Genomic DNA, 56957 nt, shown 5'->3' on the forward strand with positions numbered 1-56957 from the left:
CCAGGAAATTTTGCGGTATAGCCAGGAATTGAAACACAAGGGACAGATCTCCTCCGATGAATTTGATGTTCTTTCCGGAAAGCTCCTTGCCTGGGCGTCCAACTGGATTCTACAGACGCAGGAGGCCCTATCGTAAGACGCAAGGGCACAGCGCGGTTTCCGGACAGAGTCCCATAATCAATGACGAGGGAATCTCCGCGAAAGAAAAGGCGAAAATGATAAAAGAATATGTAGCCAGGCTGGTCAAATAAGGAGATCCCTCGAAGGAGGGGTTTTCTTATCAGTTTCGAGTGAACAAAGTTCAATGAAAGGAGCTTTCATGAAAAAATTAGCACTCATCACAGGCGCAACCAGTGGGTTGGGGCTGAGCTATGCAGCATATTTTGCCTCGCAGGGGTATGATTTGATTGTCACCGGCCGGCGCAGAGAAGCACTTTTCTCCAATGGAAAGGAGTGGCGGGAGCAGTATCATGTGAATGTGGAGACAATCCTCGTGGAATTGTCGGACCGGGAGGAGGTCCGGCGCCTCATCGAACATGTGGGCGACAGGGAAATTGATATGCTGGTGAATAACGCAGGTTTTGGGCTGAAGCCGGTTTTTGCGGATACCAGCGAGGAGGAGATGGAAAGGATTCTTTCTCTGCAAGTCTGGTGTGTGACAAAACTGACGCATTTTGTCCTGCAAAGGATGTTGAGGAGGAACACCGGCGGGATCATCAATATTTCTTCGGATGGAGCGTTTGCCGTCCTGCCCCACAATGTACTTTATTCTTCGACAAAACTTTATATTTTAAATTTCACCGAGGGGCTGCACCTGGAACTCGCCGGGAACGGGATCCAGGTGCAGGCTGTCTGCCCTGGTTTTATCGACTCTCATTTCCATGAGAGTGCGGGGATGAATGTGGATAAGAAGAAAAAGGGCCTGTTTGGCTTTCGCTAGCCGGACGAGATTGTCCGGGATGCAATGAAGGATTGGAGGAAGGGGAAAGTGGTCTCAGTACCGGACCGCGGCGCAAAGCTGATCCGGGTGCTGGCCCGTGTTCTTCCGAGAACCTTCTTTTATCGGATGGCAGCCGGATTTTCAAAGAGTATTACGGGAAAAAAGAGTCCCCAGTGAGAAGAAACAAAAGCAGCAGCCCCGTCAAAAATCCAGACAGGGCCGCTGCTTTTGTAACGCTGGGGCGACCCGGTATGGGCTGCCCCAAGGGGCTGCTTCCTATTAGTACAGGAACAACTGGGTCCAATAGCTGACTCCGTTTGCATCGACATAGTGTCCGACGCCGATGGAAGTATAGGAGCCGTTCATAATGTTGGCCCGGTGTCCGGAACTGTTCATCCAGCCGGTCATCACTTCCTCAGGCGTGCGCTGCCCGTAGGCAATATTCTCACCGGCGCCCCGGTAAGATACGCCCTGTTCATTCAGCGCAGTATTGAAATTCCGTCCGTCCGGGCGGGTATGGGAGAAGGAAGTCTTGATCTCCTTGGCGCGGACGGCAGCGGCGGCCGTCGCAGAGCTGTGGAGGGTGAGGGGAGCGAGGCCTTCTTTGGCGCGCTCTTCATTTACCAGGTCCACGATTCTCTGAATGGAGGCGTCCGCCTCTGTTTCATTGTCCGGAGTGTCGTTGTCCGGAACATCGGGGCCAGGCTGATCCGGAGCAGGGATATCCGGCTGATCGGTGTCAGGGACATCCGGCTGATCGGTGTCGGGGACATCCGGCTGATCGGTGTCGGGGACATCCGGCTGATCCGCGTCGGGGACATCCGGATGGTCCGGCGCCGGCGGGAGAATGGGGGCGCCGTTTTGGCAGATGTAATCCAGAAATTCTTTCCAGTCCGTCACTCCGTTTTCCGCACAATAATCCTGGAACTGCTGTTTCAGCTCATCCAGGCTGTTTCCTGTGATGATAACCGCGTTTCCTTCCTGGGATACGGCTGCCGATACAGTGGCCGGAGTAATCCCGGTCATGGTGACGGCTGCCGCCGCACTCAGGGCAAATATTGATAATTTCTTCAAATGAAACCTCCTTTAAAGTGTTACAAATTTGTTACAGACACATTATAACATGCAATCACAAAATGAAAAGAGGAAAACGATGGAAATCGTTTTATCCCAGGGGCAGGGCGTATGTTTATTCCCTGTCCTTTAACACTTCCGCCGGAGTGGTCTGTTTCAGCCGCCGCATCAGCAGCGAACGGATCAAAAGATAGCAGATCAGGATTCCAGCGTACACAAGAAGATAAAGGGAAAGCGGCCAGGACAAATCTACGCCGCAGGCTACGTTGGCGACAAAGCTGGGGTAGAGGGCGTCCATCAGAACTTTCGCCAGAGGGATCAAAAGAAGGGCGCCAGCAGCGATCAGAAGAAAATTCCCGTCCAGGTACAGTTTCCGGATTTCCCGGTCCCGGTAACCGAAAATCTTCATCAGCGCAATGCTTCCTGCAGACCGGTCAATCATGACTTTCATCATCTGATAGAGAACGATCAAAAAGATCAAGGCGGACACAGCGGTCAGCATTGTTATCATCGGCGTCATCATTTCTATAAAAATGTCGGAACTTTTTTCGACATCGGTTTTTGTGGTGACTCCAACCAGCCGTCCCTTGTCGATGTCCAGAGCATGGTCTGCGTAGACGGAGTTGTAGTAGTCTGGCTCCCGGCCGAACCGAGTGCGCATTCCCTCCAGATCCATGAAACAGCACAGCCCCACCGAGTAGGGAACAATCTCCTTTACGGTAAAACCATATTCCTTTTCCTCCACTTCATCGCTCAAAATCAGCCGGTCGCCGGCGGTAAGGTCAAATTTTTCGGCGACTGCGCTGGAGATGCTGATCTCATTTTTGCGGCGGCTGGAGATTTTCGGGAAGAAAGGATTATCTTGGTCCAAGCCAATGATGGTGACTTCCATGTTGTACCCCCAAATTTCTTTTTTCAGCCCTTCGGCATAGGCCGCACAGCCGCCTTCCGGCACCGTTTTTGTGGGATATTTATATTGGTACAGGTAGGTAAACTGAGTGTCCGCTCTGTTTTGTTCCTGTAAGTTCAGGCAGAGGGATAAACAGTTAAGGCCCAGTGCCAGGATCAGGAGAGAGACAAACATGCCCGCCAGTACCGCATAGGCGCACTTCCTTTCCCGCAGAAATTGACGAAGCTGAAAGCTTTCGATAAAGCGCAGTCCCTTTAGCGGAGTGACATTTGCTTTGATTTGCGGCTGTTCTTTCCGGAGGAGAGAAAGAGCGGAGCGGTTCAGTCTGGTTTGGATCATGATCCGGCTAACCATAAAGGCTATGAGAGGAGGAAGGGCGATGCCGTAACCCAGGAGGCCGGGATGGTAGAAGGGTTCCACAGCGGGAATGGAGTAGTAGGCGGCGGTATCTCCTGCCATCAGGTTTCGTCCCAGGCTGGAATATCCAAGGAGAGTTCCGAGGATTCCGCCGAAAAGGCACAGAAAAACAGGCAGCATCGTATAGTGGAGCATAAGCTGCTTCCGGGTGACACCCAAGGCATAGAGAGCGCCGATCATGGCACTTTCCTGGTCGATGGAGTGAATGACAAAGATAGAGATGACATAGGTGATCAGGATCAGGACGATTAAACCCGCCGCCAAGCCTACGTTGATGTTGATTGCTACATCATCATTGGCGGCCTTGATTCTGGGATTGTCCTCGGCCTGGACAAAGTCGGTCAGATTTTCTATTTCCACGGGAAAGTATTCATCCAGGAGTTTCTGGGTCTCGTCCTGGAGGTCTTTCGTTCCGGTCCGAAGTTCCTCGCCGTGTCCGGATAGCTCCGCGGCGCTTTCCTTAAGCGTTTCTGCTCCGTCTGAGATTTTGCGGCAGCCTTCGTATATCTGATTCAGACTGCCGGTGTAAGCGCCGATCCCCTTATCCAGGTTTTCATATTCCTCCCGGAGAGCAGAAACCGCCTGGTCGAACTGGACAAGGCCGGAGCTGAGATCTTCTATCGCTTCGGACAGAGAATCCATGGCCACGTCAAAGTTTTGAAAAGAGGAGAGCAGGCTGGATGAACTTTCCGCGGCTGTCTTGAGGCGGGTGTGAACCTCGGAAAGATACGCCTGAGATACAGTCAGTACGAGCTGGGCATCCGGCGAAAGCTGGGACGGGTCCAGGTTGTATTGGCTTAGGGACTGCCGGATGAGCGCATCGTAGGCCTCCTCACCCCCTTGTCCGGAGAGTTCCTGCAGACCGGCATCCAGCGCTGCCATTCCTTCGAGCAGCTCTCCGGAAGCAGATCGGAGCTCTTTCATAGCATCCGTGGAAAAAGAAAGCTTTTCGGAGGCGGTTTCCAGCTCCTTCAGCGCGGAGAGCACTTGGGAAGAGCCGGAGGTTAAATTGCCGGATCGACCTTGCAGCTTCTCCAGACTGTCGGAGACCGTTTGGATCCCTTCCTTTAGGCCGAAAGCTCCTTCGGCCAGCTCAGCCATGGCTTCTTGAAGCTTCCCGGAGGAATCGGAGAGTTCCTTCATTCCATTGGTAAGGGAATTACGGCCGGAAGTCAGTTCGCTGGTCATTTCCTGCAAGTAGAGGTCTTTTCCTTCCTCTGGATTTATTGTTTGCTCCAACAAAACGTCCTTTAGTTCCATGCTGGTGACACCTTCTTCCAGCCGGTAGCTGTAGCGATACTCTTCACTGCGAAGCATTTTTCCGCCTTCCAGCAGCGCGCGGTAGGCAGCGTCGGAAACAAAGGCAGTACCGAACTTCCTGCCGTCGGAGGATATGTCGGAAAAGTTTTGCAGACAGTGGTCGTAATCCGGCGAGGTGCCGATCCCTGTGACGGTATACTTGTTTCCGGACATCGTGATCTCATCACCGACCGTAAGCTGATGGGCGGCGGCGTAGATTCTTTCCAGTACGATTTCATTCGGGTTTGCAGCCGGTCTGCCCGTCTCCAGTTCAACGAGATTGATTTTCCTGCGGTTTTTCAGCACACGGAGAGTGGAGCCTTCCTCCATGGAAAAATCAAGGGAAAAGTTTTCTTCAAGGACTACGCCCATGGCCTGTAAATCCCGGATGGTATCCTCTTTTAAGGGAGTGAAGACTCCGAACTGTCCGTCCTCCAAATGGTTGGCAGCTGCTTTCTTGTTTACGGTGCCGGTGACACTTTGGGCAGAGCCGACACAGGCGATCACGAGAAACATGGCAAGCGTGATCAAAAGAAATAAAGCAAGATAGCGGAGCACGTTGGCCTTTAGATCCCTTAAGGTTCGGCGAAGCAACAATTTCTGCATCCTTTCTCCTCCTACCATTCGAGATCCGCGGCGGGAATCCGGTGTTCATTTTCATATTCCCGATGGATCTCGCCGTCCCGAATCTGGATCACTTTATGTACCATATGTTGAATGGCATCGTTATGGGTGACAATCAGCATGGTGGTTTTGTACTTTTGGTTGATGGTTTCCAGCAGCACTAAAATTTCCTTGGCTGTCTTGGAGTCCAGAGCCCCGGTAGGCTCATCACACAGAAGCAGACGGGGATTTTTGACTAAGGCACGCGCCAAGGCGCACCGCTGCTGCTGACCGCCGGAAAGCTGGGCGGGAAATTTATTTTGATGAGAGGACAGGCCCAAGGTCTCCAAAAGTTCGGCAAGGGACAGGGGAACCGGGGACAGATATTGGCACACTTCAATGTTTTCCCTGACGGTGAGATTGGGAATCAAATGATAGAACTGGAATACAAAACCGATCGAGTCCCGGCGGTAATCGGAAAGGGCGTCTGGTTTTAGCCCGGTGATCTCTTTTCCATCGACCCGGATGGAACCGCCGTCCACCGTGTCCAACCCTCCGATGGCGTTGAGGAGAGTGGATTTTCCTGAACCGGAGGGGCCGAGGATCACACACATCTGTCCTTCTCTCAACTGTGTGCTGATCCCTCTGAGCACTTGTACATAGCTTCCGCCCTCGCCGTAGCTTTTTTTAATGTTTTCAACTTCTAAATACATGGAGTCCTCCTTATCGCTGAGCGGGAAGACGTGTTCCCGCAAAGCAGCTTTACGCCCAGACAAAAGGCGCATGACAGATGGATGATTCAATGCAGCAGGTCCGTGCCGTTCTGGAATTATGTATTTGACTAAAAAACTGGCCGTGTTTGGTTTCGTTTGTCTTTTATGTGATTAAATAACAATGTTATGTTCTTGCTATTTAAAAAGGACCTTTCCGTCCTTTTCAAATATTCTGGCCATTTTCCGGCAAAAACGATAGGAAACCGCCCCGCAGGAAGCGCACCATGAGTTTTAATTGTTCTTTGGCGCTCTTTTCATCAAAATCATGGGAGAGAATGTGCATGACGGCGCCTAGTTGAAGGTGAGAGAACCAATGGATCGTGCAGTCGTTAAACGGATGGATATTGGGCATTGTTTTCTCAATGAGCCGGTAGGTCTGGCGGTCCATTAGGGAGGTGATCTGGTTAAAGAATTCCTCCACGGCCGGATGTTCCCGATTGTTCAGGATCAGTTGGCAGACTGTTTGGTTGGAAAAATAAAATTCCAGAAATTCTTCTGCGGCCCGGAAGTCTTCTTCTTCGTTCTTTGCCAGAGTTTCCGCGGAGCTTGCTAACTCGGCTTCATAATGGGATACGAGCAGCGCCAGGATGCGTCCGGTGGCCGGAGACAGGGTCTGCCGGAACAGATCTTCTTTGTCCTGAAAGAAAAAATAGAGAGCTCCGGTGGTTACCTCTGCATTGGCACAAATTCTGCGAAGGGATGCCTTGGCAAACCCATAGGAGGCAAATTCCAGAGCCGCCGATTCCAACAGGCGCATCTTGGTTTCTTCCGGGACAGCCCCGGCTTTTCTGGTCATAAATCCTCCTCCTTTATCAAAATAACATTGTTATTTATGATAGTGTAAGGGAGAAAAAGAAAATTGTCAAGATAAAAAGCGAAAGTATTCACTGACGGCGATTTGTTTTGCCATGGTTTCCAGAAAGCCTGCCTGACGCCGCAGTTCCTCAGCCGTATGAATTTGATCGTTTTGCTCATGAAGAGCAATTTGCATTTCAACAGGCAGAGAGAGAAAATATTGACGCGTACTGCTGCTTTTTTCCAGCATATGGCCCAGATCTTCATACTTCAAAGAAATCACCCCCAGAATATTTTGATTGCTTTGCGCGAAAATTATACACTTTCCCAAACCATAAGATTTTATGAGGAACAGAGGGTTTTTCATTGACAAAGGAGCAAAAACATGTTAGGCTAAAAAAGAGTTAGAATAGACTAACCAAATATACGTTTTCTTCGGCCTCAAAAGAAAAATCAGGCTGTTTCGGCGAGAACCGGCCATGCGGGTCCAGGAAACATATACCAGAGGAGGAAGTTCATGTCTACCGTGATCATCTGCGCCGCTTTGGTGCTTATCTGTGTGTTTTCTGTCCGAAGTTATCTCAAGAAAATGAAGCACGGCTGCTGCGGCGCAGGAGGATATGACGAGAAGAAAATCCGGCCGAAGGACCGGGAGCTTTCCCACTATTCCTATGCGCGCCGGATTCAGATTGAAGGGATGAGCTGTAAAAACTGCGCAATCCGGATCGCCAATGCGTTCCATGAAAGGGATGGATTTTATGCAGAGGTGAACCAGAAAGAAGGCTTCGCTCTGGTCCGGATGAAAAAACGAGTTTCGGACGAAGAACTGAGGAAAATCATAGCGCAGGCAGGCTATCGGGCGATTAAAATTGATCCGGCCGGGCTATGACGAAAGAAAAGGAGAAAATACGGAATCGAAAGTGAGAAAAATAGATTTTAATTGATCCAAAAGCCAGAGGCAGGGGAGATTCCCCAGTCCTTCGGCTTTTTTTCATGGGAAATTCCTTCGAAATTCAACATAAGCAAAAAATACTCCGCTATGGATGCGCAGGATCTGCCCTAAGATACGCAAATGCAGATGATAAAATGATGGAAAGTTAACTTGACATTAACGTGAATCCATGTATAATAAGTACATGGAAAGCAAACTTTCCTTTTAGAAAGGAGAGAAGTGGATTGAAAAACCGGTTGGAGGAGATCCGAAAGAGCCGGGGAATCAAGCAGGAAGAGCTGGCCAGCGCTTTGGAGGTTTCGAGACAGACGATCGGATCCCTGGAAAACGGGCGGTATAATCCGTCCATCCTTTTAGCATTTAAAATTGCAAGGTACTTTGAGATGCAAATTGAGGATATCTTCATCTACGAGGAGGATCAGGAATGAAGAAAAAATGGGGGGACTATGTGATTGCCGGGGCCGGGGCGGCCCTTTTAATCGCCGGATTGATTCTGAAGAAATCAGCGGGAGAAGTCCAGGGGATCCTGCTGGTGCTGCCCTATATTCTGCTCGGCTGCGGCTGCGGTGTGTTTGGGCACGGGATGGGGAGCGCGATCAGCAGGCGGGTTTTGGAGAAGTCGCCGGAAATGCGGAAGCAGATGGAAATCGACCAAAACGACGAGAGAAATATTGCGATTCGGAACCGGGCGAAGGGCAAGGCCTTTGATTTTATGATCTATGTGTTTTCTGCGCTGATGTTCTGCTTCCTTTTTATGGAGGTGGAGCTGGGCGCAATTCTTCTCTTTGTTTTTGCTTATACCATGGTAGGCGGAAGTTTTGTCTACTATCTGGTAAAGTATGAAAGGGAAATGTAGCTTACTTTGAAGCAGGAATCCCATTGGCTTTAGACAATGGGTAGTTCACTTTCTGGAAAGGAAACGAATTTATGAGATTTGTCATCGAGCACCTTGAGAAGCATTTTGAAAAGAAAGAGGTTTTGCGCGATATCAATTTTGCCTTTGAGAGCGGAAAAATCTACGGCCTTCTGGGCCGGAACGGAGCGGGGAAAACCACGCTGTTTAACTGTCTGAACCAAGATATCAAAGCGGACGGAGGAAACTTCTACCTGGAGGAATCCGGCGTCAGACGGGACGTGGCGGCGGAGGATATCGGCTATGTCCTCTCCACTCCCACGGTTCCCGAATTTCTGACAGGGCGGGAGTTCCTTAAATTTTTCATCGATATCAATGAAAAAACGATTTCCAATCCGAAATCGCTGGACGAATACTTTGATACGATGAGCATTGAGCCGGAAGATCGGGACAAGTTGCTGAAAGATTATTCCCATGGCATGAAAAATAAGATGCAGATGCTGATCAATATGATCGCCCAGCCGAATATTTTGCTGCTTGATGAGCCTCTGACTTCCCTGGATGTGGTGGTGGCGGAAGAGATGAAGCAGCTGCTCCGGTCTCTGAAAGCCGGCCGTGTTACGATTTTTTCCACCCATATCATGGACTTGGCCCTCGATCTGTGCGATGAGATCGTGCTGCTGAACCGCGGCGTGCTGGAAGTGGTGGACAAAGCCAATTTGGACAATCAGGAGTTTAAGGAAAAGATCATTGCCGCTCTGAGGGAGGAAGGCCATGAATAAGACCCTGCGGATCTCGTTTTCCCTGAAAAATACATACCGGGTCAACAGTATTCTCTACTCGCTGAAACAGGTTCCGATTCTAAAAAGACTGCTCCCCGGCACCTTATATCAGGTGCATGGCCTGAAGGTGTTTGCCAATATCCTCTCGGCAATCTGGGAGGTCGCATCGATTTTCCTTGGTAAGTTTCTTTACTTTTTGATTTTGCTTGCGGGAGCCGGGATGCTGTACAAGGAGGCGGCTGCGGACCGGCTGTTCCTCCACATTCTCTTTTTCTTGACGGTGATCGGGTCCTTTGCCAACACCTTTTTGTTTAATCCGTCGCGGGATAAATATTATGCCATGATTTTGATGAGGATGAACGCGCGGGAATACACCTTGGTCAATTACGGCTATGCAGTCGGAAAGGTGGTGATCGGCTTCTTGCCTTTTGCGATTCTGTTTGGGCACTCCGCCGGGGTTCCGCTGTGGATCTGCCTGGTCATTCCGTTTTTTGTGGCAGGACTGAAAATTACCGTGGCGGCGGTTTCTCTCCGGCAGTACGAAAAAACCGGGGATGCGACGAATGAAAACGGACTCAGTAAACTGGCATGGATCGGGATGATCCTCCTCCTGGCGGCCGCCTACGGGCTTCCGGCCATTGGCGTCATCCTTCCGGCAGGGGTTACGGCAGGAGGAATGCTCTTAGCTGTTTTGGCGGGGCTGATTTCCGCAAGGAAAGTGCTCACCTTCCGGGATTACCGTGACATGTATCAGCAGCTCCTGGCGGATTCAATGAATCAGATGGATACGGTCAAAAAAATGGCCCAGGAGCAGAGCCGTAAAGTGATTTCCGCAGACATAGGGATTACCAGCCGTAAAAAGGGCTTTGAATTTCTGAACGAATTGTTTATCAAAAGGCATCAGAAAATTCTCTGGAAATCATCCAAGCGGATTGCACTCGTCAGCTTATGCCTGGTTCTGGGCGGAATGCTTGCCTTTTACCTGGCTCCGGAGATCGGGGAGAAATTGAACCGTCTGTTTTTGACTTACCTTCCGTACTTTGTCTTTATCATGTACGCGGTTAACCGGGGGACTGGTTTTACCCGCGCGCTGTTTATGAACTGTGACCACAGCCTTCTGACCTACTCCTTTTTCAAACAGCCCAGATTTGTTTTGAAGCTGTTTCAGATCCGGCTCAGGGAGATAGTGAAAATCAACCTGCTGCCTGCCTTTGTGATCGGGGCCGGACTGTCTCTTTTACTTTACATGTCGGGAGGCACGGACAATCCTCTGAATTATGGGGTGCTGTTTGTCTCTATCATCTGTATGAGTATCTTTTTCTCCGTCCATTACCTGACGATCTATTATTTGTTGCAGCCTTACAATGCGGGAACGGAGATCAAGAGCGGTACCTATCAGCTGGTTTTATCCGGTACCTATCTGGTTTGCTTTTTTATGATGCAGCTGCATATGCCTACCCTGCTGTTCGGCGGCCTGGCCATTGTGTTCTGCGTGCTGTACTGTATCGTGGCCTGCGTCCTTGTCTACCGGTTTGCACCGAAGACATTCCGGCTGAGAAATTAGAGACAAGCTTTGCGTGCGAAGAAGCGCCCGGCGTTACTGCCGGGCGTAAACAATTTAGGCGTTGTTTCCAGTGGGGGAGGCTTGCCGCCATCGGGCAGGCGCCGGTTGACGGAAAAATGGGCGTGTGTTAGAATGAAGAACAGATTCGGCGATCGGCAGCCGGAAATATTGGGAAGAAGGAAAAGGTGAGAATATGAAGGCTCCCAGGACAAAACGGCAGCAGCAGGCATTGGAAACCAGAGAAAAAATTGTAAATTGCGCCCTGCGGCTTTTTGGAGAAAAAGGTTTCGACAACGTTTCCATGGAAATGATTGCGGAAGAGACCAATACTTCCATCGGCGCCATCTATCATCACTTTTCCGGCAAGGAAGAAATTGCAGCGCAGACATTGGTTTCTCTGGATGAAGGATATGAGGAATATTTTGAATACCTGACGGAGGATGAGGCGGCCCAGGCGCTGACACCGCTGAAAAAGCTGGAGGAATATTTTGTTTTTGTCCAAATCCGGTCTTCGGAGACAAAATCGCTGAACTATGCCTACATCCATGACCTGAGAGACACGGCGGACACCATGATCCTCGGAGTCAACAAGGACCGCATGATATATCAAAATTATGAAAAGCTGATCCGGCTTTGCCAGGAAAAGGGAGAATTGCCGCAGGACAGCGAGGCGGAACGGGTCATTTCGGTGCTGACTCAAGTCAGCCGCGGACTGTTAGTGGACTGGATGCTGCAAAAACAATCTTTTGACATCGAAGAGCAGGCGAGAATCCTGATTCATATTGTCCTACAAGGTTTAGCCCGGTAGAAACGCATAACCGGCGGACAGTGGTATTCTTTTGGCGCAAACTCTACGGAGCGTTTGTTGCGAAAAAACAAATTGGCAGGTAAGATAATTCCGGGAGGTGTGATCATGGATTGTAGCAAAGTCGGTAAATTGATTCTTGCCTTGCGCCAGGAAAAGGGCATGACGCAAAAGGCGCTTGCCGATGCGATGAATATCAGCGACCGGACCATATCGAAATGGGAGCGGGGCAACGGCTGCCCCGATGTATCCCTGCTCCGTGAGCTGTCTGATATTTTAGGGGTCAAGATCGAAAAATTACTGGCGGGCGATTTGGAGCCCAACGAGACGGATGGAGGAAATATGAAAAAGGTAAAGTTTTACGTCTGCCCGGAATGCGGGAATATTTTGTGCTGCACAGGGGACAGCGAAATTGCCTGCTGCGGGAGAACGCTGGCTCCTCTGACGGCAAGACCGGAGGATTCGGAACATGCCATATGCGTCGAAGAGATAGAAGATGATTTCTATGTTACGATGCAGCACGAGATGAGCAAGCAGCACTATATCACTTTTGCGGCGTACGTGACGTATGACCGGGTGCTTTTAGTAAAGTTGTATCCAGAGCAGCCGGCGGAAATCCGCTTTCCGAAAATGCACGGCGGAGCGCTGTATGTCTGCTGCAGTGAACATGGACTGATTCGAAAAATGAAAAGCAAGAAGTAAAGCTGGCCGGGTTTCATTTGTTCCCGGCCTGGGAGAAGGATAGCGGCAGGAAGCAGCTGTCCTTTTTTGATACCTTTTGATCACAGCACATCCTGCGGAATTCTGTTGACAGGAGAGGAAAAAAATGATACGTTAGAATCAGAATGTATTCTGCGAATAGATTTTGTATAAGTGCAGCCGACGGAAGCAGCGCTTTTGCGCAAGGAATAGGAAAACTGCGGAGGGTCAAATAAGGATGGAAGGAAAGCCGTATCGGGAGAGAGTGGAGCGCATGAAAGAAAGGGTGATTTCTGCGCGTCCGGAGATGGATCTGGAAAATGCAAGAATTCTGACGGAGAGTTTTCAGGAGACGGAGGGACTGCCCTTGGTGGTCCGGAAGGCCAAAGGCTTTTACCGGCAGTGCAAGGAAAAGACGGTAAAAATCTGGGACGATGAGCTGATCGTCGGCTGTTCCGGCAGCAAGATGCGCGGAGGCATTCTCTGCGCCGATACCTGCTGGTCCGTGCTGGACGAGGAGCTGGACACCATCAGCGAGCGAAAATATGATCCCTTTTATCTTCGGCCGGAGGACCGGGAGATGTTCGAGACAGTGATTCGCCCTTACTGGAAGGGAAAGTCGAATTACGAGGAATGGCTGGCTCAGATCCCCCAGGACACCAGGGAGCTGCGGGATCACGGCGTCATCTATATTAACCGGAAAGCGGTCCGCGGCTGGGGGGAAACCACGGCCGGTTATTCATGGATCATCACAGAAGGGCTGAAAGGGATCCGGGAAGAGATCCAAAAGGAAAAAGATAAGCTGGATTTAACGGTTCCGGGCGACTACGAGAAAGATTATTATCTGGAATCCATGCGGATTGCCTCCGAAGGAATCGAACTTCTGGCGAACCGCTATGCCGATGAGGCAGAGCGGCTTGCGGCTGGTACCGAGGACTCGAAGAGGAAGGCGGAACTTCTGGAGATTACCAGGATCTGCCGCAAAGTGCCCTTAAATCCAGCGGAGACTTTCTGGGAGGCGTTGCAGTCCCTTTACCTTTATCAAATCTGTATTTTTATGGAGCAGAACGCGGCCAGCTACAATCCGGGACGGATGGATCAATATTTGTGGCCGTTTTACCGGGACGATCTGGCCCAGGGGAGAATCACCGAAGATAAGGCTCAGGAGCTTTTGGACTGCCTTTGGATTAAATTCAGCGAGCCCTGCTTGTTTCAGGACGCGCAGACCGCGGAATTTGCCGCCGGTTACCCGATGTTCCAGAACGTCTGCGTCGGCGGCGTAGACACCAACGGCCGGGACGCGGTCAACGACTTGTCCTATCTGATTCTTCAGGCTACGATGGATGTGCAGCTGTACCAGCCGTCCTTATCCGTCCGCTACAGTATGGCGAAGAACCCGAATTCTTTTCTGAAAAAAGTGGTGGAACTGATCCGGCTGGGCACCGGATTTCCAGCGTTTCACAACGATGACATCGGCATCCGAATGCTGATGAATAAAGGGATCCCTTTAAAAGAAGCCTTTGACTGGAATCCCTGTGGATGCGTGGAGACCAACCTGGAAGGGAGGCTCCGTCATTACACGGCTCTTGCGGACATTAATCTGGGAGCCATGGTGGAATTTGCCCTGCTGAACGGAAGAAACCGGAAAAGCGGCGAGATTATCTCGGTGGAAACCGGGGATCCCCGGTCTTTTGACTCCTACCAAGAGTTTGAAGAGGCCGTAAAAGAGCAGATTCGCTATGCGGTGCGCGCCGTCGTGAAGGGCAGCCATGTGATCGACGAGGTCTGTATGAAGCGTCCGGTCCCGGCTCTGTCCCTGACCTTTAAGGACTGCATCCGAAAGGCAAAGGATTACGCTTGGGGCGGCGCAAAATACAATGCGGGAAATGGAATCATCCTGATCGGGATCGCGGATCTGATCAACAGTCTGGCGGCCGTCCGCTCTGTGGTCTTCGAGAAAAAGCAGGCCGCCATGGCGGAGCTTTTGGATGCGCTGGATCATGATTTCGCCGGCTATGAAACGCTCCAAAAGCAGTGCAGGGATGTGCCGAAGTATGGCAATGACGACGAGACAGTGGATGAGATTGCCGGAGCGATGTTTACGTTTATCGCGGATGAGATCGAGCGGTATCAGAGCAAGTTCGGCACCATGACGCCGGGGATCCTCCCGGTGTCCGGAAATACCCCCTTCGGGCTGGAGGTGGGCGCTCTGCCTTCCGGGCGGAATGCTTTTAAGCCTTTGGCCGACGGCGTCAGCCCTTCCGGCGGCACGGACCAAAACGGTCCGACCTCGGTGCTGAAATCGGTCTCCCATATTCCCCACGGCCGTTTTGTCCAGGGAACTTTGCTGAATATGAAGATAGAGCCGGAACTCCTCTCCACCGAGCATGGACTGATCCAGATGATGGCTCTTTTAAAGAGCATGTGCAGCCTGGGAATCTATCATGTCCAATTTAATGTCATTGATCAGAAAAAGCTGCTCCGAGCCCAGCAGAAACCAGAGAACTATAAGGGGCTGCTGGTACGGGTGGCTGGATACACGGCGTATTTCGTGGAACTGGGAAAAGACGTGCAGGATGAGATAATCGCCCGGACCGTACAAAACGGGATTTCCGTGGGGTAGCATATGGAAGAGATAAGAGGGGGTGTGCTTCGTTATGAAGGCGCGTCGATCCACGACGGGCCGGGGCTTCGGACCGTCCTGTTTTTAAAGGGCTGCGGTCTTTGCTGCCGGTGGTGCTCGACGCCGGAGTCCCAGCGTTTCCAGCCGGAAAAAGGCTTTTCGGCCAGGCTCTGCCGGGGCTGCGGAGCCTGCGCTGCGGTCTGCCCTGCCGGGGCCATGAGCATTGCGGATGGGAAAATTCAATGGGACAGGGAAAAATGCCGGTCTTGTTTTGCCTGTGTCGCCGTTTGCCCGGAAGGCGCGCAAAAACAGTACGGAACCTGGATGACAGCTGAAGAGGCGGCAAAGATCGCAGCCAGGGACGAGGTGTTTTACTTTCATTCCGGAGGAGGCGTGACCCTGAGCGGGGGAGAAGTGATGGATCAGCCGGAATTTGCTGCTGAGGTGCTGCGTCTTTGCCGAAGCCGGGGCATTCACACGGCGGTGGAGACCAGTCTGTCGGTGCCCTGGAAAAATATCAGCCAGGTGCTTCCGTACATCAATTTGCTCTATGTGGACATCAAGCATATGGATTCGGACCGGCACCGGGAACTGACCGGATCTGGAAACCGGCGGATTTTAGAGAACATTCAGAAGCTTTGCGGCAGCAAGGACCGGCCTGAGATTCTTGTTCGAATTCCTGTGATCCCCGGACAAAATGACGGCAGAGAAAACCTGAGGGACACGGCGGCCTTTTGTGAATCCTGCGGCGGGATTTCTGGTATTGAGCTGCTGCCGTACCATCGCCTGGGAATCGAGACTTACCGGAATTTGGAGATTCCCTATGAGCTGGCGGACTGCCTGCCGCCTTCAGCGGAGCGGATGGGGGAAATCACCGCATTTCTCCGTACGGTTACCTCCCTGCCAGTTACAACGGCAAAATAGAAAAACATTCAAAAAACACTTGGAAAACAGCTGGAATTGAGTTATAATATACTCAAAGATAACAAGTTGTTTTTATTGCCGGGTAAAGGAGGCGCCTATGTCAAGAAAAATCATTACCGTCGGAAGACAGTTTGGCAGCAACGGCAGAGCAATCGCGAAACTTTTAGCAGAAAACCTGGGAATCAAATTCTACGATAAAGAATTGATTGAAATGGCTGCGGAGAAAGCCGGGATCCACCCCGAACAATTTGCTGCGGTGGACGAAAAGGGAGCGAACCCTTGGCTGTATGCAGGAAACCAGGTGCAGAACTATCCCAACAGCATGCTTCCGATCAACGATGTCCTGTTCGATATCCAGTCCCAGGTGATCCGGGAGCTGGCAGACCGGGAGGAGTGCGTGATCGTCGGACGGGCGGCGGATTATGTGCTGAAGGATCATAAGGACGTGCAGAGCATTTTCATCTATTCTCCGATGGAGGCAAGGCTGGAGACGGTCAAAGCGCGGTTCCAGATTGATGAGAAGGAAGCGCGGGCCAAGATACGGAAGAAAGACAAGGAAAGAAAGTATTATTATAACTATTACACCGACGGCGGCTGGGGAGAAGCGGAGAGTTACCATCTGACCATCGACAGCAGCCGATACGGTATCGAGGAGACGGCGAAAATTCTGGCCGCCATGATTCGGGCGGAAGAAGAATAGCTTCTCTGGCAGTGGAAGAACCGGCTATAGCACAAAGATAATAAATTGAATCAGAAACGGTGCAGAAATCCAGATGGATTCTGCACCGTTTTTTACTTTACTTCCGCAATTGCGGTTAGCTCGACCTGGCAACCGTTGCTTAGAGGCGGAACCGGCAATACAATCCGGGCAGGTTTGTGACTGCCGAAAAACTCAGCGTAGACCTGGTTAGCCGATTCCCAGAGAGACATGTCCGCAATATAGACCTGACACATCAGAACATCCTCCCTGGCGCAGCCTGCCGCCTTCAGAACACTCTCCATTTTTAAAAGTGCCATAGTCATCTCCTGCGCAAAGCCGCCCTCTGCCGGTTTCCCGGTGGTGGGGTCTGCGGAAGTCTGTCCCGATATATATAACGTGTTCCCGCTGATTACTCCTGCGGAATAATGTCCCTTTGGCGCGTTTTCACTGATTACAGATCTCATTTTCTGCCTCCTGTTTATTTGAAATTTGTACTTTGTCTGCGGCTGCAATGTTTTATTTGACTTCAATATACCACGGTATTTTGAAATGTCAATTTCAAAAAAATTATAATGTTATGCAAAAATCAATATTGGATATAAAAGAAAAGATGTGTTAATGTAGAGCTATCCAAAAGAGAATAATGAAAATTGATGCGCTGTTTGAAAGGAGCAGGAAAAATGAATTGTATTTTGGAAAAATTTGCCAAATTGGGTGTGGATAATGCTCCCGGTCAGGAAAGCCTGCAAATGCAGGAAACGCTGCCAGCGGTCGGCGAAGCTATTACGGGAGTCCCTGTAGATTTTTCCCATGGCAATGTAGATGCGCATAGGCCCATTCCCGGAAGTTTGGAAACCTTTGTAGAGGGATATGCCGTTGGGGGCACCCATCAGGCCTATACCGAATACCGCGGCAAGGCTGATATTCGAGAGTATCTGGCGGAAAAATTGGCCGAGTACAGCGGAGCGCCGGTGAATGCGGCGACAGAGCTGATCCTGACGCCTGGCACACAGGGAGCTCTGTTTCTGGCCATGGGAGCCCTGGTTGGCAGAGGAGACAAAGTGGCGATCGTTGAACCAGATTACTTTGCAAACCGAAAATTAGTGGAATTTTTTGATGGGGAGGTGGTCCCGGTTCCGATTCATTGGAAAGAAACCAGACGATACGCTGGCCTGGATATCTCCGCCCTGGAGAGGGCGTTCCGTAACGGGGTGAAATTATTTCTGTATTCCAATCCCAACAATCCCACCGGCGTGATTTACTCTCCGGAAGAAGTGGCCGCGATCGGCCGCCTCGCCAAGCAGTACGGCGCGGCAGTGATTGCCGACGAGCTCTACAGCCGACAGCTTTTTGAACGGGAATTGTCCTATACCCATCTTCGTGCACTTCCGGAACAGCCTGAGGAACTGATCACGATTATCGGACCTTCCAAGACTGAATCCTTAAGCGGTTTCCGTCTGGGCGTGGCTTACGGTTCTGCGGATGTGATTACCCGCATGGAGAAACTGCAGGCCATTGTGTCACTTCGAACGGCAGGTTACTGCCAGGCGGTCTACCGGAATTGGTTTTCTGAGCCGGAGGGCTGGATGGAGGCCAGGATCCGCGAGCACAAGGCGATCCGCGATGATCTGATGAAAGTGATTGGAACATGTCCCGGATGCTGGGCCCGCCCGACGGAGGGGGGAAGCTATCTTTTCCTGCAGCTACCTCCTTTGAAGGTGACACTTTCACAGTTTGTAAAGCTGTGCCGCGTACAGGCCGGGGTCACCGTGACACCGGGGACGGAGTTCGGAGAGGCATTTACCGATTGCGTTCGCCTGAATTTTTCGCAAAATCATCAGGCAGCTGTGTCTGCAATGGAGCGGATCTGCCGGCTGGTTGATCGCTACCGGGCATAGGAATGGAGAACGGGTTTATGACTTCTTGTCTCTCATGAAATCAAGAAAATGCTGGAGAATTGCGGAGGAGTGTTTTTTTCGATGAAAAAGGTAGATAGTGCGGCTGACCATCGGATCGTCAATCCTGTAAAAGAAAAGCCGTTCCGTGGGTTTGACATGGCCTAGAATGCCGGTTCGGATGAACGCAATGCCATGGCCGTTTTCTGCTACATGATAAGAGGTTAGCATTTGATCCAGGAACATGCTGACACGGGGCTTGTAACCTGCATTTTTACACATTTTCATGGCCCTCTGGTATCCGTCATTGCCCTTTTTCAGCATCAGAAAATCTTCGTCGGCAAATGGAACAAGGGATACGCGGGGGATTTTATCCGACTCCAGCCCGGAGCACAGCTGTTCAAATGACATGCGGTAGGAGGTGAGGGTATCGTTGATCTCTAGCTGCTTCGGGACCGCGAGGATCAGTTCCTCCGTCCCCAGAACATCACCGTCAAAGAGCCTGGAATCCATCTCATCCACATTTAGGGCGAGATCGATTACGCCGGACTGCAGGCACTGGCTCAGATCCTCGGTGTTTCCCTCCAAAATATTGACCGTGTAGCCGGGGAAATGCTGGCCGAAATCAGCAGCCAGCTCCGGCAGCACATAGGAGCAGAAAAAGGTGGATGCGCCGATGGTGAGGGATCCGCTCTGGCGGCTGGCAAGCTGGGAAAGCGTTTCTTTCAACTGTTCTTCGATGGACATCATCGCCTCCACGGCTTCGATATAGAACCTGCCTGCCGTCGTCAACTGAAGAGGTGTGACACTGCGGTTAAAGATCGGAGTACCGATTGCCTCCTCGACACGCTTCACTTTATTGCTCAAAGCGGGCTGTGAGATAAACAGTTTCTGGGCTGCCCTGGAAAAGCTGCGTTCTGTATAGACTGCATAGATGTATTCGTGATCTTTTAACATGAAGCCCTCCGTTCTTGTCTGATCCGTAAACTGAATTCCAAAATAGTATAAACGGATTTTATCGGGAATGCAAACAATTTTTGTGAAATAATCGGAACATGAGTCTGGGATCGGGGAAGATTTATCAATATAGTAAGCTGAAAAAACGCGGTTGCAAGTTTTCTGGGCAACTGGAATGGAAAATAAAACAGGCGTGAAGGAGAGAAGAATGATATGAAATTTTTGCGCTGGCTGGACAAACACTTTGAAGAGATGCTGATGTCGATTTTCCTGTGTGGAATTGTCATCTTCATGACGGTACATGTGTTTTGCAGATATGTACTGAAATCCCCTTTGGTGTGGACCGAAGAAGCCACACGCTACTTGTTCATCTGGTTCGTATACATGGGGATCAGCTATGGTATTCGAAATGAAACCCATGTTCGCGTAAACATTGTTGAAACTTTTTTTCCGAAAGTAATTCTAGTGTTCGGCTGGATTCAAGATCTTGTGATGACTGCCTTTGTTATATATCTGATCCCGGCGGGCTTTCGTATGCTGAGCGACGTGGCAGCGCGGGGAACCACATCGGCGGGGCTCCATCTGTCAATGGTATTTGTGTATGGGGCGCTGGAGGTTGGACTGCTGTTCAGCGTGGTTCGGATTATCCAGAAATTTTACTTTAGAGTAAGTGGGATTGTAAAGGGGAACAAAGGAATGAAGGGAGGGAAAATGTCATGATGTTCTTCGTTTTTATTGTCTTTTTGATATTGGGTGTCCCGATTGCTTTTACCGTAGGATGGTCGACATTGTCCGTATATTTGATGGATCCAACTTTTTCCTGTGATGCGGAATACTTCATGAAGACGATGGTAAATGGCATGGACTCCTATGTGCTGTTGGCCATCCCGCTGTTTATGCTTTCCTCTAGTATTATGGCGGAAAGCGGTATGTCACAGCGATTATACGATTTCTTTTCCTATTTCTTTGGAAATATTCCGGCGGGCTTGCCGATCGCAGTGGTGATTACCTGCCTGTTTTATGGAGCAATCTGTGGTTCTGGTCCGGCGACGGTAGCCGCAATCGGTACGATGTGTATTCCACTCTTAACGAGTCTTGGATATGATAAAGAGTTTGTAACCGCCATGATAGCGGTAGCCGGAGGTCTTGGTGTAATCATACCACCAAGCATACCATTTATTACTTATGGCTTGGCCACAGGTGCGTCGATTGGGGATATGTTTATCGCCGGAGTGGCGCCGGGTATCCTGATCGCTCTCTGTCTGATCGCTTATATTATCTTTTATTTTAGAAAAAAAGAAAAGAGAGAGGCATTAAGCATTGAACGAAATACAAAAGCGCTTAGAGAAAAAGGCTTCTTGCGTATTTTCAAAGAGAGTTTTTTTGCTCTGCTGGCACCGGTTATTATCCTCGGTGGTATTTACGGAGGAATTGTTAGCCCTACAGAAGCGGCCTGTGTATCAGTGGTGTATGCACTACTTGTGGGTGTTTTGGCTTACCGTGTGATTAATTTGAAAAAACTGATAGGGTGCCTCATTGATACAGCCCGCACGGCGACGCCCGTTATGCTGATTTTGTCCATCAGCATTGTATTTGGCCGAGTATTGACGATCCTGAACCTTCCACAGACATTGGCCTCCTTTGTGGTAAGCCATGTGGAGAGTAAATTCGTGGTTTTGATAGTGATTAATTTATTCCTGCTGTTTGCCGGAATGGTTATGGACACGGTTCCTTGTATTCTGATTCTCGCGCCGATCATGCTACCGATTGTACAGCAATATGGCGTGGATACCATTCACTTTGGCGTCATGATGACAGTGAATTTGGCGATAGGTTTCGTAACTCCGCCAATCGGTACCAACTTATTTGTAGCAAATTCTATCACCAAGATTCCAATTATCAGAATTGCAAAGCACGCACTGCCTTTTATTGCCATGTTCATTCTTGCACTGCTGCTGATTACCTATATCCCGCAGATTACACTATTTTTGCCAAATCTGTTAAATTAATTTGATTGGCCCTTTCATGAGCAGGACAACATAAATAAAAAATGAGCTATGCTCAAAATAAAACATGAGGAGGAAAATAATGAAAATGAAAAAAGTTGCAGCCCTGAGTTTGGCAGTTGCGATGGCTGTGGGCATGATGGCCTGCGGCAATTCCGGAGGGAGTAATTCCACCACAGCGCAGGAAAATTTGGTTACAGCAGCCGACGGGGGGACGGGAGCTGCGGCTGGAGATGCTTCCTATACGATCAATATCGGTCATTTTGGTTCAGAGACTACTGCGGTCCAGATGGGGTGTCTGGCTATGAAGGAATATCTTGAGAAAGAATCGAACGGCGCGATCACTGTAAATATTTATCCCAATAATTCCATGGGAAGCGATGACGAATTGTGTCAGATGGTACAAAATGGAAATATTGAGATGACCTGTGCGAACTCCATCATTGTCAATTATGTGCCGGATGCAGCGATTTATGATCTGTTTTATAACTTCAGCGATATTGAAGATGTGAAGCAAAAGTTTATGAAAGATGAGAAGTTTTTAACTGTCATGCGTGATGTATACGCGAAAGCCGGCTTCTATCTGGCCGGGTATAGCGTACATGGCTTCCGCCTGGCGACTGCCAATAAGCCAATCAACAGCCCGGAGGACTTACAGGGAATGACCTTCCGCGTAATGCAGAATGACTATCACATCCAAGGGTGGCAATGTATGGGCGCTACGCCTACTCCTTTCTCCTTTAGTGAGCTGTATACTGCTTTGCAGCAAGGGACTTTGGATGCGCAGGAGAACCCGGTTGAGACAATTTATTCTGCAAAATTGTATGAGCAGCAGAAATATATCAGCAGAACCAATCATCTGCAGCAGACTCAGCAGTGGCTGGTAAATCTGGACTTTTATCATAATTTACCAGATGAATATAAAACTATGTTTGATAAAGCGATTGCTATTTGCTGTGAGACAGCTACCAATGGAGCTCTGGAGAAAGAGGCAGAGTGGTCTTCTGAAATCAAAGAATTCGGTTGTACTTTTGTTGACCTGACTGATGATCAGCGTGAAGCATTTAAAGAAGCAGTTGCCCCTGAGTGGGAGGCGATAAAGGCTGGGGTTGATTCGGCTGTTTGGGAGGCATATACCAACTAGTCACTAAAGAAAGCAGGAGGAATCAAACATGTTGGATCTTGCAATTATAAATGGTCTTACCTACGTAGAGGGCGGTTTCCGGAAAGCGGATATCGGGATAAAGGCAGGGAAAATTGTCATGGTGGCGGAGCCTGGCTGCCTTCCGGAAGCGGTCCGCACCATCGATGCTGTCGGGAAGCATGTGATCCCCGGCGGCGTGGACACCCATGTACATTACCGGGATCCTGGTCATGCCGAGAGAGAAACGTTCCAGGTCGGGACACGGGCCGCGGCTGCCGGCGGCTGCACGACATTCTTTGAGCACCCGATCTCAATTCCGCCTCAGTATAATGCGGAAATCCTGCACAGCCGCGTGGACCTGTGCAAAAAGGGAAGCTGCGTGGATTTTGCTTTCTTTGGCGCCGCCGGCGGCGAGTTCCCGGAAGAAATTGAACCCTTGTCCCATGAGGGCGTGATCGCCTACAAGACCTTCCTGCACGAGGCGCCGGAAGGACGTGACCAGGAGTTCAAGGGGCTGACCAGCTCCAACAATGCCCAGCTGTTCCGGGCTCTTCAGGAGGTGGCGAAGACTGGCCTGACATTGGCTGCCCACGCGGAGGATAACGAGCTGGTCAGCGGGAATATCAAACGCCTCCGCGCGGAGGGACGCGTCGACTATATGGCGCACTGTGAATCCCGTCCACCTATCACAGAGATTGAGGCGATCGCCAAGATGCTGCGGTTCGGGGAGGAGACTGGCTGCCCGATTGAACTGGTACATGTATCCACCTGCGGGGCAATGGAGTTGGCCAGACAGGCAAAAATGAAGGGACAGAAGGTCCTGGTGGAGACCTGTCCGCACTATCTGTTGCTGGATGACAGCTATATAAAACAGTATGGGCCGTATGCCAAGTGCAATCCGGCGCTGCGCAATAAGGAGGAGGCAGAAGGTCTGTGGCGTTATATCGAGGACGGCACCGTCGATTTTATCGGCAGCGATCACAGCCCGTTCCTGGTTTCCGAGAAGGAGACCGGCAAGGAAGATATTTTCAAGGCACCTGCCGGTTTTCCGGGCATTGACCTGCGCCTGCCGCTGATGGTGACGGAAGCGAAGAAGGGGCGTCTAAGCCTGGAAAAGGTGGTCGAGCTGCTCTGCGTCAATCCAGCCAAGCTGTTCCACATCTTCCCTCAGAAAGGTACATTGTCTGCCGGAGCAGACGGCGACGTTGTAATTATGGACCTGAGCCAGGAAGTGATCTGCCGCGCTGCAGACAGCTATTCCCAAGCAAAAGGAATTTCAAAGGTTTATGAGGGCTGGAAGCTGGGCTGCTCCATCGATTGTACGGTAGTTCGCGGCCGTGTGGTATACGAAAATGGCGTGGTGGATGAGAGCGCAGCCGGCTGGGGAGAGTTTGTAAAACCGGTACTGTAGAAAAAACCAGAACTAGGAGGATAGGGCAGCATGTCGCTGCCCTTCCCGCATCGGAGGAGAAGAAAACAGATGAGTGCGGTAAATGAGATTTTGGCACAGATCGGCGCTGCCGGTAGGCAGGAGGACGGAGGCTATTTCCGCGGATGCTATAGCCCGGAATATTTTCAGGCGGTTGATATTGTGGAAAGACAGATGCAGAAAATCGGTATGGAAACAGATCGGGACGCGGCCGGCAATATTCACGGTGTGCTGCCGGGAAATGACCCGAAGGCAAAGAGCGTGGTTATCGGCTCCCATCTGGATACGGTGCCCGGTGGAGGCCTGTATGACGGGGCTTACGGTGTGGCGGCTGGTCTGGCCGTGGCGAAACGCCTTCGGGAGGAAGGGAAGATTTTGCGCCATACCCTGGAAGTATACGGTTTCCACGGAGAAGAATCCAATCCGCTGGGCGGCACCTTTGGGAGCCGCGCAATAGCTGGACAGGTAAAGCCGGATCAGCCGGGGCTCGCGGAGGCCCTGGCAGCATACGGTCATAATGTCCGGGAAATTCTGGACTGCCGGCGTGACTTTTCCGGCGTCAAGTGTTATCTGGAGGCTCATATTGAACAGGGAGATCTGTTGGAGCAGGAGGGGCTGAAAATTGGCGTGGTAAGCGGGATCGTCAGCGTGATCCGCTACCGAGTGACGGCATTGGGGCAGAGCAACCATGCAGGCACTACTATGATGAAAAATCGTAGGGATGCCATGGTTGCCATGGCCAGACTGATCGCTGCCGCAGACGAGGAGTGCCGCAAAATTGACGATACTCTGGTTTTTACAGTGGGTACGATTGCGTGCCAGCCTGGATCGGAAAATGTGATTCCGGGGAGAGTGGAGTGCACCTTTGAGATGCGCCATATGAAAAAAGAGAAGACAGACTGTTTGATCGGCCGCATTCGTGAAATCGCCGCCGGTATTGGAACCGCGGATTTTGAGATCACCAATAAGATTGATAAGGGCAGCGTAAGCTGTGACAGTCATCTGATGGAGGTGATTTCCCGGTCCGCCAGTGAGGCGGGGATCTGTCACAGAATCATGGCAAGCGGCGCTGGACACGATGCAAATCCGATGGCTCATGTGACGCCGATCGGCATGATTTTTGTGCCAAGCCGAGGGGGGCTCAGCCATTGCAAAGAGGAGTGGACGTCCCAGGAGGAATTGGAGAGCGGCACCGAGGTGCTGTACCGTACGGTGCTGCATCTGGACGAGGAGGCGAAAGAATAAAAGGGCGGCGAAGGTGTGGGATAAAAAAATGTAGATGGATAGCGGTAACTCGGCCTGAATATAGTAGAGAGAAGCAGTGATGCTTTATTAAAATTAAGGAAGGGGTACCATTGATGCGAAGAAAGTTACTCTGTATGCTGGCGGTGTTCCTGCTGTTGACATTCCCTTTTTCCGTCTCCGCCGAAGCGCCGGCTGAGAGTGAACTCTATGCCCAAGCCGCAGTTTTGATGGATGCGGATTCCGGCCGTGTGCTCTATTCGAAAAACGGGGACGCCAAGCTTCCGATGGCCAGCACCACTAAGATTATGACTTGTATTGTGGCGCTGGAGATGGGGAATCTGGATGATGTCTATGAAGCTACCTCCTATGCGGCTTCCATGCCGAAGGTTCATCTGGGAGTCCAGGCGGGAGAACAGTACCGGCTGAAAGACCTGCTCTATGCTTTGATGCTGGAGAGTTTTAATGATTCCGCCGTTGTGATTGCGGAGGGGCTGGCCGGCAGTGTGGACGCCTTTGCCGAACTGATGAATCAGAAGGCCTGGGATCTGGGATGTATGGATACCTATTTTATCACGCCCAATGGGCTGGACGCAGCGGACGACAACGGAATTCATTCTACGACGGCCCAGGACCTGGCTACAATCATGTCTTACTGCATCCAGAACGAAGAGTTTCTGGAGATCACGAGAACCCAGAGCTATTCCTTCACCGACGTCAGCGGAAAGCGTTCCTTCACCTGCAACAATCACAACTCCTTTCTTTCCATGATGGAAGGGGCGCTGTCCGGAAAGACCGGATTTACCAACAATGCGGGCTACTGTTATGTCGGGTCCCTGCGGCGGGATGGTAAAACTTATGTCGTGGCTCTCTTGGCCTGCGGCTGGCCCAACAATAAGAGCTACAAATGGTCGGATACCAAAAAGCTGATGAATTACGGCCTGGCGGATTACAACTATCGGGATGTGTGGCAGGAACCGAACCTTTCCCCGATTTTGGTGGACGGAGGGATTCCGGAGAGCGGTGATCTGTCTAAAAAAGCCCTGGTGCGGGTCCAGGTAAAGGCGGGAGAACAGACTTCCCTCTCCCTGCTGCTTCGGGCGGATGAAGAGGTCAAGATGGAAATCCAGCAGGCCAGCGGTCTGACCGCGCCGGTAGCACAGGGGGAAACAATCGGAAAGGTCGTCTATACTCTGAACGGAAATACGGTGGCCGAATACCCGATTGTGACCGAAGCGCCGGTGGAAAAAATCTCTTTGAATTGGTGTTTGAAAAAAGTCTGGGATCATGTTATACTTCACGCGGAAGATAGCAGCGGCCTGCCATTTTAAGGCGGCAATTCGTATCCCCCGGCGGCAGAAAAGCGGGGGTCTGCGGAGAGGTGGAGTTTTTTCATGGTACTCGAAAACAATCTGGGGGAAGATCCGGTCCGGAGGCTGGTGTTCCGGCTTGCCGTTCCCTCCATGCTTGCTCAGTTTGTCAGCGTTCTATACAGTATCGTAGACCGAATGTTTATCGGCCATATCGAAGGGATCGGAGGGATGGCCCTTGCTGGGGTTGGCGTGGCGGGGCCAATCGTGAATCTGATCGGTTCGGCGGCCTTTCTGGTGGGAGTTGGTGGGGCTCCTCTTTTCAGTATCCGGATGGGGGAGCGGCGTCAGGAAAAGGCGCAGCAGATTTTGAACAATGCTTTTTTGATGCTGCTGGTCCTGGCGGTGATCCTGACCGGAGTCTCCCTGCTTTTAAGAAGACCTTTGCTCTATTGGTTTGGGGCCAGCGATACGATTTTTTCCTACGCCGATGAATATATGACTGTCTATGTGCTGGGGACGGTCTTTGCCTTGCTGGCCACAGGCATGAATCAGTTTATTATCTGCCAGGGATTTGCCAAAGTGGCCATGAAATCCGTGTTTCTGGGCGCGGTCTGCAATATTCTACTGGATCCGGTGTTTATTTTTGTCTTTGGACTCGGTGTGCGCGGCGCGGCTGCGGCCACGGTTCTGTCTCAGTTTTTGGCCTGCGCCTATGTCCTGCGCTTCCTGTTCGGCAGGAAGGCGCCGGTCCGGATCCGGTTTGGAGAATACGCTCCGTCGGTGATCGGTAATATCGCGCGGGTCGGGATGACGCCGTTTCTCATCATCGCATTCGACAATATTCTGATCATTGCCCTGAACACGGTCCTGCAAAAGTTCGGAGGGGCTGGCCAGGGAGACTGGATGGTAACCTGTGGGACCATTGTCCAAAGTTTTATGCTGATGATTACCATGCCGCTGGGAGGGATTACCGGCGGAACCCAGGCGATACTCGGCTTCAATTATGGCGCGGGACGGCCGGACCGGATTCGGGAAGCGCAGAAATGGATCTTGCTGTTGGGGAGTGTGCTCTGCTCCATTTTCTTTTTGTTGGCCTGGCTGGTTCCGGAGGTTTTTGTACGCCTGTTTACGACGGATCCAGACTACCTGGAGTTTTGTTCTTGGGCAATCGGAATCTATACGCTGGGCGTGATACCGCTGGCGTTCCAGTATACGATTGTCGACGGCTTTACCGGGATGGGAAAGATCAAGCCCGCTTTGGCGCTATCCTTTTTCCGGAAAGGGCTGTATTTTGTCTGCATTGTTCTGTTTCCGGCATTTTGGGGCGTACAGGCCACTTTTTTTGCGGAACCGGTGGTGGATATTATTTCCGGCGTGCTGTCGGCCGTTGTTTATGTCAAGATCATCAATCGGGTGATCGGTATCGAAGAACGAAAAAAAGCGTTTGACAATTAACGGGAGTCCGGGTTATACTGTGAGAGGAAGATTAGGCACGAAAGTGCAAAGCAGCATGGGAAACAGGCGGCCTTTTAGGTCGCCGTTTCTTGTTTTGCCAGGGGATATTTTGGAAGAATTTACAGCGCCGGAGGTTTGTGGAGCGGAATTCTTTCTTCTATTAAAAAAGGAGGTACCTATTAATTATGAAGGAAACGAAAATACTATCGCCCTCGGAATGGACGGAAAATCCGTTTACTTTGATCGGGAAAGAGTGGATGCTGGTGGCTGCGGAAAAGGACGGACGCGTGAATGCGATGACGGCGGCCTGGGGCGGCCTGGGCGTTCTTTTCGGAAAGAATGTGGCCTTTGTCTTCATTCGTCCGCAGCGGTATACAAAGGAATTTGTGGATGCCGCCGACACCATGTCTTTGACTTTTTTCGGCGAGGAATACCGGGAGATGATGGGTTACATGGGGAAAGCCTCCGGACGGGACGAGGACAAGGTGGCGAAGGCGGGCCTGACAGTGGTTCACGACGGAGAGACGCCGTACTTTGAGGAGGCCAGGCTGACGCTGATCGGGCGGAAGCTTTACGCCCAGGATATGAAGGAAGCCTGCTTTATGGATTCCGTTCAGCCGGAACGGTGGTATCCGGAAAAAGATTTTCACACCTTGTATGTGATTGAGCTGGAAAAGATCTTATCGGCGGAGTAAAGAGAATAAAATGAAGCTAGTGAAAGAAAAGGGATTCTACCGGGGGATTCTCGCCATAGCGGTTCCGATTTTCCTTCAAAATTTAATCACCTTTTCGACCAGTAGGATGGATACGCTGATGTTGGGAAAGGCCGATGATACCGGAGTGTTGTTGTCGGCCTCTTCTTTAGCTAATTTGCCTTTTTTCCTGTCGATGGTGTGTGTTTTCTTTTGCCTTTGCGGTAACGGTTCTTTTGGCCCTGGAGTGGGTGATGGGACTTTACTCCGACTCGCCGGAGATCATAAAAGGAGGCAGCGAATATCTGCGGATCATCGGATGGGCCTACTTATTCCAGGTCCCTGTGGTGTTTGTGCTGGTGCTGATGAAATTGGATGAACCGCTGAAAGCCTTGCTCTGTCTGATCCGCCTGAAAAGTGGGAGATGGATCAAGCAGGTGACGCGGGAAGAACTATAGGAGGCTTTTATGTTTTCTGCTTTTGTAATCGCTTTTTCCATGTACTCCAGAATTCCCATGCCCCGGCTGGAATGGACCGAGGAAAATATGAAATATGCGGTCTGTTTTCTGCCGGTGATCGGCGCTGTGATCGGAGGGCTGGAAGTGGGAGCCTGGTATCTCTGCCGTTTTCTGGAGATGGGGACGTTTTTCCGGACAGCGGTGCTCGTGGCGATCCCGCTGCTTGTGACAGGCGGAATCCACTTTGATGGATTTATAGACACAGTAGACGCCAGAAGCTCCCACCAGGATAGGGAAAGAAAGCTGGAAATACTAAAAGATTCCCACATTGGAGCATTTGCCCTGATCGGGAGCATGGTCTATTTTTTGCTGGCTGCAGCGGCCTTCAGCGAGGTGGACGAGATCCTGCTTCCGGTGGCGGCCATTGGATTTTTCCTGTCCCGGTCTTACAGCGGCTTGGCCCTCGTTTCTTTCCGGCAGGCCAGAAAGAAAGGGATGCTGGCGACATTTGCGGAGCAGGCTCATAAGAAAAAAGTAAAAATCGTGATGCTGTGCTATATTTTGCTGGCAAGCGCGCTTCTGATCTGGATTTCTCCTTTGTATGGGGCGGCGGCGGCGCTTTCTGCCCTGGCGGTATTCGGATATTACCGCTACTTTTCTTACCGGGAATTCGGTGGGGTTACCGGAGACTTGGCCGGGTATTTTCTACAGCTTTGCGAGTTGGCGATGGTTTTGGTTCCGGTGCTGTTGGAAAAGGTGGTGGCGCGGCTTTGAATATTTATTTGTACCGGCACGGAGAGACGGCGGGAAACCGGGAAAAGCGTTATGTGGGTTCCACGGATGAAGGTCTGACGGCGGAGGCGGCGAGGAAATTAAAAGAAAAGACAGCGCCTGCCGTGGATTGGGTTTATACCAGTCCCAGGCTGCGGTGCAGGGAGACGGCGGAGATTTTGTTTCCCGGCATCGGACGGACGGAAGTGCCGGGGCTTGCAGAATGTGATTTTGGTTTGTTTGAGTATAAGAATTACCGGGAGCTGACCGGGGATCCGGATTATCAGAGCTGGATCGACAGCGGGGGAACGATCGGATTTCCAGGAGGCGAAAGCAGGGAGACGTTCCAAAACCGGTGCATGGCGGCTTTTTCTTCTGTCCTGGCGGATGCCGGGCGGAGACGGTTCCAGGCGATTGCGCTGGTCGTACATGGCGGGACGATCATGGCGATTCTTTCCCGGATCGGAGTGCCGAAGCGTGACTATTTTGATTGGCAGGCAGGAAACGGATGCTGTGTGGAGGCAGAGGAAAGAGAGGGTCTGCTTTTTGTCCGGGAAAATGAACGAAACTACTATACATAGGGGTGGTAAATTCTGCCGGAACATAGACTTTGTATGAAAGCAATAAGGTTTCAGAGGAAAGTTAAAAAGAAAACAAACAGGAAATGTGGTTTTACCTAGGAAAAAAATAAAATGAAAACTTCCTTAATTTTTTCTTGCGTATTTCAACAGTATGCTTTAATATATATGAGGGAGAGAGCAAAAAACTAAAAAGAAGAGGTGAACAAGATGACATTTTTGGCAGCTAGCAGCTTGGCAGAGTCCGCGGTTGAGGAAGTCAGCCTAGGCGAAGCTGTATCGGAAGGTTTGATGAATATGGCCGTCGGCCTGGGCGTCGTATTCATCGTCCTGATCTTCCTGAGCTTCGTGATTTCCCTGTTCAAGTTTATCAACAAGCTTGACAAGCCAAAGGCAAAGACCGAACCGGTTGTCGCGCCGGTAGGAGCACCGGCTCCCGCTCCGGTCGCAGCAGTTCCGGTCGGCCCCGGCACCATGGCAAACGCTAAGGTAGCGATCGCCGATGAGGTGGAAGGCCCGGTCGCTGCGGTAATCCTGGCGGCGGTAGCAGAGTCCTGCGGAGGAAACTTCAAGGTAACATCCATCAAAAAAAGTAAATAAGGTGAGTACAAAACTAGGAGGATATTGAAGAGAGATGAACACTTATAAGATTACGGTAAATGGCGTAGCATACGACGTAACGGTGGAAGCCACCGGTCAGACGGCAGCGGCAGCACCTGCTGCGGCTCCTGCCCCTGCGGCGGCCCCTGCAGCTCCGGCCGGTCAGGCTGGCGGCGTCCGCGTGGAAGCGGCTGTTGCCGGTAAGATTTGGAAAGTCGTAGCACAGGCAGGTCAGGCCATGAAGGCCGGCGACAGCATCGTCATTCTGGAATCCATGAAGATGGAAATCCCGGTTGTAGCTCCTCAGGACGGAACTCTGGCTCAGATAGTCCTCAATGAAGGTGATCCGGTAGAGGTTGGTGACTTGATCGCTACCATGAATTAAACCGGCTTCAGAGGAGGAATTATCATGAATATTGGACAAACGATTACAAATCTGCTCGACCAGACTGCGTTTGCCAATCTGTACTGGGGAAACTATGTAATGATTATTGTTGCGTGTATTTTCCTGTACTTGGCGATCGCAAAGGGGTTTGAGCCGCTGCTGCTCGTACCGATTGCATTCGGTATGCTGCTGGTAAATATTTACCCTCCGATTATCGAGGAGGGCGGACTGTTACATTATTTCTATCTGCTGGACGAATGGGCGATCCTGCCGTCCCTGATCTTCATGGGCGTAGGCGCGATGACCGACTTCGGCCCACTGATCGCGAACCCTAAAAGCTTTTTGATGGGCGCCGCTGCTCAGCTGGGCATCTATGTCGCATACTTCCTGGCAATGCTGGTTGGATTTAACGGCGCCGCCGCCGCTGCGATCTCGATCATCGGCGGTGCGGACGGCCCGACCTCCATCTTCTTGGCTTCCAAGCTGGGACAGACTGCTCTGCTGGGACCGATCGCTGTGGCTGCTTATTCTTACATGTCTCTGGTTCCGCTGATTCAGCCCCCGATCATGAAGCTTTGCACCACGGAAAAAGAGAGAAAGATCAAAATGGGCCAGCTTCGTCCGGTTTCCAAACTGGAGAAGATCCTGTTCCCGATCGTGATCACGATCGTGGTCTGCATGATTCTGCCTACCACGGCTCCGCTGGTTGGTATGCTGATGCTGGGTAACCTGTTCCGCGAGTGCGGCGTGGTCCGTCAGCTGACCGAGACCGCTTCCAATGCGCTGATGTACATCGTTGTTATCCTGCTGGGCACCTCCGTAGGAGCGACGACCTCCGCGGAAGCATTCTTGCAGCTCAGCACGATTAAGATCGTTATCTGCGGCCTGGTTGCTTTCTGCTTCGGTACGTTCGGCGGCGTAATGCTGGGCAAACTGATGAGCAAGCTGTCCGGCGGCAAGATCAACCCTCTGATCGGTTCTGCCGGCGTGTCCGCAGTTCCGATGGCCGCCCGTGTATCCCAGAAGGTCGGCGCTCAGGCGGATCCGACCAACTTCCTGCTGATGCACGCGATGGGCCCCAACGTAGCCGGTGTAATCGGTACGGCTGTAGCCGCCGGTACGTTCATGGCTATCTTTGGTGTGAAATAGGAGGAACATAAGACATGGCTAAACCTGTAAAAATTATGGAGACGGTTCTGCGTGACGGCCACCAATCCCTGATTGCGACCCGTATGACGACAGATCAGATGCTCCCGATCATTGATAAGATGGATCAAGTCGGCTACCATGCCGTGGAAGTATGGGGAGGCGCTACTTTTGACGCTGCCCTTCGTTTCCTGAAAGAAGATCCCTGGGAGAGACTGCGGAAGATCCGCGACGGCTTCAAGAATACGAAGCTGCAGATGCTGTTCCGCGGCCAGAATATCCTGGGATACCGCCATTACGCAGACGACGTGGTGGAATATTTCGTACAGAAGTCCATCGCCAACGGCATTGATATCATCCGTATTTTTGACGCTCTGAATGATGTCCGCAACCTCCAGACCGCTGTGAAGGCGACGAAGAAGGAAGGCGGCCACGTACAGACTGCGATTTCCTATACCCTCGGCGAGCCTTATACCCATGAGTATTTTGTGGATTTGGCAAAGCGCATGGAGGACATGGGAGCGGATTCGATCTGTGTGAAGGACATGGCTGGTCTGCTGGTGCCTTATGAGGCCGAGGCCCTGGTCAAAGTCCTGAAAGAGAACATCCATGTTCCGCTGGAGCTGCATACCCACTGCACCAGCGGCGTGGGCAGCATGACTTATATGCGCGCGGTGGAAGCCGGCTGCGATATCATTGACACGGCGATGTCCCCGTTTGGCGAAGGCACCAGCCAGCCTCCGACGGAGGTTCTCGTAGAGACCTTCCGCGGGACCGAATATGACACCGGTCTGGACCAGAATCTGCTCAGCGAGATCGCGGACTATTTCCGCCCGATCCGTGACGAAGCTCTGGCCAGCGGCCTGCTGAATCCGAAGGTGCTGGGCGTGGATATCAATACGCTCCGTTATCAGGTGCCGGGCGGCATGCTGTCGAACCTGGTATCCCAGTTGAAAGATCAGAGAGCGGAAGATAAGTTCTACGATGTACTGAACGAGATCCCCCGTGTCCGCGAGGATATGGGTATGCCTCCGCTGGTAACGCCTTCCAGCCAGATCGTTGGCACCCAGGCCGTGTTCAACGTGCTGATGGGCGAGCGTTACAAGATGGCGACCAAGGAGACCAAGGCGATCCTGTCCGGCGAATACGGCCAGACGGTTCGTCCGTTCAATCCGGAAGTTCAGAAGAAAGTTATCGGCGACAAGAAGCCGATCACCTGCCGTCCAGCCGATCTGATCGAGCCGGAGCTGACGAAACTGGATGCGGAGATCGCGGAGTGGAAAGAGCAGGATGAGGACGTTCTGTCCTATGCGCTGTTCCCTCAGGTTGCACTGGATTTCTTTAAACACCGCAAGGCTCTGAGAGAGGGTAACGCCCCGGTTCAGGGTGATGTGGAATGCTCGGTATCGCCGGTTAAATAAAATTGTTCACCTTTTGTTAGAAACCGCCTGCGGAAGCGGGGGGTACGGATAAAAAGGGAGAGGAGCTCTCAGGGATAACTTGGGAGCCCCTCTTTTTATTTGATAGGAAATTCCTTTGGAATTTCCTATCAAATAAAAAGAACGCTCCGCTATGGAGGCACACGCAAATGCAAAGGAAGATGTCGCTGACGCGACGCATTTGCGGCGCAGAATTTCGCTCTGCGAAATTCTTTTTAATGGTGCTCCTCCGTTGTGCCATAAAAATAGCGGGAAGCCCAAATCTTATATTTATTGATCTACCTCTCTATCCTGATAAAGAAACAGAGAAAAATTTGAAAATTCATGGAAAAAAGCAAAGATTTACTTGCAGGATCGATCGGAAATGTGTAAAATGGGGACGTACGGAATCTGCCCTTTGGAAAATAAGAAGAGCAAAAGAAAAAAATCAAAGGAGCATGTTTTGGAGAGGAAAAAATTTGTAGAAAAGAATAAGCAGAATATGGTTGAGGATCTCCAGCGTTTTGTACAGTTCCAGACTGTCCGGGGGGAACGGCAAGACGGAGCGCCTTTGGGCAGAGAGATTCAAAAGGGACTCGACTGGCTACAAAAGCGGGCTGGTGAGATGGGGTTTGATACCATCAACTATGACGGCTACGCCCTGGAAATTTCTGCGGGGAACGGAGTTCAGTCTGTGGGAATCGTCGGACATATGGACGTGGTTGCCGCCGGAAACGGATGGAGTGTTTCCCCGTTTCAAGGCGTGATCCAGGGGGACAGACTCTACGGCAGAGGTTCCCTGGACGATAAGGGACCGCTGATTGCCTGCCTCTATGCGATGCAGTACCTGCGGGAGCAGGGCGGTATTCCGGATGGCAAAAAAATTCGCATGATTATCGGCACAGACGAGGAAGAGAATTTTGAGGGAATCCGCTATTACGCGGAGCACGCAGAATTTCCGGAGATGTCCTTTATTCCGGACGGAAGCTTCCCGGTGATCTATGGCGAAAAAGGAATGTGTGATTTTGACCTGACGGAAGACGTCACCTGCGACGAAAAGGCTCCTGTGATCCTGGAAGAACTGTCCGGCGGAAGCGGCAGGACAATGGTTCCGGGGGAAGCCGCTGCCTGCTGCCGGGTGACGGGCGGGGCTCCGGAAGAATTTCAACGGATTCTTAAAACTGCGATGGAGAAGAACCATATTCCAGGGACGGTTCAGCTAAGCGGGAACCGATTGGAAATTCGAACCGAAGGGAAAACTGCCCACTCCATGGCTCCGGAAACCGGAAGGAATGCGATCGGCCTGCTGTTTTTAGCCCTGAGCGCCCTGGGGAAACGTTTATCGGCCTGGCGGACGGTGGAGCACTACAATCAATTCCTGGGCATGGATTATCTGGGAGAACTGGCCGGCCTTGCCTGTGCGGATCAGGAATCCGGACCGTTGACGTTAAACGTTGGCGTGGCCTCCCTGGCGGAGGGACGGTTGACTTGGCTCTGCAATCTGCGATATCCGATGGACAAAGATGCAGATTCCATGGCGGAGCAGATTGAAAAACAGCTGACGAACGCAGGTTTTAACCTTCGGATCTGCGAGCATCTGGCCCCGGTTTATATCAACGGAGGCCCGATGATTGACGGTCTTTTGGCTGCATACCGGGAGGTGACCGGGGATGTAACCTCGCCGCCGATCACCATCAGCGGAGCGACTTACAGCCGTTTTGTGCCGAATGCCGTGGCTTTCGGACCGGTCTATCCGGATCAGGAGGAATTGGCCCATCAGCCGGATGAATTTATTTCGCTGACACAGCTGGGAGAGTGGACGGAAATCTATATCTGCGCTCTGGAACGCTTGTTGGCGATTAAAGATTAAAATAGGATAGGAGAGACAACCAACTATGAAGAACCGATTTTGGAAGATAACGGCCGCTGTCCTTTGTGCGGCATTGACTCTTGGACTTGCCGGCTGCGGCAGCGGCGGTACATCGGAGAGTGCCGGAGGGACTCAAACCACGGCGCAAAGCAGCGGGGACGGATCCGCCACCTCCATTGGCACCGGTCAGCGCGCGATTTATGCGACCTATGATATGCCGGCCTTGGACATGGATCCCAGCGTGAATTTCAACAACTCGATCTGTTCCCTGCTGAATATTTATGATACGCTGCTTCGCTATGATTATAAAAATGACAGCTTTGTCTACGTAGCCTGCGACAAATACGAAAAAAGCGAGGACGGCCTGACCTGGACCTTTCATATCCGGGAAGGCATGAAGTTCCACGACGGAACGCCGGTCAACGCAGAAGCAGTGAAGTTTTCCTTTGAGCGGACCAAATCCATGGGCAAAGGCGCGGCCTTTATCTGGGATGCGGTGGAGAGCTTTGAGGTGAAGGACGAATACAACCTGGTGATAAATCTCAGTTATTCCCAGCCGATGGATCTGACCGTCTGCTCCCCTTATGGAGCCTATATCATGTCCCCGGCCACGGTCGGAGAGGCAGGGGAAGATTTCTTCTCCGGCGCGGTTGACGCTGGTTCCGGGCCCTATTACATTGAATCCAGAACCGGAAACACCCAGCTGGTGCTCTCAGCGTTTGCCGGTTACTGGGATGGCTGGAAAGAGAATTCCTTTGAAAAGGTGGTTCTGACCCAGGCTTCCGAATCCTCCACGAGACGCCAGATGCTGGAAGGCGGGGATGCAGATTTTGTCTCCGAGCTTCCTTCCGAGGACAATGAGGCGCTGGCCGGAAACGAGAACCTGACGCTGGTGAAAACCCAGTCCTTTGAGAACCTGAATCTGTTGCTGAACACGGAAAAGAGCGGGCCGCTTCAGAACGAAAAGGTGCGTCAGGCTTTAAGCTATGCGTTCCCGTATCAGGACGTGGTCGACTATGTGCTGGGCGGCAACGGTACCCAGGCCTATGGACCGGTTCCGGCGGGACTTTGGGGCCACAGTGAGGAAGTGCTCCAGTACAGTTATGATCTGGAGAAAGCGAAGGCTCTGTTAGCTGAGGCAGGATATGCCGGCGGCGGCTTCTCCCTGGTCCTCACCTATGTGACCGGGGACGAGGTGGAGAGAAAGGCAGCGGAACTCTATCAGAGCGAGCTGGACAAACTGGGAATCTCTCTGGAAGTCCGTCCTCTCACCAGTGACATGTTTGTGGAGATGGGGCAGAATACGGATCCGGAACAGCGCCAGGATATGTCTTTGATTTTCTGGTATCCGGATGTGCCGGGACCGTATACGTTCCTGTACACCTTCTACCATCAGAGCGAGCCGATTTCTTGGAACTGGACGTACTATAAAGACGACGCCTTTGACGCCATGATCGACGAAGCCAATCTGCTGTCCGGTTCCGACCGGGATGCCGCGACGAAGAAATTCATTGAGGCCCAGAATTACATTATGGAAAAAGCCTGCTCCATCAATATCTACGATAAAGTATACTGCCGGATCTATAATAAGTCGGTGGGCGGCTATGTGGACGATCCGTCCTATCCGAACACGGTATTTTTCCACCAGTGCTACCGCCAGTAACCGGCGGAGAGCGGCAGCTGTATTTGAGAGGAAAGCATGAAGAATTTTATTATCAAACGAATTCTCCTGGGAGTCGTGGTACTCCTGGGAGTGGTGGCGATTACTTTCGTCGTGACCCGCGTGATCCCCTCGAACCCGGCCCTTCAATGGGTCGGGTCGCGGGCCACGGCGGAGCAGATCGCAGCGGCGGAGGAGGAATTGGGGCTGAATAAGCCGATCCCGGTCCAGCTTGGAATCTATTTAAACGATATGCTCCACGGAGATTTAGGGTATTCCTTAAAGTCCCACCGCCCGGTGGTGGATGAGATTATGGAAAACTTGCCTCCAACCCTGGAGCTGGTGCTGCTTGGGACCATTTTTGCCATTGTGGCCGGCATGGCTCTGGGGGTTCTGACGGCAAGCCACAAAAACAAATGGCAGGACCATCTGGGACGGTTTTTCTCGGTGGGGTCCGTCTCGCTTCCGACCTTTTGGGTGGCGCTGCTCTTGCAGCTCCTTTTTTATGGTGTCCTGAAACTTCTGCCGATCGGCGGCCGGCTCAGTATGGACGCCCAACTTTTCGGCCAGGTGCCGGATGTGACGGGCTTTCTTTTGCTGGACTGCCTTTTGACCGGGAATTTTTCCGTGTTTGGGGATGCGCTTTCGCATCTGATTCTCCCGTGCATCACGCTGGCCCTATATCCGACCGGTATGGTGGCGCGGATGACCCGTTCGGCGCTGCTGGAGATTCTCAATGAGGATTATATCAAGGCAGCTCAATCCTATGGGATCAAGAGAAAGATTATTCTCTGGAAATATGCCCTGAAAAACTCCCTGGGTCCGACGGTCACCGTGGTCACGCTTTCCGTCGGCTATACGTTGGTCAATACATTCCTGGTGGAGTCCGTCTTCAACTGGCCGGGCCTTGGGAGCTACATATCCGACGCCGTCATGAACATGGACTACCCGGCGATCATGGGCGTGACCCTGTTTTCGGCCTGCGCCTATGTGGTGCTGAATATGATCGCGGATATCGTCGTCGCTCTGGATCCCAGAGTGCGGATATAGGAGGGACGAAGGATGAATCGACTGAAAACCGCGCTGAAACCGCGGATTCATAAATGGCGGACCAATTTTTATCTGCTCCGCAAAAATAAGCTGACCTTTTTATCACTGCTTTTTATCATTCTGTTGGTCGTGGTGGCGATATTCGCTCCTCTGCTCGCCCCGCACCCGGAGCATATTATGGAGATGACCAATCCATCGGAAAAACTTCTGCCGCCCTCCGGAGAATACTGGTTCGGGACCGACGAGCTGGGACGGGATATTTTTAGCCGGATCCTCTACGGGACCCGGATCTCCCTCCTCGCCTCCCTGGCGGCGGTCGGGCTGGCAATGCTGATCGGAATCCCCTTGGGGGCGCTGGCCGGCTACAAAGGCGGCTGGATCGACAATGTGATCATGCGGATCTGCGATATTTTCTTAAGCTTTCCGTCGCTGCTTCTCGCGATCGTGATTGCGGCCTTCGCCGGACCCAGCCTGAAAAATGCGCTGATCGCCATTGCCATCTCCTGGTGGCCTTGGTATGCCCGAATCGTGCGCGGCCAGGCGATTTCCCTGAAAGAGCGGCAGTTTGTCCGGGCCTCGCGGGCTATCGGAAACACCCAGGGAAAGATCATTTTTCAGCATATTGTCCCGAACTGTATGGCTCCGGTTATCGTACAGGCTTCCCTGGACTTCGGCAGCATCATCCTGACGCTGGCGTCCCTCAGTTTTCTGGGGCTTGGCGCCCAGGCGCCGACTCCGGAATGGGGTCTGATGATCAATACCAGCAAGACGTATTTTCTGAATGCCTGGTGGTACAGCGTATTTCCGGGTATTGCCATCTTTTTGGCTGTGCTGGCATTTAATCTGATCGGCGACGGCCTGCGGGAAATCATGGATCCCAGAACCAGAAACCGCTGATGCAAGAAGGAGGAATCGAATTGGAAGATTATATCGAAATCAAAGATCTGAAAATCAGTTTCAAATCCTATGACGGGCAGAAGCGGGTTGTGGATATTGATGAATTGAAGATTGCAAAAGGAGAGGCATATGGTCTGGTCGGAGAGAGCGGTTCCGGCAAGAGCGTGCTGGCCCTGTCCTTGCTGAAACTTTTGACGGAGCCGCCTGCGGTGATCGAGAGCGGAAGCATCCGAATCGGGAATCTGAATATTCTGCCGAAGAGTGAGCGGGAGATGGAGAATATCCGGGGAAAAAAGATAGCAATGATTTTCCAGGACCCGATGTCCACCCTGAACCCGGTCTTTACCGTGGGGCAGCAGATCATCAAAGTGATTGCGAAGAACCAGAATCTCAAAGGAAAACAGGCGCGTCAAAAAGCCCTGGAGATGATTGAGCTGGTGAAGCTTCCCGATGCGGAACAGATCATGGAAAAATATCCCCACGAGCTATCCGGCGGACAGCGGCAGCGGGTGATCATTGCGATCGCCCTGGCCTGCGGCGCAGAATTCTTGATCGCCGACGAGCCGACGAGAAATCTCGACGTCACGATCCAGGCCGGTATTTTGAAGCTTCTGGCGGAGTTGCAGAAAACGTTGAAGGTGACGGTGCTTTTTATTGCCAATAACTTGAGCCTGGTCTCTCTGACCTGCCGCCGGATCGGCCTGCTGTATCACGGACAGATCGTGGAACAAGGAGAGGTTCGGGAGATCCTGGATCATCCGGTTCACCCTTATACCAAAACCTTGCTTCAGCCTCTGCCGCAGACCGAGGAGGAAAAAGAAGCAGTCCGCCGTTCCCTGTCGGTTCAGGAAAACGCGGATCAGGGCTGCCCGTATCAATTCCGCTGTCCGAGAGCAGAGGAGATTTGTAAAAAAGAAATGCCCCCGGTCCATCAGATCGGGGAGAACCACGAGGTGCACTGCCACTTCTTAGAGGAAGGAGAAAGCGCCAGATGAGCGAGCCTTTGTTGAAGGTAGAAAACTTAAAGAAATATTATCCGATCCGCTCCGGCTTTTTCCAGAAGACCTCCCATTGGGTCAAAGCCGTGGACGGAGTGGATTTTGAGCTGAACATAGGCGAAACCCTTGGCCTGGTCGGCGAGTCGGGCTGCGGAAAGACAACTCTGGTCAATACGATTCTCCGCCTGGAAGATCCGACCGGAGGAACGGTGCGTTTTGACGGAGAGGATCTGTTCCAGTTGGGCAAGGAGGAGCTGCGCAACACCAGGCGAAAGATCCAGATTGTGTTTCAGGATCCCTTTTGGTCCTTAAATCCCCGTCTTCTCCTAAAAGACATCATCGGAGAACCGTTGAAGGTGTTTACGGATCTAAAAGGCGGAGATTATCTGAAAAAGGTGGAGGATGCCCTGGAAACCGTGGGGCTTCCCAAGTCGGCAGCCTATCAGTATCCCCATGAGTTCAGCGCTGGCCAGCGGCAGAGGATTGCCATTGCCCGTGCGATTATATTAGAGCCCAAGCTTTTGATTCTCGATGAGCCGACGTCCTCCCTGGACGTGTTATCCCAGTCCCAGGTCTTGCTTCTTTTGGAGGATTTGAAAAAGAATCTGGGAATGACCTATATCCTGATTTCCCATGATCTCAGCGTGGTCCACTATATGTCCGACAAGATCGCCGTCATGTACCTGGGAAAGGTGATGGAGTTTGGAGATTCCGACGAGGTCTTCCGCTCTCCGGCTCATCCCTATACCAAAGCTTTGTTTCATTCCATTCCGGACATCCACAGCCGGAGCCTTGACGATATCGTCTCCCTGGAAGGGACGGTTCCTAGCCCGGTCAATCCTCCCAGCGGCTGTTACTTTCATACCCGCTGTCCGTATGCCACAGACATCTGCCGCTCGAAAGCGCCGGAGCTTCTCCGTCACACGCCTGGGCGCCTTGCGGCCTGCCATCTGCTGGAAACAAACGATACTCAGTCGTAATCACTGGAAAGGAGTTATACCTCATGCCTAAAAAATTAGAATTTGAACTGATTCAAGCCGCCACCACGGTAGCCCGCGACCTGGCCCGTCTTACGCCGGGAGAAACCGTTGCGATCACCGCCGACACCCTCAGCGACGAGCGCCTGATCGATGCCGTGACCGGAGCCGCGGCCGCGGCCGGGGCCAAGCCGCTGGTACTCTGGTATCCGGCCCCGGAAGGGGTGGGAAAGGCCGCCGACAAGGATATCTCTTACCGCGCCATCGGGGAGGCCATCGGCGCCAGCGACGTGTGGCTGGAGTTCGGCTACAACTGGATTCTTTATTCCACGGCCCAGGAGATCGCAAAGGAGCGGAACCCGAAACTGCGCCATCTGTGCCTCAGCGGAATGGATACGGATATGTTTGTCCGTTTGATCGGAAAGGCCGATGCGGTGCTGTTAGCTGAGTTCCAATCGAAACTGACGGAGATGACCCGCAAGGCGGCCCATGTCAGAATCACCAATCCTTCCGGCACGGATCTGGAGTTTGACAACGATCACGAATGCCCTTTCTACTGTGAACTGGGAATCGCCGATAAGCCGGGCAGCGCTTATCTGGCCGGACAGATCTGCTGGTTTCCGAAGAATGAGACGATCCAGGGAACCCTGGTCTTCGACGGTTCTCTGAATCCGCCCTGCGGCCTCTTAACCAGCCCGGTCCGTCTGACGATTCAAAATGGATATATTAAGGAAGTAACCGGAGGCAGCCAGGCCGAAACCTTTAAAAACTGGCTGGCGGGTTTCCAGGATCCGCTGATGTACCGAATGGCTCATGTCTGCTATGGCGCCCATCCCAACGCCAAACTGACCGGCGACTGTCTGGAAGACGAGCGGATCTGGGGTTCCACCGAGTGGGGAATCGGATATCTTCCTGCCTGCGACTGCCCGCCTGACGGAATCAACGCCGCTTCCCATTGCGATGGGATCACGCTGGATTCCTCTCTCTGGCTGGACGGCGCCCAGGTTCTAAAAAATGGTCAGTTTGTCCATCCGGAACTGGTGGAGATGGCAGGGAAACTGAAAAAATGATTGCTTAACGGTGTTCAGGTTTCCCTCCGTTTTATGATGTGACGCAGGGAGGCTTAAAAAGGAACGTATTTCCGGCTGAGTCCAGAATTGAATTTTGGATCGGAAGTACGTTCTTTTTTTCATAAAATTAGTCTGAATGGATGATTCGGGCCAGGATCAGCACAAGGAAATCAAAACTCTGCCGCAGTCAAAAAGAATTTATCCTCCCTGCCGATCGTATTCTTTCGGATCCTTCTATTGAAAAAAAAGAAAAATTGTGATATGATTAACCTCAAATTTTCCACTTATCGTGCCGTGACCAGGCGAAGACAGGGCTGCCCCCTTGGGGCCTCCGCGCAAAGGAAAATGGCTGCTGACGCAGCCACGCTCCGGCGCGAGTGTGCGCAAAGCGCACACTTTATTCTGAATCAGGGAATAAGTGGAATAAAAAAGGAGCTATATTGAGCAAAATACTTGTAATTGGGGGCGGAGCCGCCGGCATGATGGCCGCGGCCGCCGCCGCCGAGGAAGGACATTCCGTCGTCCTGTACGAAAAGAATGAAAAGCTGGGGAAAAAGCTATACATCACCGGCAAAGGGCGCTGCAATGTCACGAACGCATGCGATTTTGAAAGCTTTTTCGAGAATGTTGTCAGCAATCCCAAATTTCTCTATTCCTCCTATGGCAGGTGGAACAGCTGGGATTTGATGGATTGGCTGGAGGCCCGTGGTTTAAAACTAAAGACGGAGCGGGGAAACCGGGTTTTTCCCGCCTCGGACAAATCTTCCGATGTGATCAGAACCTTTCAGAAAGCGTTGGAGCGGTTAGGGGTTGTGATCAGCTTGAATACCGAAGTGGAAGGTCTGTGGGTGGAAGAAGACCGATGCCGCGGGATTCTTATAAAAGAAACAGGAAAAATACCGGCGGATGCCGTGATTGTAGCTACCGGTGGCCTTTCTTACCCCACCACCGGTTCTACCGGTGACGGCTACCGGTGGGCTGGAAAGGCCGGCCACACGGTTACCGGCCTGCGGCCGGCGCTGGTTCCGATGGAGGCGGTGTTCGGAGACGGAACGCCTGTTTCGGAGCTCCAGGGGCTCGCGTTAAAAAATGTGGCGGTGCGGATCCAAAAAGGACAAAAAGATCTGGCCGGAGATTTTGGGGAGATGATGTTTACCCATTTCGGCGTCAGCGGCCCGGTTCTGCTATCCGCCAGCAGCGTGGCGGCCAGAGAACTGGAAAAAGGACCGCTGGAGCTTTTCATCGACTGGAAACCTGCGCTCCGGGATGATCAATTAGATGCGCGGATTCTGAGGGAATTTGAGGCGGCAAAGAATAAGCTTTTGAAGAATGTGGCGGGGAATCTCTTGCCGGTTCGGGCGGTGCCTGTCGTATTGCGTCTGTCCGGAGTGCCGCCGGAGCGCCCGGTCCATGAGGTGACGAAGGAAGAGCGGCTGCGCCTGGTTCATACCTTGAAAGAATTTCCGATGCGTCTGACCGGCCTGAGGGGCTACTCAGAGGCTGTCATCACCCAGGGAGGCATTTCGGTAAAAGAAGTCCATCCGGCTACCATGGAGTCGAAGAAAGTAAAGCATTTATTTTTCGCAGGGGAAGTCTTGGATGTGGACGCTTATACCGGCGGCTTTAATTTACAGATTGCCTGGAGCACCGGGCATGCCGCGGGAAAAGCGGCCGGAAAGCCGGAAGAGCTGGGAAACTCTTCAAAACCTGAGGGAAGACGGGAAGAATGATGGAAAAGAGGAAGGCAAATATGAACCGGAATATTGCAGTGGACGGTCCGGCCGGAGCCGGAAAGAGCACGATCGCAAAACTGGTGGCAAAAAAATTGGGGCTGGTGTATGTGGATACCGGGGCGATGTACCGGGCGATGGGAATTTATTTCCTTGGCCTGGGGCTGTCGCCGGAGGACGAGGCCGGAATCACGGAGGCCTGTTCCGGGGCAGACGTTTCCATTGCTTATGAAAACGGAGTTCAGCAGGTTTATCTGAACGGAGAGAATGTCACCGGAATGCTCCGGGAAGAGGCGGTGGGAAATATGGCGTCCCGTTCCTCCGTATACCCGCCGGTCCGGAAAAAAATGACGGAGCTTCAGCGGACGCTGGCTTCGAAAACCGCGGTGATCATGGACGGCCGGGATATCGGCACAGTGGTTCTTCCGGACGCAGCTCTCAAGATTTATTTGACGGCCAGCGTAGAAGAACGCGCGCGAAGGCGGTATACAGAGCTTTTGGAAAAAGGTCAGGCCTGCGACCGGGAAGCGATTGAACAGGATATCCGAGAGAGAGATGAGCGGGATATGAACCGTGAGACCGCGCCTCTCCGACAGGCAGAGGATGCCGTGCTGGTGGATGCGACTGAGCTTTCCATCGACCAGGTGGTAGAAAAAATCCTTAGCTTATATCAGGAGAAGGCCGGATGAAAGTCGTATTGGCGAAGTCTGCAGGGTTTTGTTTCGGCGTTAAGCGGGCGGTAGAAAAAGTTTATGACCAGGTGGCGAACGGAAAACCTCCGATCTATACCTACGGGCCCATCATCCACAATGAAGAAGTGGTGGCGGATCTGGAGGAAAAAGGCGTCCGGGTGGTCAAAGATGAAACGGAGCTTGCGCAGCTTTCTGAGGGAACGATCATCATCCGTTCCCATGGAGTCGGCCGCAGGATCCAGGAAAAAATGGAGGCTCAGGGGCTGACGGTGGTGGATGCCACCTGCCCTTTTGTAAAAAAAATTCATAAAACCGTGGAGGCCGCCTCTGAGGCTGGAGATACGGTTGTCATTGCCGGGGACAGAAATCACCCGGAAGTTATCGGAATTTGTGGCTGGAGCCACACAATACCGTATGTTGTATCGACATTAGAGGAAATTGAGACTCTCCCTCGAACAGAAAAAATGACGGTGGTAAGCCAGACAACATTTAATTATAAGAAATTTCAAGAACTAGTTGAAAAAATGGAAGAAAAGGGTTATCATAGTAGTGTTGTGAACACAATTTGCAATGCTACACAGGAACGTCAAATCGAGGCAAGGACAATAGCCAAGGGCGTGGAAGCAATGATTGTGATTGGAGGCAAGAACAGCTCCAATACGCAGAAGCTCTACGATATTTGTAAGGATGAGTGCAATCAGACTTACTATGTACAGACACTCGTTGACTTGAAAACGCAATGTTTCCCTAATGTACGTAGCGTAGGTATCACAGCAGGGGCGAGCACCCCGAATAATATTATCGAGGAGGTTCATACTTATGTCAGAAGTAAGCTTTGAACAATTATTGAATGAGGAAGGCTCATTAAACCAAATACGTACGGGAGCAGTGGTCAAAGGTACCGTGATCGGCGTAAAGGAAAACGAGATCAGCCTGAATATCGGATATAAAGCAGATGGCATTGTCACAAAGAATGAGTACACGAATGACTCTTCTGCCGATCTGACCGAACTGGTACACGTTGGTGATGAGATGGAAGTAAAAGTCCTCAAGGTAAACGACGGCGAGGGACAGGTTGCTCTTTCTTATAAGAGACTGGCTCAGGACCGCAGCAGCAAGGAACTGGAAGAGGCTTTCGAGAACAAGACGGTGCTGACGGCAAAGGTGACGCAGGTGCTGAACGGCGGCCTCAGCGTGATGGTCGACGGGATCCGTGTTTTCATCCCGGCCAGCCTGGTATCCGACGGCTATGAGAGAGATCTCAACAAATATGCGGATCAGGAGATTGAATTCGTAATCATCGAGTTTAACCCGAAGAGAAGAAGAATTATCGGCGACCGCAAGCAGATCCTGGTGGAGCGCAAAGCTGCGGCTCAGAAGGCTCTGATGGAGAGAATTGAAGAAGGAATGATCGTCACCGGAAAGGTGAAGAATCTGACCGATTTCGGCGCATTTATCGACCTTGGCGGCGCCGACGGGCTGCTTCACATCTCCGAGATGTCCTGGGGCAGAATTGAGAGTCCGAAGAAGCTCTTTAAGGTAGGCGACGAAGTAGAAGCATTTATCAAGGAGATCAAAGGCGATAAGATTGCACTGAGCCTGAAATTCCCGGATAAAAACCCTTGGGTGAACGCAGAAGAAAACTACGCAGCCGGTAATGTGGTAAGCGGTAAGGTGGCTCGTATGACCGACTTTGGCGCGTTTGTGGAACTGGAGCCCGGCGTAGACGCCCTGCTGCACGTTTCCCAGATTTCCAGAGATCATGTGGAGAAGCCGTCCGACGTGCTTTCCATCGGCCAGGAAATCCAGGCGAGAGTGGTTGATTTCAATCCGGAAGAGAGAAAGATCAGCCTGAGCATGAAGGCACTGGAGCAGGACGATGCTTCCGCAGAGGAAGACACGGAAGAGTAAGAGTAAGATTCAGGGGGCGGCTGAAAAAAGCCGCCTCTTTTGAGTTCTTCCGGAACCAAAAAAGGAAATGGCAGGCATGTCCGGCGCTTTCTTCCGCAGGAAAAACGGGGTGCGGAAGAAGCGCGGATAGGGGGAAAAGCAAGGGGATCCGGCAGTTTTTCTTTCCGGAAAGTTAATGGAAAAAGCGCTTGAAATTTATATTATTTCACGGTACACTATACTATGTTGTATTTGCGAATACAGCAGGCTTATGCGCCCTTTCGGATGGAGCGGTGGATGAGCGGGGCAAAGATATTTAGGAGGAGAGCATATGAAGGCTTGGAAAAAAGTACTGTCCGCAGCGATTACCGGGATCATGGTTCTGGCCTTGGCCGGATGCAGTTCGGTGAAGTTTGAGCCCACCGAGAGCAGTATTTTTGTAAAAAAGGATAAGACGGTTGTGAGTGCTGAGATGGTCAGCGTTGACAACAGCGAATTTGATACGCCGCGCTATGATGAGAATGAGATGAAGACGTTTCTTGAGACAGCGGTAAAGGAATATAATAAAGAGGCCTGCGGCCAGGATTTTGCGTATGCGAAGGATACCAAAGAGGCGCTCAATATTTCCATCGAGGAATTTAAGGTGGAGAATAAAGTTGCCGCTGCGCGTCTGAACTATGCCAGCTCCGAAGACTATCTGAAATTCAACGGCACCGAGGATTCCGGGAGTGTAAAGGATTTGATTATCGGAACGGTTGCCGATGGAATCAGCTCCGGTCTGGATTTCTCCGGTATGGTGAACGCGGACGGATCGGCCGCCGGCGTGGAAGAGATTCAGAAAAATACGAAGTATTCCCTGGTTGCCATCACTGGTCCGGCGCGCATGATGGTGGAAGGAAAGGTGCGGTATATGAGCTCCGGCGTGACGCTGGCCGATGAAAGTACGGTGGTCACCAGCGGAGATGAGACCGTTTATATTATCTTTAAATAGAGGAGACAGGAAAATGGAAAAGACGATGGACAAAATCGTAGCGCTTGCCAAGTCACGGGGCTTTGTGTATCCGGGCTCGGAAATCTACGGTGGTCTCGCCAATACCTGGGACTATGGAAACCTGGGTGTGGAACTGAAGAACAATGTGAAAAAGGCATGGTGGCAGAAATTTGTGCAGGAAAGCCCTTACAACGTGGGCGTGGACTGCGCAATCCTGATGAACAGCCAGACCTGGGTGGCCTCCGGACATCTGGGCGGTTTCAGCGATCCGCTGATGGATTGCCGGGAGTGCCACGAGCGTTTTCGCGCCGATAAAATCATCGAAGACTACTGTCAGGAAAAGGGAATCGAGCTGGACGGTTCGGTGGATGGATGGAGCCAGGAGCAAATGAAAGGCTTTATCGACGAGCATCAGATTCCTTGTCCTACCTGCGGAAAGCATAATTTCACGGATATCCGGCAGTTCAACCTGATGTTCAAGACGTTCCAGGGCGTCACCGAGGACGCAAAAAATACGGTTTACCTGCGCCCGGAGACGGCTCAAGGCATCTTCGTCAATTTCAAAAATGTACAGCGGACTTCCCGGAAGAAGATTCCCTTCGGCATTGCCCAGATTGGAAAATCCTTCCGGAATGAGATTACCCCTGGAAACTTCACCTTCCGGACCCGCGAGTTTGAGCAGATGGAACTGGAATTTTTCTGCAAGCCCGACACGGACCTGGAGTGGTTCGACTATTGGAGAAAAACCTGTATCAACTGGCTTCAGACTCTTGGCATTCGTCCGGAGGAGATGCGGGTCAGAGACCATTCTCCGGAAGAGCTGAGTTTCTACAGCAAAGCCACCAGCGATATTGAATTCCTGTTCCCCTTCGGCTGGGGTGAGCTTTGGGGGATTGCGGACCGGACCAACTACGATTTGACTCAGCATCAGAATGTATCCGGCGAGGATATGGGCTATTTTGACGATGAGGCGAAAGAGAAGTATATTCCTTATGTCATCGAGCCTTCGCTGGGGGCGGACCGTGTGACCCTTGCCTTCCTCTGCAGCGCCTATGATGAGGAAGAGATCGGAGAGAACGACGTCCGCACGGTGATGCATTTCCATCCGGCCATCGCGCCGGTGAAGGTCGGCGTCCTACCCCTCTCCAAAAAACTGAACGAGGGTGCGGAGAAGGTTTACGCCGAGCTTTCCAAGTATTATAATTGTGAGTTCGACGACCGCGGCAATATCGGCAAGCGGTACCGCCGCCAGGATGAGATCGGCACACCGTTCTGTGTGACCTTTGATTTCGATTCGGAGACGGATGGGGCTGTGACGGTCCGTGACCGGGATTCGATGGAGCAGGTCCGGGTTCCGATTGCCGGGCTGAAATCCTATTTTGAGGATAAATTTCGGTTTTAATTAACAAGCGAGGGAAGAAAAATAAACTGTCATTCTGCGCCGGAGCGGGCGGAACGCGTGGCGTTTCAAACGCTTGGCCGGAATGACAGTTTTTGCTTCACTAGTCTGGCAGAATTTTCATGTGAGGAGAGAGAGCATGGGATTGATCCACCATGTAAAGGAAGAATTTACGATTATCAAGGAGCGGGACCCGGCAATCAAATCGCCGATGGAGGTTCTGCTGTATCCTAGTTTTCGGGCCATGCTGCACTACCGGACGGCCCATAAGCTGTATTTGCAGAAGCATTATTTCCTGGCCCGCTGGATTTCCCAGAGAACAGCCAGAAAAACCGGTATCGAGATTCATCCGGGAGCCCGGATCGGCAAGGGCTTTTTTATCGACCACGGCCATGGCGTTGTGATCGGCGAGACCACGATCATCGGGGACAATGTAACCCTGTTCCAGGGCGTCACCCTGGGAGGCACCGGAAAAGAGACCGGAAAGCGCCATCCGACCTTAGAGGATAACGTGATGGTCAGCACCGGCGCCAAGATCCTCGGTTCCATCACCATCGGAGCCAACTCAAAAATCGGCGCGGGAAGTGTGGTTTTGCGGCCTGTGCCGCCGAATTCCACGGTGGTCGGCGTGCCGGGGCGGATCGTCAAGCAGGATAACGTGCGGATCCCCAGGGACGACATGGACCAGGTTCATCTGCCGGATCCGGTGCTGGCGGATATCGACCAGCTGAAAAAAGAAAATGAGTGCCTGAAAGCTGCGGTGGAGCGCATTGAGAGAACTCTCTCCGGCGCGCCGGAGCACAAAGAGGCGGTGAAGGAGGAATTTCATGAAGATTTATAATACTCTGACAAAGAAAAAAGAAGAATTTGTCCCGATTGAGCCCGGAAAGGTGCGGATGTACGTCTGCGGCCCGACGGTCTACAATCTGATTCATATTGGAAACGCGCGCCCGATGATTTTCTTTGACACGGTGCGCCGTTATTTTGAGCATAAAAATTATCAGGTGAATTTTGTCTCGAATTTTACGGACGTGGACGATAAGATCATCAAGAAAGCTGTGGAAGAGGGTGTCGATTCTTCGGTGATTTCCGAGCGTTATATCGCCGAGTGCAAGAAGGATATGGAAGGAATGAACGTCCGCCCTGCCACGACTCATCCTCTGGCGACCCAGGAAATCGGCGGCATGATCGAGATGATTGCCACATTGATTGAAAAAGGCTACGCCTATGCGGCGGCGGACGGCACGGTGTATTTCCGGGTCAGAAAGTTTGCCGACTACGGCAAACTTTCGGGTAAAAACCTGGACGACCTTCAGTCCGGTAACCGGTCTCTGCTTGTCTCCGGCGAAGAGCAGAAGGAAGATCCGATGGACTTTGTTCTCTGGAAGCCGAAAAAAGAGGGCGAGCCTTACTGGGAGTCCCCTTGGTGCCAGGGCCGTCCGGGCTGGCATATTGAGTGCTCAGTGATGTCGAAAAAGTATCTGGGAGATCAGATCGACATCCACGGCGGCGGGGAGGATCTGGTTTTCCCGCACCATGAGAATGAGATCGCCCAGAGCGAGGCCACCAGCGGAAAGGAGTTCGCCCATTACTGGATGCACAACGCATTCCTCAACATCGACAATAAGAAAATGTCCAAGTCTCTGGGAAATTTCTTTACCGTCCGGGACATCAGTGAAAAATATGATTTGCAGGTGCTGCGCTTCTTTATGCTGAGCGCTCACTACCGCAGCCCGCTGAATTTCAGCGCCGACTTGATGGAGGCGGCAAAGAACGGCTTAGATCGGATCGTAACTGCAGCGCAAAAGCTTGCCGAGGAGAAAGAGCGCGCCCAGGATACGCCGATGACGGCGGAGGAAAAAGCTGCCGTGGACGGCTTTGTGGCGAAATTTGACGCGGCCATGGACGATGATTTCAACACGGCGGATGCGATCTCAGCAGTATTTGAGTTGGTGAAATACGCAAATACCCAGATGGCGGCGGGAACCGGCAAAGAGTTTACCGCCTATCTTTCCGAGAATGTGGAGATGCTCTGTGAGATCCTGGGCATCGTGACCGAAAAGAAAGAGGAGATGCTGGATGCGGACATCGAAGCTCTGATTGAAGAGCGCCAGGCGGCGAGAAAGGCAAAGAATTTTGCCCGCGCCGATGAAATCCGGGATCTGCTGGCGGCAAAGGGCATCCTTTTGGAGGATACGAGAGAAGGAGTAAAATGGAAGAAAGCATAAGGGAGGCATTTGGGCTTGGGGGCAGCGATGTCCGGGCCTACTCCCCGCTGACCTTGGCTTTTCTCGGCGATGCTGTCTTTGAACTGGTGATCCGTACGATGATTGTGGAAAAAGGAAATCAGCCTCCGAAGCAGCTTCATCTGGCCAGCAGCAAGTTGGTTAAAGCGGAGACTCAGTCGAGGATGGCGGAACTTCTTCTGCCGGAGTTTACGGAAGAGGAACTGGCCGTATACCGGCGCGGGCGCAACGCCCATCCGGGCACGACGGCCAAACATGCGGCTACCGGAGATTACCGGCGGGCCACCGGCCTGGAGGCTTTGATGGGATATCTCTATCTGAGCGGACAGGAACAAAGGATGATTGCTCTGATCCGGCAGGGCTGGGAGATGTTATGAGAATGGAAGAATATACCATAGAAGGCCGCAACGCGGTCATAGAGGCCTTTCGCTCCGGCCGGTCGATCGATAAGGTGTTTGTCCAGGAAAAATGCCAGGACGGGCCGATTCAGACCGTACTTCGGGAAGCGAAAAAACGGGGAACCATCGTAAAGTTTGTCTCCAAGGAGCGGCTGGACGGGATGTCTGAGGCGGGAAAGCATCAGGGGGTCATTGCCTATGCGGCTGCCTACGAATATGCTTCCGTGGAGGAGATCCTGGCGCTGGCGGAGCAAAAGGGAGAGCCGCCGTTTTTATTTCTGCTGGACGGCATTGAGGATCCCCACAATTTGGGGGCTATCATCCGGACAGCGAATCTGGCCGGAGCCCACGGCGTGATTATTCCGAAGAACCGGGCGGTTGGCCTGACGGGAACCGTGGCGAAGACCTCCGCCGGAGCTTTAAACTATACGCCGGTGGCAAAGGTAACCAACCTGACCAAGACCATGGAAGAGCTAAAGGAAAAAGGGCTCTGGTTTGTCTGCGCCGATATGCAGGGGGATTTGATGTACCGCTTGGATCTGAAAGGGCCGATCGGCCTTGTGATCGGCAGCGAAGGCGACGGCGTGTCGAGGCTGGTCCGGGAGCACTGTGATATGGTGGCCTCCATTCCGATGAAAGGGGATATCGATTCCCTGAACGCATCGGTGGCCGCAGGCGTTTTGGCCTATGAGATCGTTCGCCAGCGGCTGGGATAGGGGGGCGCCGGAGGAACGATGAAGGGACCTGGTGGGTGCGAATACTGCGCCAATTATGAGTACGACGAAGAATTCGAGTGCTATTCCTGCGTGATGAATCTGGACGAGGACGAGATGGCAAGATTTCTCCGGGATGAATTCAGGGACTGCCCTTATTTTCAGATGGGAGATGAGTACCGGATCGTTCGGAAACAGATTTAAGTGGAAGCCGAAGTTTATTTCTGGACGAAGGGCGTCCGGACGGAAGAAAGTCTGCCGGACAGCATGAAAAACGGATAACAAAAAATAAGGATGCGGCAGGCCGTGGAATATCGGCCGGAAGCGTCCTCATTTTTTGGCAGAATTCTTTTTAGAAGATCTCCACCTTTGTCAGCTTGAGCCGCCGGAAGGCAGCATATTCCTCGGCCAGTTCAGAAAGCCTCGGCGTCTCCGGATGTCCGGTCCACAAGGTTATTTTGATTTCCATTCCGTTCCCTTTCTTTTTGCCGGTCCAGATCCCGATGATTTCCCCGCGGGACAAAACAACGCCTGGATTTGTCTGCAGCTTCCAGATTTGTTTGTGGAGGGAGGGATCCGGCTGTAAAACAAAACGGTCGCGCTGATCCAGATAAGGATCGTGGCCTCCCAGAAGGAGCAGGTCCCTTTGCGGGGCGTCCGGCGAAAACAGCCGGTCCTTGTCGGCCGCCAGAATATAAGCTTTTTTCCCAGCCGCCAGGACCGGTTCGATCTCTTCTGATACGGTTTCCCACAGGCGCCGCCCCTGGCCTCTGGAGCATCCCAGCCATCGGAGAAAGGAATCCAAGGTAGCCGGGCCGTAGCAGCGGAGAAATTTCCGGACCAGTTGTTTCTGCGCGTCTTCTCCGATTTTCAGAGAATGCCCCGCCCAGCTTTGATAGGAAGTAAAAGTGGGGCTGATCCCTTCGCGTTCCCCGAAGACTACCAGGCCATGAAAAGAGGCTGGGCGGAGAAAGAAAGAGACCGCAGCCCCTCCCACCGTTTGTTTGCCGGGATTTCCATACATGGACGGCCGGTTCCACAATCCCTGTTTTGCGGCAGGCAGCAGAGGGAGCATCCAACCGGCGATGGTTTGGTCCAGTTCGGTTTTGCTGACAATCCGGCGGCCGTTTAATTGGGGCATAACCGAAAGGAAGATCCGGAATAGTTCCTCGAAGGACATCTGCAAGAAGTCCAGAGCAAGGAGAATTCCATTGGTGTAGATCCAAGGTTCTTCGTTTTCCGGGATAAGTGCGGACAAAAAGACATCACTCTCCTCAGCAGGAAAAACCACAGGTGCTCCCCGCAGGCTCCACGCCTGAATCAGGGACTTTTCTTGGTAAAGCAGACGTTCCATCTCCGCTGGCGGGCAGTCGGGAATGCGGTTGAATAACGCGGTTTCCCATGCGCCAGGCGGGGTGTTCTGCATTCCGCAGGCGCCGGCGAGCTGGTTTGGATCCGATTTGGGATTGATGACGTCCAGATGGTGGGAGTGGAGCCGGTAATAGCGGATTTGATCCACGCTAAGTTCATGATTCATAAAATAACTCCTTTTCCTATGTGAAATCACAGATCCATACATAGAGAGGCGGCAGAGGCCTGTCCGTGTTTTCAATACAAAAAAACCCAGAAACCAAAGTTTCCGGGCTTCCAGCTGCTAAGCGGATTTGAACCGCTGACCTCATCCTTACCAAGGATGCGCTCTACCGGCTGAGCTATAGCAGCAAGGTTTCAGCGGCGTTTTTTGTGGTGACCGCGTCAACATGACATAATATACTATAAATCAACGGGTTTGTCAAGGGATAATTTCAAAAAACTTCGTAAGTTTTTTGCAGGGAAGCAGCAATGAGGAAAATTCGGAACAATCCTGGTTTGACAAGAAAAGTTGCTTCAATCCATGGAAAAGACAGGAGACGCGTTAAAACAGCAGCAAGAGATTGACAACCAAGCGGTTCCGCAATACACTAGGAATAAATGTCTGCTGGATGTGACGGGAGGGGGATAAAGTGAAACAATTCGCAAAAATCACACGGATTCATAACCCGGATTTTGGGTGCGAAGGCCGTCTGGCCGCAGACCGGGGGAAAGAAGAAAAATGGAGGATCCACTATCATGGTTGATTGGGTGATCAATGGGATATTACTTCTTTGCTTTTATCCGATTCTTTTGATACTATATTTTTGTTTGAAGAAACAGGGAAAGTACAAAGACGGAAAGGTGTTGGGCGTGGCGCTTTATCCGGCGGCCTGGGAGGCGGAGGGGGCGCAGGAAATCTGCCGGCGCTTTCTGCGTTCCTTGAGACGGATTACCGGGGGGCTTGCGGTGATTCCTTTTGCCGGGCTTTTGCTTCCCTGGATTTCGCTCTTCTTAATGGTTTTGCTTTTTTGGACGGTGGCAGCTATTGTTCTGCCTTATTTCCCTTTTATCCGGGCGCATCACGAGCTGATCCGGTGGAGGCAGGAACAGGGCTGGGAGACAGCTTTTCCAAAGGCCGGCCAAGCGGTATCCGGCGGAGAGGAGAAGACGGGGCCTGTTTGGTATCTGCTGTTGATTTGTCTCTTGGCTGGTCTGCTTCCTCTAATTTACACCGCATCCAAAGGGAAGATAACCGGCGAGCTTGCGCCGGTTATCGTATATTGGGCCGGTAATTTGCTTTTGATTCTTGCTCTTTTCTTGGTTTCCTTAAAAAGTAAAGGAACACAGAGCATCACAAATTTGGCGGACGCAGCGGAAGCGATACGAAAGAGAGAGTGGTTTTCCTGCGCGTTTTTCTCCTCTCTTATGGCGGCGGCGGGGAACTGGTGTGTGTGGCTGGGGGCGGGAAATTTGACATGGCTGCTCGTAGCCGGTGGTTTCTTTTATCTTTTGATTGGACTGCGCGTCTTTTGGACGGTATTTCTCACGTGGAAAAAGCAGGAACGGATGAAACGGGATCAGGGGATCGATTCGATTTCCGCCCAGGAGGATTCTTGGATCGATGGGATGATCTACTGCAATCCTTCCGACTCCAGATTTCTGGTCAATGATCCGGTCGGATTCGGGACCACCGTGAATATCGGAAAACGAAGCGGACGGATTCTCACCGGATTCAGTGTGGCTTTGATCGCGCTGATGCCGTTGCTTGGGTATTGGCTGGTTGCGGAAGAATTTACGCCGATTCGCTGGGAAATCACACCGGAGGCGGTGATCCTCAGACACGTGTGGGAGGAGGATCAAATCCCGTTTCAGGATGTGCAGTCCGTAGAATGGCTGGATTCTCTTCCCAAAATCAGCCGACAGAAGGGAAGCAGCATCGGGGAGATGAGAAAGGGAAAATATCGGGTAGAAGGGATGGGTACCTGCTCTCTTTATCTGAATCGGAAAGATGAGAAATACTTGCTGATTCGAACCGGGGAGGAGACCTATCTGGTGAACGGAGAGCAGGAAAGCGATACGGAAAGTTTATATCTAAATTTTGAAAAAATAGGAATATTTTCCAGGGGCACGTCCTATAATGAATTAGATGCTTTTAAAAAGCGAAATATAGGAGGGATCGTATGGCGAGAGGGGTTCGGATGACCTTTGAAGAAAAAATCCATGAGCTGGACGCCAAAATACGCGTTTCAGAGGATAAGTTGGAGGCTTTAAAGAGCGAACGGGAAGAACTGGCTGCGAAACGCCGGGAGGAAGAATTGGGACAGCTGTATAATCTGATGCAGGAAAAAAGCGTATCGGTTTCCGAGCTGAAAGCAATCCTGGAAAAATGAACGACGAAAAAGCGGTGACAATCAGCGGGATTTTCAATTATGCTGGAGGTTCCCGCTTTTTTGTTTCTTCGATCGGAAATTCCTCGAAGAAAAGGCAGAAAGGGAAAACGGCCGAATCCATGGAACATGGTTACCCGAAAAAGAATAGGAGAGGAACGGATCATGAAAGTTGTACTGATACACGGGCAGAACCACAAAGGATCAACCTACCGGATCGGAAGAATGCTGGCGGAGAAAATTTCCGGGGAGATCACGGAGTTTTTTCTGCCCAGGGATTTTGGGGAGTTTTGCACAGGATGCACCGCCTGTTTTATGAAAGGGGAAACCTGCTGTCCTCATTATGAGAAACTGGAGCCGATAAACCGGGCGATGAAGGCCTTTCTGGACCACTATGGATATCGCTGGATGGTGCACCGGCCGGAAAAGTCGAT

General features: G+C 51.9%; 58 protein-coding genes and 1 tRNA gene (2 of these 59 running past the window's edge). 50 read left to right on the forward strand and 9 right to left on the reverse strand.

What is annotated here, in order from left to right; translation table 11 throughout:
• The 3 genes from MUB23_RS12385 to MUB23_RS19700 form a co-directional block, all read left to right on the forward strand.
• Positions 1-136, forward strand: partial view of a nucleotidyltransferase domain-containing protein gene (locus MUB23_RS12385; protein ID WP_244800899.1) — the final stretch only. Its footprint begins 839 nt before the window's first position; 136 of the gene's 975 nt are visible here — the last part of the coding sequence; its start codon lies off the left edge, out of view; its stop codon occupies positions 134-136.
• A 183-nt stretch (positions 137-319) separates the two neighbouring features.
• A complete protein-coding gene (locus MUB23_RS12390; protein ID WP_244800900.1) occupies positions 320-940 on the forward strand; it encodes an SDR family NAD(P)-dependent oxidoreductase in 621 nt (206 codons plus the stop codon).
• A 48-nt stretch (positions 941-988) separates the two neighbouring features.
• Positions 989-1117, forward strand: coding sequence for a hypothetical protein (locus MUB23_RS19700; RefSeq protein ID WP_280515734.1), 129 nt, complete (start codon positions 989-991; stop codon positions 1115-1117).
• A gap of 102 nt (positions 1118-1219) precedes the next feature.
• Here the strand turns inward: MUB23_RS19700 and MUB23_RS12395 are convergent, their stop codons facing one another.
• The 5 genes from MUB23_RS12395 to MUB23_RS12415 all read right to left on the reverse strand — a co-directional run bounded on the left by MUB23_RS12395 (position 1220) and on the right by MUB23_RS12415 (position 7085).
• A complete protein-coding gene (locus tag MUB23_RS12395) occupies positions 1220-2014 on the reverse strand; it encodes a CAP domain-containing protein (protein WP_244800901.1) in 795 nt (264 codons plus the stop codon).
• A gap of 115 nt (positions 2015-2129) precedes the next feature.
• On the reverse strand, positions 2130-5246 hold the full coding sequence (locus tag MUB23_RS12400; RefSeq protein ID WP_244800902.1) for an ABC transporter permease: 3117 nt from the start codon (positions 5244-5246) through the stop codon (positions 2130-2132).
• A gap of 11 nt (positions 5247-5257) precedes the next feature.
• Positions 5258-5956, reverse strand: a complete 699-nt coding sequence (locus tag MUB23_RS12405; protein ID WP_244800903.1) for an ABC transporter ATP-binding protein — start codon at positions 5954-5956, stop codon at positions 5258-5260.
• A 223-nt stretch (positions 5957-6179) separates the two neighbouring features.
• Positions 6180-6812 carry a TetR/AcrR family transcriptional regulator gene (locus tag MUB23_RS12410; RefSeq protein ID WP_244800904.1) on the reverse strand — a complete coding sequence of 211 codons (633 nt, stop codon included), beginning with the start codon at positions 6810-6812 and terminating at the stop codon, positions 6180-6182.
• 66 nt (positions 6813-6878) lie between these two features.
• Positions 6879-7085 (reverse strand): hypothetical protein, encoded by a 207-nt coding sequence (locus MUB23_RS12415; protein ID WP_244800905.1) that lies wholly within the window; start codon positions 7083-7085, stop codon positions 6879-6881.
• 243 nt (positions 7086-7328) lie between these two features.
• On the opposite strand from MUB23_RS12415, the gene MUB23_RS12420 reads away from it, so the two are divergent.
• The 10 genes from MUB23_RS12420 (at position 7329) to MUB23_RS12465 (ending at position 16713) form a co-directional block, all read left to right on the forward strand.
• Positions 7329-7700 carry a heavy-metal-associated domain-containing protein gene (locus MUB23_RS12420; RefSeq protein WP_244800906.1) on the forward strand — a complete coding sequence of 124 codons (372 nt, stop codon included), beginning with the start codon at positions 7329-7331 and terminating at the stop codon, positions 7698-7700.
• 287 nt (positions 7701-7987) lie between these two features.
• Positions 7988-8191, forward strand: coding sequence for a helix-turn-helix transcriptional regulator (locus tag MUB23_RS12425; protein WP_244800907.1), 204 nt, complete (start codon positions 7988-7990; stop codon positions 8189-8191).
• On the forward strand, positions 8188-8619 hold the full coding sequence (locus MUB23_RS12430) for a hypothetical protein (protein WP_244800908.1): 432 nt from the start codon (positions 8188-8190) through the stop codon (positions 8617-8619). Before MUB23_RS12425 ends, MUB23_RS12430 begins: the two co-directional genes overlap by 4 nt.
• A gap of 71 nt (positions 8620-8690) precedes the next feature.
• Positions 8691-9398 (forward strand): ABC transporter ATP-binding protein, encoded by a 708-nt coding sequence (locus tag MUB23_RS12435; RefSeq protein ID WP_244800909.1) that lies wholly within the window; start codon positions 8691-8693, stop codon positions 9396-9398.
• Positions 9391-10962, forward strand: coding sequence for a hypothetical protein (locus tag MUB23_RS12440; protein WP_244800910.1), 1572 nt, complete (start codon positions 9391-9393; stop codon positions 10960-10962). Before MUB23_RS12435 ends, MUB23_RS12440 begins: the two co-directional genes overlap by 8 nt.
• 193 nt (positions 10963-11155) lie before the next feature.
• Positions 11156-11770: a TetR/AcrR family transcriptional regulator gene (locus MUB23_RS12445; protein ID WP_244800911.1), complete on the forward strand. Its 615-nt coding sequence runs from the start codon at positions 11156-11158 to the stop codon at positions 11768-11770.
• Between the two features lie 105 nt (positions 11771-11875).
• The gene (locus tag MUB23_RS12450; RefSeq protein WP_244800912.1) at positions 11876-12469 is read left to right on the forward strand and encodes a helix-turn-helix domain-containing protein; all 594 of its coding nucleotides are present in this window, start codon (positions 11876-11878) and stop codon (positions 12467-12469) included.
• 235 nt (positions 12470-12704) lie between these two features.
• Entirely contained in the window at positions 12705-15089 is a 2385-nt protein-coding gene (locus tag MUB23_RS12455) for a glycyl radical protein (protein WP_244800913.1), read from the forward strand.
• A gap of 24 nt (positions 15090-15113) precedes the next feature.
• Positions 15114-16013 carry a glycyl-radical enzyme activating protein gene (locus tag MUB23_RS12460; protein ID WP_244800914.1) on the forward strand — a complete coding sequence of 300 codons (900 nt, stop codon included), beginning with the start codon at positions 15114-15116 and terminating at the stop codon, positions 16011-16013.
• Positions 16014-16110: 97 nt separating this feature from the next.
• Entirely contained in the window at positions 16111-16713 is a 603-nt protein-coding gene (locus MUB23_RS12465; RefSeq protein ID WP_244800915.1) for a cytidylate kinase-like family protein, read from the forward strand.
• Between the two features lie 92 nt (positions 16714-16805).
• Here MUB23_RS12465 and MUB23_RS12470 read toward each other — a convergent pair whose 3' ends face one another.
• Entirely contained in the window at positions 16806-17177 is a 372-nt protein-coding gene (locus MUB23_RS12470) for a RidA family protein (protein WP_244800916.1), read from the reverse strand.
• Between the two features lie 216 nt (positions 17178-17393).
• Between MUB23_RS12470 and MUB23_RS12475 the strand changes: the two genes are divergently transcribed.
• Positions 17394-18611, forward strand: a complete 1218-nt coding sequence (locus tag MUB23_RS12475; RefSeq protein ID WP_244800917.1) for a pyridoxal phosphate-dependent aminotransferase — start codon at positions 17394-17396, stop codon at positions 18609-18611.
• Positions 18612-18626: 15 nt separating this feature from the next.
• Here MUB23_RS12475 and MUB23_RS12480 read toward each other — a convergent pair whose 3' ends face one another.
• The gene (locus MUB23_RS12480; RefSeq protein ID WP_244800918.1) at positions 18627-19565 is read right to left on the reverse strand and encodes a LysR family transcriptional regulator; all 939 of its coding nucleotides are present in this window, start codon (positions 19563-19565) and stop codon (positions 18627-18629) included.
• A 213-nt stretch (positions 19566-19778) separates the two neighbouring features.
• Here MUB23_RS12480 and MUB23_RS12485 point away from each other — a divergent pair, with 213 nt between their 5' ends.
• From MUB23_RS12485 to MUB23_RS12645, 33 genes are all read left to right on the forward strand, one after another.
• Positions 19779-20285, forward strand: a complete 507-nt coding sequence (locus MUB23_RS12485; protein WP_244800919.1) for a TRAP transporter small permease — start codon at positions 19779-19781, stop codon at positions 20283-20285.
• Entirely contained in the window at positions 20282-21574 is a 1293-nt protein-coding gene (locus MUB23_RS12490) for a TRAP transporter large permease (protein ID WP_244800920.1), read from the forward strand. Before MUB23_RS12485 ends, MUB23_RS12490 begins: the two co-directional genes overlap by 4 nt.
• 79 nt (positions 21575-21653) lie before the next feature.
• Entirely contained in the window at positions 21654-22715 is a 1062-nt protein-coding gene (locus MUB23_RS12495; RefSeq protein WP_244800921.1) for a TRAP transporter substrate-binding protein, read from the forward strand.
• Between the two features lie 28 nt (positions 22716-22743).
• Entirely contained in the window at positions 22744-24126 is a 1383-nt protein-coding gene (allB, locus tag MUB23_RS12500) for an allantoinase AllB (RefSeq protein ID WP_244800922.1), read from the forward strand.
• A 69-nt stretch (positions 24127-24195) separates the two neighbouring features.
• Positions 24196-25389, forward strand: coding sequence for a Zn-dependent hydrolase (locus MUB23_RS12505; RefSeq protein ID WP_244800923.1), 1194 nt, complete (start codon positions 24196-24198; stop codon positions 25387-25389).
• Positions 25390-25502: 113 nt separating this feature from the next.
• A complete protein-coding gene (locus MUB23_RS12510) occupies positions 25503-26717 on the forward strand; it encodes a D-alanyl-D-alanine carboxypeptidase family protein (RefSeq protein ID WP_244800924.1) in 1215 nt (404 codons plus the stop codon).
• Between the two features lie 63 nt (positions 26718-26780).
• A complete protein-coding gene (locus MUB23_RS12515; RefSeq protein ID WP_244800925.1) occupies positions 26781-28154 on the forward strand; it encodes an MATE family efflux transporter in 1374 nt (457 codons plus the stop codon).
• Between the two features lie 185 nt (positions 28155-28339).
• Positions 28340-28849 (forward strand): flavin reductase, encoded by a 510-nt coding sequence (locus tag MUB23_RS12520; protein ID WP_244800926.1) that lies wholly within the window; start codon positions 28340-28342, stop codon positions 28847-28849.
• 200 nt (positions 28850-29049) lie between these two features.
• Positions 29050-29304 (forward strand): hypothetical protein, encoded by a 255-nt coding sequence (locus tag MUB23_RS12525; RefSeq protein WP_244800927.1) that lies wholly within the window; start codon positions 29050-29052, stop codon positions 29302-29304.
• Positions 29305-29313: 9 nt separating this feature from the next.
• Complete coding sequence (gene cobS / locus MUB23_RS12530; protein ID WP_244800928.1) at positions 29314-30078, forward strand: adenosylcobinamide-GDP ribazoletransferase; 765 nt, start codon at positions 29314-29316, stop codon at positions 30076-30078.
• Positions 30075-30656, forward strand: coding sequence for a histidine phosphatase family protein (locus MUB23_RS12535; protein WP_244800929.1), 582 nt, complete (start codon positions 30075-30077; stop codon positions 30654-30656). Before cobS ends, MUB23_RS12535 begins: the two co-directional genes overlap by 4 nt.
• A gap of 207 nt (positions 30657-30863) precedes the next feature.
• Entirely contained in the window at positions 30864-31253 is a 390-nt protein-coding gene (locus MUB23_RS12540) for an OadG family protein (protein WP_244800930.1), read from the forward strand.
• A gap of 34 nt (positions 31254-31287) precedes the next feature.
• Positions 31288-31638: a biotin/lipoyl-binding carrier protein gene (locus MUB23_RS12545; RefSeq protein ID WP_244800931.1), complete on the forward strand. Its 351-nt coding sequence runs from the start codon at positions 31288-31290 to the stop codon at positions 31636-31638.
• Between the two features lie 24 nt (positions 31639-31662).
• A complete protein-coding gene (locus MUB23_RS12550; protein ID WP_280515736.1) occupies positions 31663-32787 on the forward strand; it encodes a sodium ion-translocating decarboxylase subunit beta in 1125 nt (374 codons plus the stop codon).
• Positions 32788-32801: 14 nt separating this feature from the next.
• Positions 32802-34205 carry an oxaloacetate decarboxylase subunit alpha gene (locus MUB23_RS12555; protein ID WP_244800932.1) on the forward strand — a complete coding sequence of 468 codons (1404 nt, stop codon included), beginning with the start codon at positions 32802-32804 and terminating at the stop codon, positions 34203-34205.
• A 460-nt stretch (positions 34206-34665) separates the two neighbouring features.
• On the forward strand, positions 34666-36072 hold the full coding sequence (locus MUB23_RS12560) for a Sapep family Mn(2+)-dependent dipeptidase (protein ID WP_244800933.1): 1407 nt from the start codon (positions 34666-34668) through the stop codon (positions 36070-36072).
• A gap of 25 nt (positions 36073-36097) precedes the next feature.
• Entirely contained in the window at positions 36098-37735 is a 1638-nt protein-coding gene (locus tag MUB23_RS12565) for an ABC transporter substrate-binding protein (protein ID WP_244800934.1), read from the forward strand.
• A 36-nt stretch (positions 37736-37771) separates the two neighbouring features.
• Positions 37772-38782 carry an ABC transporter permease gene (locus tag MUB23_RS12570; protein WP_244800935.1) on the forward strand — a complete coding sequence of 337 codons (1011 nt, stop codon included), beginning with the start codon at positions 37772-37774 and terminating at the stop codon, positions 38780-38782.
• 12 nt (positions 38783-38794) lie between these two features.
• Positions 38795-39679: a nickel transporter permease gene (nikC, locus tag MUB23_RS12575; protein ID WP_244800936.1), complete on the forward strand. Its 885-nt coding sequence runs from the start codon at positions 38795-38797 to the stop codon at positions 39677-39679.
• Positions 39680-39699: 20 nt separating this feature from the next.
• Positions 39700-40674: an ABC transporter ATP-binding protein gene (locus MUB23_RS12580; RefSeq protein ID WP_244800937.1), complete on the forward strand. Its 975-nt coding sequence runs from the start codon at positions 39700-39702 to the stop codon at positions 40672-40674.
• A complete protein-coding gene (locus MUB23_RS12585) occupies positions 40671-41657 on the forward strand; it encodes an ABC transporter ATP-binding protein (protein ID WP_244800938.1) in 987 nt (328 codons plus the stop codon). The genes MUB23_RS12580 and MUB23_RS12585 overlap by 4 nt, the downstream gene beginning before the upstream one ends.
• 23 nt (positions 41658-41680) lie before the next feature.
• Positions 41681-42724, forward strand: coding sequence for an aminopeptidase (locus MUB23_RS12590; protein WP_244800939.1), 1044 nt, complete (start codon positions 41681-41683; stop codon positions 42722-42724).
• 440 nt (positions 42725-43164) lie between these two features.
• Complete coding sequence (locus MUB23_RS12595; RefSeq protein ID WP_244800940.1) at positions 43165-44454, forward strand: NAD(P)/FAD-dependent oxidoreductase; 1290 nt, start codon at positions 43165-43167, stop codon at positions 44452-44454.
• A gap of 20 nt (positions 44455-44474) precedes the next feature.
• Entirely contained in the window at positions 44475-45143 is a 669-nt protein-coding gene (gene cmk, locus MUB23_RS12600) for a (d)CMP kinase (protein WP_244800941.1), read from the forward strand.
• Positions 45140-45985, forward strand: a complete 846-nt coding sequence (ispH, locus tag MUB23_RS12605) for a 4-hydroxy-3-methylbut-2-enyl diphosphate reductase (protein ID WP_244800942.1) — start codon at positions 45140-45142, stop codon at positions 45983-45985. The genes cmk and ispH overlap by 4 nt, the downstream gene beginning before the upstream one ends.
• Entirely contained in the window at positions 45966-47057 is a 1092-nt protein-coding gene (rpsA, locus tag MUB23_RS12610) for a 30S ribosomal protein S1 (protein WP_244800943.1), read from the forward strand. Before ispH ends, rpsA begins: the two co-directional genes overlap by 20 nt.
• A gap of 310 nt (positions 47058-47367) precedes the next feature.
• The gene (locus MUB23_RS12615; protein WP_244800944.1) at positions 47368-48027 is read left to right on the forward strand and encodes a hypothetical protein; all 660 of its coding nucleotides are present in this window, start codon (positions 47368-47370) and stop codon (positions 48025-48027) included.
• A 13-nt stretch (positions 48028-48040) separates the two neighbouring features.
• On the forward strand, positions 48041-49429 hold the full coding sequence (locus MUB23_RS12620) for a glycine--tRNA ligase (RefSeq protein WP_244800945.1): 1389 nt from the start codon (positions 48041-48043) through the stop codon (positions 49427-49429).
• A 136-nt stretch (positions 49430-49565) separates the two neighbouring features.
• Positions 49566-50267 carry a serine O-acetyltransferase EpsC gene (gene epsC / locus MUB23_RS12625; RefSeq protein WP_244800946.1) on the forward strand — a complete coding sequence of 234 codons (702 nt, stop codon included), beginning with the start codon at positions 49566-49568 and terminating at the stop codon, positions 50265-50267.
• Positions 50254-51654 carry a cysteine--tRNA ligase gene (gene cysS, locus MUB23_RS12630; protein ID WP_244800947.1) on the forward strand — a complete coding sequence of 467 codons (1401 nt, stop codon included), beginning with the start codon at positions 50254-50256 and terminating at the stop codon, positions 51652-51654. Before epsC ends, cysS begins: the two co-directional genes overlap by 14 nt.
• A complete protein-coding gene (locus MUB23_RS12635) occupies positions 51639-52049 on the forward strand; it encodes a Mini-ribonuclease 3 (protein WP_244800948.1) in 411 nt (136 codons plus the stop codon). Before cysS ends, MUB23_RS12635 begins: the two co-directional genes overlap by 16 nt.
• Positions 52046-52786, forward strand: coding sequence for a 23S rRNA (guanosine(2251)-2'-O)-methyltransferase RlmB (gene rlmB, locus MUB23_RS12640; RefSeq protein WP_244800949.1), 741 nt, complete (start codon positions 52046-52048; stop codon positions 52784-52786). Before MUB23_RS12635 ends, rlmB begins: the two co-directional genes overlap by 4 nt.
• A gap of 18 nt (positions 52787-52804) precedes the next feature.
• Positions 52805-52987: a DUF6472 family protein gene (locus MUB23_RS12645; RefSeq protein ID WP_244800950.1), complete on the forward strand. Its 183-nt coding sequence runs from the start codon at positions 52805-52807 to the stop codon at positions 52985-52987.
• Positions 52988-53135: 148 nt separating this feature from the next.
• Here MUB23_RS12645 and MUB23_RS12650 read toward each other — a convergent pair whose 3' ends face one another.
• Together MUB23_RS12650 and MUB23_RS12655 are read right to left on the reverse strand one after the other, a co-directional pair.
• Entirely contained in the window at positions 53136-54320 is a 1185-nt protein-coding gene (locus MUB23_RS12650; protein ID WP_244800951.1) for a winged helix DNA-binding domain-containing protein, read from the reverse strand.
• A gap of 112 nt (positions 54321-54432) precedes the next feature.
• Positions 54433-54505, reverse strand: a tRNA-Thr gene (locus MUB23_RS12655).
• A gap of 387 nt (positions 54506-54892) precedes the next feature.
• Between MUB23_RS12655 and MUB23_RS12660 the strand changes: the two genes are divergently transcribed.
• The 3 genes from MUB23_RS12660 to MUB23_RS12670 all read left to right on the forward strand — a co-directional run.
• The gene (locus MUB23_RS12660; RefSeq protein ID WP_244800952.1) at positions 54893-56338 is read left to right on the forward strand and encodes a PH domain-containing protein; all 1446 of its coding nucleotides are present in this window, start codon (positions 54893-54895) and stop codon (positions 56336-56338) included.
• Positions 56317-56526 (forward strand): hypothetical protein, encoded by a 210-nt coding sequence (locus MUB23_RS12665; protein ID WP_244800953.1) that lies wholly within the window; start codon positions 56317-56319, stop codon positions 56524-56526. The genes MUB23_RS12660 and MUB23_RS12665 overlap by 22 nt, the downstream gene beginning before the upstream one ends.
• Positions 56527-56688: 162 nt before the next feature.
• On the forward strand, positions 56689-56957 hold the start of the coding sequence (locus MUB23_RS12670) for a flavodoxin family protein (RefSeq protein WP_244800954.1). Its footprint extends 388 nt past the window's final position; 269 of the gene's 657 nt are visible here — the first part of the coding sequence; its start codon is at positions 56689-56691; its stop codon lies off the right edge, out of view.

The organism is Cuneatibacter sp. NSJ-177 (assembly GCF_022867805.1).
Taxonomy (GTDB): Bacteria; Bacillota; Clostridia; order Lachnospirales; family Lachnospiraceae; genus Pseudolachnospira.

Excerpts from the sequence above, each read along its gene's own strand:
- MUB23_RS12520 (WP_244800926.1), top strand. The coding sequence starts at position 28,340 with ATGAAGGAAACGAAAATACTATCGCCCTCGGAATGGACGGAAAATCCG.
- MUB23_RS12555 (WP_244800932.1), top strand. The coding sequence starts at position 32,802 with ATGGCTAAACCTGTAAAAATTATGGAGACGGTTCTGCGTGACGGCCAC.
- MUB23_RS12510 (WP_244800924.1), top strand. The coding sequence starts at position 25,503 with ATGCGAAGAAAGTTACTCTGTATGCTGGCGGTGTTCCTGCTGTTGACA.
- MUB23_RS12620 (WP_244800945.1), top strand. The coding sequence starts at position 48,041 with ATGGAAAAGACGATGGACAAAATCGTAGCGCTTGCCAAGTCACGGGGC.
- MUB23_RS12540 (WP_244800930.1), top strand. The coding sequence starts at position 30,864 with ATGACATTTTTGGCAGCTAGCAGCTTGGCAGAGTCCGCGGTTGAGGAA.
- MUB23_RS12565 (WP_244800934.1), top strand. The coding sequence starts at position 36,098 with ATGAAGAACCGATTTTGGAAGATAACGGCCGCTGTCCTTTGTGCGGCA.
- MUB23_RS12450 (WP_244800912.1), top strand. The coding sequence starts at position 11,876 with ATGGATTGTAGCAAAGTCGGTAAATTGATTCTTGCCTTGCGCCAGGAA.
- MUB23_RS12650 (WP_244800951.1), bottom strand. The coding sequence starts at position 54,320 with ATGAATCATGAACTTAGCGTGGATCAAATCCGCTATTACCGGCTCCAC.
- MUB23_RS12470 (WP_244800916.1), bottom strand. The coding sequence starts at position 17,177 with ATGAGATCTGTAATCAGTGAAAACGCGCCAAAGGGACATTATTCCGCA.
- nikC (WP_244800936.1), top strand. The coding sequence starts at position 38,795 with ATGAATCGACTGAAAACCGCGCTGAAACCGCGGATTCATAAATGGCGG.
- cobS (WP_244800928.1), top strand. The coding sequence starts at position 29,314 with ATGTTTTCTGCTTTTGTAATCGCTTTTTCCATGTACTCCAGAATTCCC.
- MUB23_RS12615 (WP_244800944.1), top strand. The coding sequence starts at position 47,368 with ATGAAGGCTTGGAAAAAAGTACTGTCCGCAGCGATTACCGGGATCATG.
- MUB23_RS12440 (WP_244800910.1), top strand. The coding sequence starts at position 9,391 with ATGAATAAGACCCTGCGGATCTCGTTTTCCCTGAAAAATACATACCGG.
- MUB23_RS12490 (WP_244800920.1), top strand. The coding sequence starts at position 20,282 with ATGATGTTCTTCGTTTTTATTGTCTTTTTGATATTGGGTGTCCCGATT.
- MUB23_RS12390 (WP_244800900.1), top strand. The coding sequence starts at position 320 with ATGAAAAAATTAGCACTCATCACAGGCGCAACCAGTGGGTTGGGGCTG.
- MUB23_RS12550 (WP_280515736.1), top strand. The coding sequence starts at position 31,663 with ATGAATATTGGACAAACGATTACAAATCTGCTCGACCAGACTGCGTTT.
- cmk (WP_244800941.1), top strand. The coding sequence starts at position 44,475 with ATGAACCGGAATATTGCAGTGGACGGTCCGGCCGGAGCCGGAAAGAGC.
- MUB23_RS12400 (WP_244800902.1), bottom strand. The coding sequence starts at position 5,246 with ATGCAGAAATTGTTGCTTCGCCGAACCTTAAGGGATCTAAAGGCCAAC.
- MUB23_RS12660 (WP_244800952.1), top strand. The coding sequence starts at position 54,893 with ATGGTTGATTGGGTGATCAATGGGATATTACTTCTTTGCTTTTATCCG.
- MUB23_RS12570 (WP_244800935.1), top strand. The coding sequence starts at position 37,772 with ATGAAGAATTTTATTATCAAACGAATTCTCCTGGGAGTCGTGGTACTC.
- MUB23_RS12465 (WP_244800915.1), top strand. The coding sequence starts at position 16,111 with ATGTCAAGAAAAATCATTACCGTCGGAAGACAGTTTGGCAGCAACGGC.
- MUB23_RS12665 (WP_244800953.1), top strand. The coding sequence starts at position 56,317 with ATGGCGAGAGGGGTTCGGATGACCTTTGAAGAAAAAATCCATGAGCTG.
- MUB23_RS12430 (WP_244800908.1), top strand. The coding sequence starts at position 8,188 with ATGAAGAAAAAATGGGGGGACTATGTGATTGCCGGGGCCGGGGCGGCC.
- MUB23_RS12420 (WP_244800906.1), top strand. The coding sequence starts at position 7,329 with ATGTCTACCGTGATCATCTGCGCCGCTTTGGTGCTTATCTGTGTGTTT.
- MUB23_RS12635 (WP_244800948.1), top strand. The coding sequence starts at position 51,639 with ATGGAAGAAAGCATAAGGGAGGCATTTGGGCTTGGGGGCAGCGATGTC.
- rlmB (WP_244800949.1), top strand. The coding sequence starts at position 52,046 with ATGAGAATGGAAGAATATACCATAGAAGGCCGCAACGCGGTCATAGAG.
- MUB23_RS12585 (WP_244800938.1), top strand. The coding sequence starts at position 40,671 with ATGAGCGAGCCTTTGTTGAAGGTAGAAAACTTAAAGAAATATTATCCG.
- MUB23_RS12645 (WP_244800950.1), top strand. The coding sequence starts at position 52,805 with ATGAAGGGACCTGGTGGGTGCGAATACTGCGCCAATTATGAGTACGAC.
- MUB23_RS12405 (WP_244800903.1), bottom strand. The coding sequence starts at position 5,956 with ATGTATTTAGAAGTTGAAAACATTAAAAAAAGCTACGGCGAGGGCGGA.
- MUB23_RS12410 (WP_244800904.1), bottom strand. The coding sequence starts at position 6,812 with ATGACCAGAAAAGCCGGGGCTGTCCCGGAAGAAACCAAGATGCGCCTG.
- ispH (WP_244800942.1), top strand. The coding sequence starts at position 45,140 with ATGAAAGTCGTATTGGCGAAGTCTGCAGGGTTTTGTTTCGGCGTTAAG.
- MUB23_RS12495 (WP_244800921.1), top strand. The coding sequence starts at position 21,654 with ATGAAAATGAAAAAAGTTGCAGCCCTGAGTTTGGCAGTTGCGATGGCT.
- allB (WP_244800922.1), top strand. The coding sequence starts at position 22,744 with ATGTTGGATCTTGCAATTATAAATGGTCTTACCTACGTAGAGGGCGGT.
- MUB23_RS12455 (WP_244800913.1), top strand. The coding sequence starts at position 12,705 with ATGGAAGGAAAGCCGTATCGGGAGAGAGTGGAGCGCATGAAAGAAAGG.
- MUB23_RS12475 (WP_244800917.1), top strand. The coding sequence starts at position 17,394 with ATGAATTGTATTTTGGAAAAATTTGCCAAATTGGGTGTGGATAATGCT.
- MUB23_RS12515 (WP_244800925.1), top strand. The coding sequence starts at position 26,781 with ATGGTACTCGAAAACAATCTGGGGGAAGATCCGGTCCGGAGGCTGGTG.
- MUB23_RS12505 (WP_244800923.1), top strand. The coding sequence starts at position 24,196 with ATGAGTGCGGTAAATGAGATTTTGGCACAGATCGGCGCTGCCGGTAGG.
- MUB23_RS12445 (WP_244800911.1), top strand. The coding sequence starts at position 11,156 with ATGAAGGCTCCCAGGACAAAACGGCAGCAGCAGGCATTGGAAACCAGA.
- MUB23_RS12435 (WP_244800909.1), top strand. The coding sequence starts at position 8,691 with ATGAGATTTGTCATCGAGCACCTTGAGAAGCATTTTGAAAAGAAAGAG.
- MUB23_RS12480 (WP_244800918.1), bottom strand. The coding sequence starts at position 19,565 with ATGTTAAAAGATCACGAATACATCTATGCAGTCTATACAGAACGCAGC.
- cysS (WP_244800947.1), top strand. The coding sequence starts at position 50,254 with ATGAAGATTTATAATACTCTGACAAAGAAAAAAGAAGAATTTGTCCCG.
- rpsA (WP_244800943.1), top strand. The coding sequence starts at position 45,966 with ATGTCAGAAGTAAGCTTTGAACAATTATTGAATGAGGAAGGCTCATTA.
- MUB23_RS12485 (WP_244800919.1), top strand. The coding sequence starts at position 19,779 with ATGAAATTTTTGCGCTGGCTGGACAAACACTTTGAAGAGATGCTGATG.
- MUB23_RS12590 (WP_244800939.1), top strand. The coding sequence starts at position 41,681 with ATGCCTAAAAAATTAGAATTTGAACTGATTCAAGCCGCCACCACGGTA.
- epsC (WP_244800946.1), top strand. The coding sequence starts at position 49,566 with ATGGGATTGATCCACCATGTAAAGGAAGAATTTACGATTATCAAGGAG.
- MUB23_RS12545 (WP_244800931.1), top strand. The coding sequence starts at position 31,288 with ATGAACACTTATAAGATTACGGTAAATGGCGTAGCATACGACGTAACG.